Genomic DNA, 55,331 nt, shown 5'->3' on the forward strand with positions numbered 1-55,331 from the left:
CGATGTCACCCGCCGGCACATCCGTGTGCTCCCCGATGTGCCGGTACAGCTCCGTCATGAACGACTGACAGAACCGCATCACCTCCGCATCCGACCTCCCGCGCGGATCGAAGTCACTGCCCCCCTTGCCACCACCGATACCCAAACCCGTCAGCGCATTCTTGAACACCTGCTCGAAACCGAGGAACTTCACCACACCGATGTCCACCGACGGATGAAAACGCAAACCCCCCTTGTACGGACCCAGCGCACTGTTGAACTCCACCCGGAAACCACGATTGACATGCACCCGACCCCGGTCATCCGTCCACGGAACCCGGAAGACGATCTGACGCTCCGGCTCCGTGAGCCGCTCGACCAGGGCCACGGCGGGGTCGGCGAACTCGGGGCGCGCCGCGAAAACCGGTGCCAGCGTGTCCAGGACCTCGCGCACCGCCTGGTGGAACTCGGGCTGGGCGGGGTTGCGACGCTCGATGTCGACCCGCAGGTCGTCCAGCCTGTCCTTCGGATCCTTCACTGTGCAGTCCTATCGGGAGTCGCCGGTGGCCCCCTGGGGGCCCGGATCGGGGAGCGTAACCCGAGGCCGACCGGCCACCACGAGACTTTGTGATCTTCCGACAAGGACGGTGCGGGCGGGCCCGGTTGCGACGCCACGACGGCGGGAGACGACGGGAGACAGCGGGAGACGACGGGGTCAGCTGCCCGGCAGGGTCTGCTGGAGCCAGTCGAAGACGACCTCGCAGTGCAGTTGGGGTGCCATCGGGGAGCAGTGGAGCTGGGCGCCCTGCGCCGCGGTGAGCTTGAGGTAGTCCTTGGGAGCGGTGAGTTTGTCGTACATCTGGCGCGGCTGGCCCGGGTAGAACTGCTCGTCGTCGTAGTCCAGCACCAGGGTGGGCGCCTTGATGCGGCCCACCACGGAGCTGATCGAGAGTGCCCGGATCCGGGTGGCCGGGGTGTAGAAGTCGGTGAACAGCTTGCCCTGGCGGGCTTCCAGCATCGCCGGGGCGGAGAAGGGCTCGAAGCGCTTCTTCATGACGGCGGCCGCGTCCGGCGGGAGTTCGGGAACGACCTCCTTGTTCCAGATGTCGTTCGTCTCCTCCTTGTCGGGCGTGAGGATCTTCCGGATCTCCGGCGGGAAGCCGAGCCACGGTTCGACGCAGCCGGGCATGGCGACCAGTGCGGCGATCCGGTCGTCGAACGCGGCGGCCCTGGGGGCGAGGTCGCCGGCCATGCTCAGGCCGGTCAGGGCGATCCGCTTCGGATCCACGTCCGGGCGGGCGGTCAGCCAGTCGACGAGCGGGCTGACGACCTTCTCCCAGGTGGGGGTGAACACCACCCGGTCGACGAAGAGCAGCTGCCCCTGGCCCGGCCCGTCGTAGACGAGCGCGTTCCAGCCGCGCGCGAGGGCGGCGGGAACTCCGTAGGTCCACATGTCGACGTTCTGGCCGTCGCTGCCGTTGGTCAGGATCACGGTCGGCCGGGGGGTGTCCGACTCGTCGGGGCGGAAGAACCACACCGGCAGGGGGGTCGTGCCGTACGGGACGGCGGCCTTCACGGCAGCCGGTTCGCACAGGTCGCAGAAGGTGTCCCAGGCGCCCCGGCCGGCCTTGTACAGCTGTTCCTCGCTGCCCGGGTCGTCGGACCCGAGGACGAAGAAGAGGGCCTGGCCGTAGTACTGGGCGGCGCGCAGTGCCCGGAACCGCTTGGTCTGGTCGTCGGCCGGTGCGCCGGGCGGTGCCTTGAGCAGCTGATCGCCCAGGGCACGGAACGTCGAGACGTACGTCTGTGCGGAGAGGCCCGCCCCGTTGATCGCGTTCACGGCGGTCAGGACTTCGCCGACCTCGCTTGCGCCCGCGCCGGCGGCGCCGAGGGCGAGCAGGCCGTTGAAGTTGTAGGCGGGGTCCTTGAAGAGCGTCATCGCGCCCGGGGTGGGGTTGTCCGCGGCCCCACCGGTCGGCGCGGAGCCGCTGGGCGTGGGGGCCGCCGCTCCGGAGATGCCTCCGGGGGCGCAGCCTGCGGCGAGTGCCGCCGCCCCCGCGCCGGCGACGAGCAGGGCGCGGCGGGTGGGGCCGGACTCACGGGCGGTCTCACGGGCGGACCCACCGTCGTTGCGTACGCGTGCCATACCCACCGAACGTAGTCCCGACCCCGTACGGCGGCCTCCCGTGTGCTCCGAACGGGTCACGCCCGGGGTTCGGCTCCTGGCGGCCGGGGCCGCCGGAAGGTCTCCCGACAGCGTGGCGCGCACGTACGTCCGGTGAAGGGGGCACGATGGGACGGCCGTGAGTGCAGACGCCGGTACACGGCCTCGGCCGGCAGGAGGCCACGGCCCGGCGCGGCCGGAAGGAGTCCGGAGCATGGGTGCGATCGAGCCTTCGCGGGGCGATGCCGACGGGATGTGGGACGCCGCGTCCGCGCAGGGCGGCCTGCTCGACGTACTGGGCGTCGCGGCCGTCCTCCTCGACGCCGAAGGCCGGATCGACCTGTGGAGCCCGCAGGCCGAGGACCTGTTCGGGTACACGGCCGAGGAGGCGCTCGGCGAGTTCGCGGGCCGCCTGCTCCTCCACGAGGAGCACCTGGCGGTCGTACTGGACATGTTCGCCCAGGTCATGGAGGGCAGGGGCAACTGGGCGGGCACCTTCCCCGTCCGCCACAAGGACGGCAGCACGCGCATGGTCGAGTTCCGCAACATGCGGCTGCTGGACTCCCAGGAGGAGTACTACGCCCTGGGCCTGGCCGCGGACCAGGCGACGGTGCGGCAGGTCGAGCGGGACCTGGCGCTGGCCGCACGGCTGGTGGCCCAGTCTCCGATCGGCCTGGGCGTGCTGGACACCGACCTGCGGTACGTGTCGGTCAATCCCGCGGAGGAGCGTCTCAACGGGGTGTCGGCCGCCGAGCACATCGGGCGGCACGTCCACGAAGTGCTGCCTGCGGTGGACGCGTCCTTCGAGGCGGCGATGCGCGAGGTCCTGGCGACCGGCGTCCCCATCGTGGACCAGTACACCGTCGGCCGTACCCCGGCCGATCCGGACCACGACCACGCCTGGTCCATCTCGTTCTACCGGCTGGAGGCCCCCAACGGGAACGTGCTGGGCGTGGCCACCTCCAGCGTGGACGTCACCGAGCGGCACCGCGCCGTGGAGGAACAGCGCCACACCGCCCTCACCCTCCAGCACAGCCTGCTGCCCCGCACGCCCCCGCGGCGGCCCGGCCTGGAAGTCGCCACCCGCTACCGGCCCGCCCAGGCCACCATGGAGATCGGCGGCGACTGGTTCGACGTGATCCCCCTCAGCGGCGACAAGACGGCCCTCGTCGTCGGCGACGTCATGGGCAGCGGAGTCGGGGCCGCGGCCAGCATGGGGCAGCTGCGCACCGCCACCCGGACGCTGGCCGACCTCGACCTCGATCCCGCGCAGGTCATGTACCACCTCGACCACGTCACCGAGAGCCTCGACACCATCGCGACCTGCGTCTACGCCGTCTACGACCCGAGCACGGCGCAGTGTCGCCTGGCCCTCGCCGGGCACCTGCCGCCCGTGCTCCTCCGCGCGAACGGCACCCGCGAGCTCCTCGACCTGCCCACCGGCGCGCCGCTGGGCGGCTGCGGCGTCCCGTTCCACGCCACCAGCATCGCCATGGGGGCGGGCGACCAGCTCGTCCTGTACACCGACGGGCTGGTCGAGACCCGCGATGCGCCGCTCGACGCCCGGCTCGCCGTCCTGCTCGACGTCCTGAACGACCCGGAACGCTCGCTGGACGACACCTGCGACCAGCTCCTGCACACCCTGCGCCACCCGGGAGACCACGACGACGTGGCCCTGCTCATCGCCCGGGCCACGCGGGCCGCGGAGGGCGGAGGCCCCACGCCGGCGGACCGGGTCCCGTAGGGGGTGCGGTACGGGCGGGTGGGGTGCACCCGCCCGTACCGCCCCGGCTCAGTAGGTGTGCCCCGCGTACGCGAGCGCCTGCTTGAGCAGGACCCCGTGTCCGCCCGGCATTTCGTTCTGCACGGACACGGAGGCGGCCTCCTCCGGGCTGAGCCAGACCAGGTCCAGCGCGTCCTGCCGGGGCCGGCAGTCGCCGGTCACCGGGACGATGTAGGCGAGGGACACGGCGTGCTGGCGGGGATCGTGGTAGGAGGTGACGCCCACCGTGGGGAAGTACTCGGCGACCGTGAAGGGCTGGAGGGAGGCCGGCACCCGGGGCAGGGCCATCGGACCGAGGTCCTTCTCCAGGTGGCGCAGCAGTGCGTCCCGGACCCGCTCGTGGTGCAGGACGCGGCCGGAGACCAGCGTCCGGCTGACCGTCCCGTCCGGGCCGATGCGCAACAGCAGTCCGATGCTGGTGACTTCGCCGCTGGTGTCCACGCGTACGGGCACGGCCTCCACGTAAAGGATCGGCATCCGGGCCCTGGCCAGTTCCAGCTCGTCGCTGGTCAGCCAACCGGGCGTGGTTTCGGTCATGTCAGACATTGCTTGATCATACTTTCCGGGTGCGGCGGGCGCAGGATCCCGGGAAGAGTTCACGTCCGCCGAAGTCGGGGCGAAGGCCCCGGCCTTCACCGCGGCTTCCGGTCAAGGGCCGGTCGGGGCAGGGCCGGTCGGGGCAGGGCCGGTCGTCGACCCCGGGGCAATCTTGAACGAGCGGATCGGCACGTTGGTCACGACCGTACCGGCCGGGGGGCGGCACGGGTGACGGCCGCGTGACGTACGACGCGGCTCCCCGCACGGGTCCGGCGCCTCCCGGGCTGCGGGGCGGCGCACCGTGCCCGAAGCCGTGCGGCGGCGGGGCTGCGGGGCTCGGGCTGCCCGGTGACCGCGTCCACCGATATCCTGAGGACTTGCCTCGGGGTACTCCCTCATGAAGGGCAGCACCATGATCCGGCAGACGAACCGGCGTCGTTGCCTCCTGCTCCTCGCGGCCCCGCTCCTCGCCTCCTCGGTCGCCCTCACCCCCGCCTTCGCGGCCCAGGGCCGCTCGGCGGAGCCGGGGGCCGCGCCCGCGGCGCCCTCCTGCGAGCTGGTGCCGGGCGCCGGCGCCAAGCCGGGCGCGGACGTGCGCTACAAGCTGCACCTCGGCGGGTTCGCCGCGAACCAGTCGGTGCGGGTCGACGGGCCGAAGACCACCTTCCGCGCCACGGTGAACGCCAAGGGCGAACTGGACCGGCCGGGCCTGCAGCACGGCGCGTACGGCGTCGTCGCCTACAAGGCGGGCGGGGGCCAGCAGGGCAAGCGCGTCACCTGCGCGAAGCCTCCCCCGCCGAAGCCGTCCGACGGCAAGCAGAGCGTCAAGGTCGGGAAGGTCGAGGTGGTCGTCCTGACGCCGCCCGGGTCGGTCATCGACTGCGCCAAGGGCACCACGGCGGAGTTCGACGGCAAGATCACCGCCACCGGGCCGGGCAAGGTCCGGTACCACTGGACGTTCGCCTCCAGTTCCGACCCGGTCTCCCCGGGTACCGCGGACTTCGGCAAGGGCACGAGTACGAAGGCGCTGCTGCACGTGGTGCAGGTGCCGGGCCAGGCGAACGCCTCGACCGTGAGCACCTTCGTCACCCTGCACCTGCCGGACCAGAAGATGACCGCGCGGAGCGCGCAGGTGACCTTCACCTGCCAGAAGTAGCCCTACCGGCACGGGCGGGCCCGGGCGGGCCGCTTCGAACGGGCGCACTGGATTGACGCGGTGCCGCTTCAGACCGGACGGCCCGCCCTGGAGGACGCCTTCAGGCGTGGAGTCGTCGCCTGCTGCCGGAGTTCCGCCGCCGCCGCCCCTGGAGGGCTGCGGCGTTCCCGCGTACCCCTGCGCTCCCCGGCGGCCCCCGGTTCCCCGAACGCCTGCACCCCCTGGAGGCGGAGGCGGCCGTCGCCGCGCGAAAACCGGCGGAAACCAGATGGGGTTCCCGTCCGACTACATGGGAGAGGTGATCAGGCGCCGACAGGCGGTCCCTCGCGCGAACGCACCAGGAAGAGGAGCCGTGTCGGGACTGAAGGATGGGTTGACCTGCATGTTCGACGGCCGATGTACCGGGCGCGGCACCCGGTTACGGCGCCCGCTCGCGGCGCACACCACCTATCGGCTTCGCCGTACGCGCACGGACAGGGCGCGCGTACTGATTGGGGAACACGCATGTCTTCAGCCATCGGTCACGACACGCAGGGGTCGGCCGACGCCGCAACGGCCCCGGGGGAACCCTCCGGGCGCTCGTGGCGGGGTGCGCGCGCCCTGCTGCTGCGGATGCACTTCTACGCAGGGGTGTTCGTCGCCCCGTTCCTCCTCGTCGCGGCCCTCACCGGGCTGATCTACACCGTCACGCCCCAGCTCGACCAGCTCGTGTACGGCGACCGGCTGCGCGTGGAGCAGGTCGGCGACCGTGCCCGTCCGCTGGCGGAGCAGATAGCGGCGGCACGGGCCGCGCACCCGGAGGGCTCCCTCGCTTCCGTCACCACACCCGCGCGGCCGCAGGACACCACCCGGGTGGTGCTGTCCGTACCCGAGTTGGGCGAGCGGCAGCGCACCGTCTTCGTCGACCCGTACACCGCGCAGGTACGGGGCGAGCTCACCACCTGGTACGGATCGACTCCGCTGACCACCTGGCTGGACGACCTGCACCGGAACCTCCACCTGGGCGAGACCGGCCGTCTCTACTCCGAGGTCGCCGCGAGCTGGCTCTGGGTGGTCGTCGCGGGTGGTCTGGTGCTGTGGATCGGCCGCAGCCGCGGGCAGCGCGCCCGGTCGGCCCGCGGAGTCCTGCTGCCGGACCGGGCCGCCAAGGGGGTGCGGCGGACGCGCAGCCTCCACGCGGCGACGGGCGTGTGGCTCGCGCTCGGCCTGTTCTTCCTCAGCGCCACCGGCCTGACCTGGTCGCACCACTCCGGCGAGCGTTTCGGGCAGCTGCTGGACGCGGTCAAGGGCCGCGCGCCGGAGCTCGACACGCTGCTGCCCGGCGCGCAGCCGCCGCCGGCCGGCGAGGAGGGCGGGGAGCACGCGGGCCACGGCGCTGGCGGGAAGACCGCCGACGCCGATCCGGCCGCCTTCGACACGGCGCTGGACGCTGCCCGCGGGGCGGGGCTGGGGGGCACCGTCGAGGTGACGCCCCCTGCCGACGCCTCCCGCGCGTGGGTCGTGGCGCAGACGGACAACGTCTGGCCGGTGCACTACGACCGGGTCGCCGTGGACACCGGCACGAGCCGGGTCGTCTCGCACACCCGGTGGGCGGACCACCCGCCGGCGGCCAAGCTCAGCAAACTCGGCGTCCAGGGCCACATGGGCGTGCTCTTCGGAGTGGCCAACCAGATCGCGCTGGCCGTCGTCGCACTCGGCCTGGTCCTGGTCACCCTGTGGGGCTATCGCATGTGGTGGCAGCGCCGCCCCACCCGCGGGGACCGCAAGGCCGCCCTGGGCAAGGCCCCGGCCCGCGGCGCCTGGCGCACGCTGCCCCTGCCGGCTCTCGTGGTCGGGCTCCCGGCCGTGGTGGCGCTGGGCTGGGCGCTGCCGGTCCTGGGGATCACCCTGCTCGGCTTCCTCGTCCTCGACGGGGCCGCCGGCCTCGTCCGCCGACGCCGGGCGGGAGCGTAGCGGGATCCGGGGCGCAGGGGGGCCGGGCGCGGGAGGCACCGGGCCCGGACACGTGAGCGGGCGGACGCGTCGCCTCGACTTGATAGGCAAGTCTGTGGTTGCCTATCCTCCGGGCGTGGCCGACGACCTCTTCAAAGCCTTGGCCGACCCCACCCGCCGCACCATCCTCGACGAGCTCACGGAAAGGTCCGGACAGACGCTGTTCGAGATCTGTGCGCGCCTGAGCACGAAGCACCGGCTCGGCATCTCGCGCCAGGCGGTCTCCCAGCACCTCGCCGTGCTGGAGGCCGCCGGACTCGTCGAGACCAGACGGGAGGGCCGTTACAAGTTCCACGACCTGAACACGGCCCCGTTGCGGCAGATCGCCGAGCGGTGGCCCGCGCCCGTCCCGTCCGACCCCGAGGAGAGCACCCCGTGAAGATCCACATGACCAGCGTCTTCGTCGACGACCAGGCCGAGGCCCTGCGCTTCTACACCGAGATCCTCGGATTCGTGAAGAAGTACGACGTCCCCGTGGGCGGGACGGCCCGGTGGCTGACGGTCGTCTCGCCGGACGACCCGGGCGGCACCCAGCTCCTCCTGGAGCCCTCCGGCCACCCGGCCGTCGGGCCGTACCGCGACACGCTCGTCAAGGACGGCATCCCGCTGGCCCAGTTCGCCGTCGAGGACGTGCACGCGGAGTACGAGCGCCTGCGCGCCCTCGGGGTGCGGTTCACCCAGGAGCCGCTGGACATGGGCGTCGTCACCACCGCCGTCTTCGACGACACCTGCGGCAACCTGATCCAGATCGCCACCCAGCCCCAGCAGTAACCGGCAACGTGGTTCGGGGTCGCTTCCGCGCCTCGGGCGCCGTCCGCCCGGCCGGAGCGGCGAGTCGTACCCCTGCGGCCTAAAATGAGTCCGTCAGGCAAGGACTCCGTCCGGCCGGCCCGGGAGGCGTGATGACCGTTGTCCCCGATGCGGTACCGCAAGGTCCGAGGGGCCCACAAGGCCCGCAGAGCGACCCCGAGGACGTTCTCAAGCGGCTCGGAGGATCGTGGCACTGGGCGCTCGGCTTCGCCCTGGCCACCCTGATCCCGGGCATCCTCGTCCTCGTCTGGCCCGACGAGACGCTGCACGTCCTGGCCGTGATCATCGGTCTGCAGTTGCTGGTGGCCGGCGGCTTCCGGTTCGTCACGGCCTTCTCCCACAGCAGTGACGACGGCGGCAGCAGGCTGGCGGGCGTCCTCATCGCCGTGCTCGCGTTCCTGGCGGGCGTCCTGGTGCTGCGGCACCCGATGCAGACGATCGGCGCCCTGTCCCTGATCGTCGGCGTGTTCTGGCTGCTGACCGGGGTGCTCACGGCGTACGTGGCGATCGCCGACCGGGGGCTCCTGCACCGTGGCTTCCTGTTCGCCCTGGGCGCCCTCGGCACCGTCGCCGGGATCGTGGTGCTCTGCTTCCCGGTGGACTCCGCGGTCGCCCTGACCCGCCTGCTGGGACTCTGGCTCGTCCTGCTGGGCGTGTTCGAAGTGGTGATGGCCTTCGCGCTGCGCTCCGCCACCCGCAGGCTCGTCGATCCCGCCGGGATGGATCCCGGGCGGTGACCGGCGGCACGCGGCGCCCGTACGGGACCTGCCGTCAGAAGGCGTACCGGATGCGCAGCCACGGCGCGTGGGTGGCCACCAGCGTGCGCATCGTCCCGACCGCGCCGGCCTTCACGCCGTCGCGGTAGCGGACGTTGGTGCTGCCGTTCTCGGAGCGTTTGGGCTGCTGGATGCCGGGCTGCCACAGGGCGTCCTCGGCGCGCGGGTGCCAGCCGAGGTTCAGTTCGTGGAGTTCCCGGTTGTGCGTCAGCATGATCACCTCAGCTGCCGCCTGCTCCTTGACCGCGCGCGGCAGGACGTCGTCCATATGGGTCAGCAGGAGCGCCCAGTCCCGTTCCCAGCCGGGCCGGACGACCACGGGCGAGAGGTTGAAGTGGACCTCGTACCCCGCTTCCAGGAAGTCGCCCGCGGCGGCGATCCGGCTCTCCACCGGGCTCGTGCGGACGTCCAGCAGCTTGGAGTCCTCCTGCGGCATGACGGAGAACCGTACGCGGGTGCGACCGCGCGGATCGCACAGCAGCAGGTCCGGGTTGACGAACTTGGTGGCGAAGGAGGCCTTGGCGGTCGGCCAGCGGGCGAAGGCGCGGATCAGGTCTCCCACGTTCTCGCTGATCAGGGCGTCCACCGAGCAGTCGCTGTTCTCCCCGATGTCGTAGACCCATGCGGCCGGGTCGCACTGGTTGGCCTCCGGCTTGGGGCCCAGGCGCGCGACGTGACGGGAGAGGTGGGCGGTGATGCGCTCGATGTTGGTGAACACGGTGATCGGGTTGGCGAACCCCTTGCGCCGCGGGACGTAGCAATAGGCGCAGGCCATGGCGCAGCCGTTGGCGTGTCCGGGGGCGATCCAGTCCGCGGAGCGGCCGTTGGGGCGCGTGGTCAGCGTCTTCCGCTCCCCGAGGACCAGGACCTCGCTCTTGATGCGGACCCAGCGGTCGACGTTCCCCTCGTTGCCGTGGAGGTCCGGGATCCCCCAGTGCGAGTCCACCGGCACGACCTCGGCCCCGGGAAAGCGGGCGAGGACCTGCCGCCCGCGCGGCGAGGCGGCGGCACCGGGCTCGGCGTGGATCCGCCGCACCGACAGCAGCCGGCGCGCGGCCGGAGTGTCGCGGAACAGCGGACGGCCGTCGCCCGGGCTGCGGCGCTCCTGCCCGGTGTCGAGATCCTCCAAGCCGAACAGGGCGTCCGCGGGCCCGTCCGGCGGGCCCGTGTCGTACGGCTGGGCGGCGCCCATGTGCGTCTCCTCTCCTGCGGATCCGGGTGGCCGGCCGGCCGAGGGGCACGGGCGGGAGCCCGGACGAGCCCGGCGCGGGCCGCCGCGGGTGACCTACCACTGTAGGCGGCCCCTGGGCGCCACCGGGGCACGCCCCGGGGCGCCTCAGGGCGGGGTGTCTCCCGCGTCGCGGTGCGCCCGGACGACCTGCGCGAGGTCGCCCAGCCGGTCCAGGCCCCGCACGGCCCGGGCCATGCGCGGGTTGCCCTCCAGGCGGGCGCGGTGCCGCTCCAGGAAGGACCAGTAGCCGACGGTGTACGGGCAGGCCCGCTCGCCCGTGCGGTCGCCGGGCCGGTAGCGGCAGCCCCCGCACAGGTCGCTCATCCGGTGGATGTAGGCGCCGCCCGAGGTGTAGGGCTTGGTCGTCATCAGCCCGCCGTCCGCGTACTGCGACATGCCCACCACGTTCGGCAGCATCACCCAGTCGTAGCCGTCGACGAAGCAGCGGTGGAACCAGTCGGTCACCTCCGCGGGGTCCCAGCCCTGCTGCAGCGCACGGCTGCCGAGGACCATCAGCCGGGGGATGTGGTGCGTCCACCCCGTGTCCCGCACCTGCGCCAGCACGGTGGACAGGCAGCGGGCACCGGGCGCGTCCGCGTCCAGCTCAGCGAACCACGGGGGCAGGGGCGCCGTGTGCCGCAGGTCGTTGCGGTGCCGGTACTCCTCGCCGAGGTGCCAGTACAGGTTCCACACGTACTCGCGCCAGCCGCAGACCTGCCGGACGAAGCCCTCGGCGCTGTTGAGCGGCACGAGCCCGGCCCGCCAGGCCTCCTCGGCCCGGCTCACGCACTCCCACGGGTCGAGGAGGCCGAGGTTGAGCGAGGAGGACAGCAGGCTGTGGCTCATCACCGGGTCGCCGGCCAGCATGGCGTCCTCGTGCGCGCCGAAGCCGGCGAGGCGGTGCGTGACGAAGTGGTCGAGCGCGGCCAGTGCCTCGCGGCGGCTCGCGGGGAACAGGCGGGGGCCGTCGCGGCCCACGAAGGTGATCCCCTCCTCGCGTTCCCACCGGTCCAGGTCCCGCCGGACGCCCTCGTCGATCTCGTCCTCCCGGGGCCGGTACGGCGCCGGCGCACCCAGCGTGGTCCGGCCGCGGGGCGGGGGCTCGCGGTTGTCGTGGTCCAGGTTCCAGCGGCCGCCCGCCGGCCGGTCCCCCTCCATCAGGATGTCGTGGGTGCGCCGGGTGTGCTCGTACAGGTTCTCCTGGAGCAGCCTCCGCCCCTTCTGCCGGGCGGCCCAGTCGGCGAACTCCCGGTGCCCGACGAGGAACCCGCGGGCCGGGTGGACCGTGACCTGCGGCAGCGAGGCCACCAGGGAGAGGGCGGCACGGGAGGTGGGGTGGTGCACGGAGACCGGTGCGTCGCCGACGGCGCGCGCCAGGCCTTCCCGGTACGTCTCCGCCTCGACGTACCGCACGCTCCGGCCGAGGTCGGCCGCACGGTGACGCATGGCGCTGAGCACCAGATGGGCCTTGGCCCGGTGGAACCTCCGGCGCCGGAAGACGGCCCGGGACTCGATGAGCAGCCACCGGGTGTTCCGCGGGGTCCCGCCGGCGGCGGTGGCGGTGAAGTGCGGGCCGAGCTGGTCGCCGAACAACCAGTGCACTGGACTCATGCCCCCATCCAAGCAACCCGGTCCGGGCCCGCGAGGGCTGACGCGGCCGTTCCGTACGGCTCGAACGCCCGTGTCACGGCCCGGCCGGAAGGTGCGCGTGCGGGCCGCGGGCCCGAGGCTGGAACAGGGGCGCCGAACCGGGCACGGCCGCGCCGCCGGACCGGGGCGGCCGGCTCCCACAGGAGGGAGAGGAACATGGCGAGCGCCGGCAAGGACGACCTCGGCCGGGGTGACGAGGTCACGTGGAAGAGCCACGGCCAGGAGGTGACGGGCCGCGTGAAGAAGAAGATCACGAAGCGTACGCGGGCCGCGGGCCGCACCGTCGACGCCTCGGAGGAGCAGCCGCAGTACGAGGTGGAGAGCGGGGCGACCGGACGCGACGCCGTCCACAAGCCGGGCGCACTGCGCAAGAAGGGCCGCTCCTCCTGACGGCCGGCGCCCCGGACGGAGCCGCCCGCGACGCAGCCGGCGCCGGACCGAGCTGCCCGCCGGACCGTGCTGCCCGCCGGTCGGTCGCGTACCGGGCCGGTCAGCGGGCGCGGCGGATGCGGATCGGGCCGTGCGCCCGCGCCGGCTCGACGGGGCGGCCCGCCTGGGTGATCTCCACCTCGCCCGCCGCCACCAGCCGCCGGGCCGCCCGGCGGGCCGGCTCCATGAGCGCGCGCCAGCCGTCACCCTCCCCGGCGTACACGGCCCGCGCCGCGTCGGAGGGGCAGATCGACGCGGTCGGGCCGCGGCGCTCCAAGAGCTCCAGGATGGCGCGCTCCAAGCGGCGTTCCGTCTGCCGTCCACTGTCCGTCACTCCCCCAGTGTCGCGCGGGGCAGCGGGCGGGGGATCCGGGACGCGCGCGGTCAGGCCGCCGGGGTGCGCAGCCCGGCCAGGAGCCCGTCGAGCGCCCGTTCCGCGGCCCGGGCGTCCCCGCCGCCGGCGATCCACAGCGCGGCCTCGTTCATGGCGCCCGAGAGCAGCCGGGCCAGGGGCTCCACCGGCTGTTCGACGATGATCCCGGCCGCGACGAGGGACGCCAGGGCTTCCGCGAGGTGCCGGGCGGAGGCCTGCTCGTCCAGGGTCCGCCACTCGTCCCAGCCCAGCACGGTCGGCGCGTCGACCAGCAGGATCCGTCGTACCGCCGGGTCGGTCCCGGCGGCCAGGAAGGCCCGGCAGCCGGCCCCGAGCTGCTCCCACGGATCCTCGTGCCGCTCGGCTTCGGCCGCGACCCGCTCGCCCAGTTCCCGCTGGACCTCCGCGACCACGGCCCGGAAGAGCCCGGCCTTGCTGGCGAAGTGGTGGTAGGCGGCCCCCTTGGTGACCCCGGCGGCCCGCGCCACCTCGGCCAGCACCACGTGGTGGTACCCGCCGGCCGCGAACCCCCGCCGCCCCTCGTCCAGCAGCGCCTGCCGCGTCGCCGCCCGCTGCTCCGCCCGGTTGACCGCCATCGCGCGCACCGCCCTTTCCATTTCGCGTACCGGGGGTATGCTAACGGCATGACTCACATACCCGAGGTATGCAAAACGGGACCGAAGGAGTCCGCCATGGCCACGGAACCCGCGATCACCCCCGCTGTCACGCCTGGAGTAACGCCCGCCGCCCCGCCCACGAAAGGGCCCGAGCCTGCGCCCGCGCTCGGCGGCTTCTATCCGGTGCTCGCCACCCGGGACGTGGCGGCCTCCCGCGCCTTCTACACGCGCCACCTCGGGTTCGAGGTGACCTTCGAGGCCGACTGGTACGTCAGCCTGCGCCGCCCCGACGCCCCGCAGTACGAACTGGCCCTCCTCGACCCGGCCCACCCGACCGTTCCCGAGGGCCACCGGGTCGCGCTCCGGGGCGGCCTGCTGCTGAACTTCGAAGTCGGCGACGTGGACTCCGAGTACCGGCGGCTCGTGTCGGAGGCCGGCCTGAGCGAGGTACTGCCGCTGCGCACCGAGGAGTTCGGCCAGCGCCACTTCATCATCGCCGCGCCCGACGGCGTGCTGATCGACGTCATCACCGTCATCCCGCCCGGCGAGGCGTACGCCGCGCACTACGCGGACGCCTGACCACCGCGCGGCCCTCCGGGCCGGGCCCCTGCCGGCAAGGCCCCTACCGGTGTCGCAGGGCGTCCATGTGCAGGCGGATCGTGGTGCCCACCTCGCGGGTGGAGCGGACTTCGACGAGGTCGCACAGCTGGTGGGCGAGCCACAGACCGCGGCCGCCGATCTGGTCCGGCTCGGGACGGCTGCGGCCGGCCAGCACGTCGGGGATGTAGCCGGAGTCGCGGAACTCGCACAGGAACGTCTCGTCCTGGGCCCAGGTGCGCAGGGTCCCGCCGCCCCCGCCGTGGCGAATGCTGTTCGTGGCGATCTCGGTGACGGCGACGGCGAGCTTCGGCAACCGGTCCGGGGAGACGCCCGCGTCGGACGCGCACTGGGACACCTTCGAGCGGATCGCGGCCAGGTCGCCGTGTGCGTAACTCAGCTCCTGGAACGGATCGCAGGGTGCGGTCAGCGCGTCGAAGGCGTACTCATCGCCGCCGAGGTACTCCTCGTTGGGTGCGTACTGCCCGTCGCGGCGGATCTGCGGGTGACAGCGGGAGAGCAGCCGCAGGGCGTCCTCGTCGTCGTCGGCCGCGTCGTACGGGCACAGCATCGACCGCGTGGAGCTGCGCGCGAAGGCCCGGTTCAACAGCCATTCGTGATAGCGCAGTTCCGACAGGTGCGCCGTATCGCGTGCCTGGCGCCAGGCGGTTTCGCCGATGCCCCGCACGGTCCTGCCCTCTTCGCCGCTCCCGTTCATCCAGGCCGACCAGGCGGCGATGTGCCGGCCGGGGTTGGCGCCGGCCGTCGTGGTGTCGACGAAGGTGACGGCCGGTTCGTCGGCGAGCTCGCCGCGCAGGAGCGAGGTCTTGTCCGAGGGGACGGCCACGACCACCGCCTCGTCGGCTTCCAGTGCCTCGTGGATGAAGTCCAGTGTCCCGGACAGGAACTGGTCCTCCCCGCGGTACGGGTAGAGCTCGTGGCGGAAGCCGGTCCCGTCCGGGCCGGTCGGCTTAGAAGGCACGGTCGCGGTCATGCCGCCATCACCACCGGCACGCCCGCCGCCGCGTATCCCGCCAGTTCCCAGCACAGTCGCACGATCTCGTTGGCACCTTCCACGACGATCCGGCGGTCGGGCAGGTGACGGGCCGCGTCGACCAGGGCGTGCATGCCGGCCGCATCGATGATCTCCAGGGCGTCGAACCTCAGCCGCACCGTGGGCGTGCACCGCATCGCGGCGCGGACGACGGCGTTGAAGGCCGCCGCGCACTCCGAGTCCACCACTCCGTCCACGCTCCATCTGTCCGTTCCCGTGCTGAACATCCGGAAAGCAGGACGCGCGGCGCGCGTTCCCGTCTCGTGCGGATGTACGCAGGCCGCCTGTTCCAGCGCGGAAGCCTCCCACTGGGCGGGCCTGAACGCGCACACCACGATCGCACCGCTCTCCGAGGCGAACTCGTCCAGCTTCAGCTCACGCGCCAGCAGTTCCTCGGCGCCGCCGGGCGCCGCCGCCGGGGTCCGCTCGGCCAGGACCCGTACGGACCGGAAGCCCTCGCGCACCGCCGTACGGGCTTCCCGCCGGACCGCGGCCAGCATGACGTCCGTGTCCGCCGGGTGCGGCAGATCGAGGACCACGGAGGCCGGATGCCCGCCGTCCCGCCGGATCTCGGTGGAACCGAGGGACCCGATGACCACGACCTTGTCCCCGTAGAGGGCCCCGTCGGCGACATAACCCCGTGCGTCGGCGAACGTGGCTGCCGGATCCATGCGCCAGCAGACGTGGTCACCCAGCTCGACCTCGTCCAACCGTGCCAAAGCCCGCGCCGCTCTCACCTCGCCGCCTCCCCGACGTCGACTCGACCTGCGAACACAGCACCCTACTGGCCGCGGGCGGACAGCCGTGAACCCGGCCGGTGTCGACCCGCCCGCGAGAGGGTCCCGATCTGCCCCTGCCCACGGCGAGGAGCGCCAATCGCGACCGGCCGGACGGGCGGGAACGTACGGGCGCCGGGTCATCCCGCGGTCGGCGCTCGCCCGTCCAGCGGGTGAGCGGCCAGGGCGGCCAGGTCGTCGGCGAAGCCTCCGCGTGCGCGTCCGCGGACCCGGGCGGAGGTGAGGACCGGGCAGAGCGCCGTGGCCAGGACGCGGTGCCCGGCCCGGTTCAGGGCGTCGACCAGGCCGTGGTCCTCGCCGACCGCGAGGGGCGGGAACCCGCCGACGGACAGGTAGGCCCGTGCGGTGACCCCGAGGTTCGCGCCGTGGACGTGCGGGTGCCGCCAGTCCCCGTGCGGCGGGCGGGTGGCTTCGTACCGGGTCCGGAGGTGGTCGGCGAGGGGTGAGGTGCGGGGCAGGACGACGGTGCCCGCGACCGCCTCCCAGCCTTCGCGCGCACGGGCCAGGTGGTGGGAGAGCCAGCGCGGGGGTACCTCGCTGTCGGCGTCGGTGGTGGCGATCCAGATGCGGGACGCCGGAGGGCCGAGGTGGCGCAGCGCGTGTTCGGCGCCGAGGGCGCGCGCCCGGCCCGGACTGCGGGAGGCGCTGGTGACGACCAGGGCGCCGGCTTCGCGCGCGAGGTGGGCCGTCCGGTCGTGGCAGGAGTCCGCGACGACCACGGTCAGGGTCCGTACCCGGCGCAGGTCCGGGTGCCGGGCGGCGGTGCGGACGGCGCGCAGCGCGGCCGGCAGGAGGGCCTCCTCGTCGTGGGCGGGGATGACGACCGCCACGGCATCGGCCCTCACACCAGGCCCTCCTGCTCGGCGGGCGTCGCCGGACGGCTGCCGTCCGGGAGGAGGCGGTGGTGGACCTGCAGGACGAAGTCGTCCTCCCGGTGATCGGCCAGCAGGCGCAGACCGGGCGTTCCGGCCAGGATCCGGGCGATGTCGGTTCCCGTGGAGAGGTGCTCGGGGACGGGGTGGTTCCAGTGGACGGTCAGCAGGGTGCCGCCCGGTTCCAGCGCCGCGACGGCGTGTTCCAGCACGCTCCGTACCGTCGGCGTGGCGAGGTAGTAGAGCAGCTCGGACAGGACGACGAGGTCGAACGTTCCCTCCGGCCACTGGGCGGGGACGGTCATCTGCCGGACGTCGACGTGCGGATGCCCGCTGGTGCGCCGCCGGGCGGTCTCGACCACGGACGCCACGCGGTCGCAGGCGAGCACCGCGTCGCAGCGCAGTGCCAGGCGCCTCGTCAGTTCGCCGACCGAGCAGGCCGGTTCGAAGGCCCTGCGGTAGCGCTCCCGCGGCAGGGCGGCGACGGTCAGGTCGTACTTGCGCCGCTCGTACCAGCGTTCCGCGAGGTGCCAGGGGTCCTCGGTGTCGCGGTACATGTCGTCGAAGTACGACGCCGGGGTGGACTGGTCGGTCACGTGAAGAACACCTCGATGTCGCGCAGGTGGTGGGCGAGTTCCTCGGGCGGCAGGACGGCCGCGTCGGCAGGGTCCGGTCCCAGGGGTGCGATCTGGCTGACGAAGTGCCGCACCGCCCGCCGCTTGAGAGCCGCCGCCCCGGGAGGCAGGCGGACGGCCGCGGCCGTCGCCCAGGGCACTGCGGGGTCGCCCGGGCGGGCCCAGTGCCACATCCACACCGGGTACGTCCAACACGTCACGGATGCGGCGCGGGCCGCCTTGACCGCGGCCCGCCCGGCGGCTTCGTGGTCGCCGTGCACGTCGTCGGTCCACGGCGCGAGGCACAGTCGGGCGCCGTCGAGGAGCGGCGCCAGGGCGGCGGCGACCTCCTCCTCGTGGTGGGCGAGCCGGGTGTCGGCGACCTTGAGGCGGACCACCTCGGCGCCGGTCGCGCCCAGGGCGTCGAGCGCCCGGCGCAGCTCCTCGGCTCTGACGGCTGCCAGCCGGCCCGGTGTGGTGCGGGTGCTGTGGGGGTGGGAGCCCTCGCCGTCGGTGACCGACACGACGGTGAGGGTGAGGCCGGCCCGTGCGAGGAGGGCGATGGTGCCGCCGGCTCCCAGTACCTCGTCGTCGGGGTGGGCCGCCACGATCACGACCCTGCCGCGGTCGGGCAGGGCCGCCTCCGGCAGGCCGGCGAGACCGTCCCAGGCCCGCCACTCCCGCTCCGGGGTTCCGGGGGCCTGGATCGGGTCGGCGGGCGGCGCGGGCTCGGGCGGGCGCGTCACTGCTTCTCCGTACGGGCGACGAGGCGGCCGAGTTCGGCCAGGTTGCGTTCGCCGTGGTGCTGGCGGATGTAGACGGCGAGGTCGGCGGCGTTGCGGGTGTGGGACGGGTCGTGGCACAGCGGTTCGGCGCCGGTGGCCCGGCCGACGTGGGTCAGGACGTCGGCGCAGACGGATTCCACGAAGGCGCGGACGCGCAGACTGCGCTGCCGGGCCGTGGCCGTGGCCTCATCGTCGGCATCGGCATCGGCATCGGCGGGATCGCGGTCGATCTCTGCGGCGGCCCGGTCCAGCACGGCCGCCGCGGCGTGCAGGCGCATGTCCACGGCCCCCAGATGGGCGTCGGTGAGCGGATCGGGCCCGCGCCGGGCCGCCGTACGGGTGAGGGTGTCCGCGACGGCGCGTGCCCCGCCGTACCAGCACGCGGCCACCCCGATGCCGCCGTGCTGGAAGCCCGGCCGGTCCACGTAGGCCTCCACCCCGCCCACGGGAACCGCGGGAACGTCCTCGAACCGGACGTCGGCACTGTCGCTGGCCGCCATGCCCAGCGCCTGCCACGTGCCCTCGACCGGTCGGCAACCGGGCGCCCGCGGGTCCGGTTCCTCCCCGGTCTCGCCGGTGGCGACGGTCACGCCGGTGGCGACGGCGAAGAGCCGGCGGCCGTCCCCGGCCGCGGCCGTCACCAGGGCGTGCGTGCAGCTGTGCGCTCCCGAGCAGTACCGCTTCAGCCCGTTCAGGACCCACCCGTCATCGCCGAGGCTCGCAGCGAGCCCCTGGCCCGGCGGCTCGGCCGCCCAGACCCCCCAGCGCTCCCCCGGTCCGACCGCCGGACCCCCGAGCTCCGCCAGGATCGCCACCGCGTCCACGTGCCCTTCCACCAGGCGGGCCAGCGACAGGTCCCGCTGCGCCACGGAGGCCAGCGACCGGAACCGGACGGCGGTCCGTCCCGCTCCCGGCAGCGGGAAGTCCAGTGCTCCCGAGGCGATGTCGGCAACGCACTGCGCGAAGTCCGCCGCGCTCTCCCTGCGGACCTCCTCCATCCAGGCGTCACGGCCCGTGCCGTGCGGGGCGCGCACGCCCGGACGGGCTCCGTATGCGGTGTCCTGCATCCGCGGTGCTCCCTACCGAAAGGTGTGAGGCGCTGGCAGATCGCCCACGGCGCGACCGTTCCGCGCGCCGTGCTGCGGCTACCCGCTGCCCGGCCGGCGATGCGCGGGGACCGCGGGTCGGGTCGGGGCCGGTCACCCGACCCGTGGCGACGTCTCATCTTGGCCACCGGGCGAGCGGCCCGCATCACGGCGCGGGCGGACGCGCCCCGTGGCGGCGCCCCGCGCCGTCCGGGGCGCGGGCGGCCTTCACCGGTACGGACGTCCCCGGGATGCCGGGGTCCGCCGGAGGCGAAAGGGTGGCACGGGGTCTCAGGGCCTGTCCGCAGCTGTGCCCACCGCGTGAGGCAAGAGGAGATACCGAGCATGGCCCAGAAGAAGACGACGAAGTCCCCGGCGAAGAAGAGTGCCGCCGAGGAACGCGCGGCGGCGAAGGGCGCGTCGGGCAAGCGGGCGCAGCGCGGTGGCATCCCCGGGAAGCCCGCGCCCGAGCCGCCGGCCGCCGGCGAGCCGACCAGGCCCCGGGGGCCCTTGCCTCCCAAGCCCGACCAGTCGGGTCCCGAGACGGTGAGTCCGACGGGTCAGCCCACCGGCGCGCCGCAGGCGGCGGTCGCCCAGGGCGGGGCCTACCTGACGACGGCGCAGGGAACCCGGCTCCACGACAGCGACCACTCGCTGAAGGCCGGGGCCCGCGGACCGGTGCTGCTGCAGGACCACCACCTGCGCGAGAAGATCATGCACTTCGACCACGAGCGGATCCCGGAGCGCGTGGTGCACGCCCGCGGCGCGGCCGCGCACGGCGTCTTCCGGGGCTACGGCACCGCGGGGAAGGTCACGAAGGCCGGGTTCCTGGCGAAGGGCGTCGAGACGCCGGTGTTCGTGCGGTTCTCCACCGTCCTCGGCTCGCGGGGCTCGGCGGACACGGTGCGCGACACCCGCGGGTTCGCGACGAAGTTCTACACCGACGAGGGCACGTTCGACCTGGTCGGCAACAACATCCCGGTGTTCTTCATCCAGGACGCGATCAAGTTCCCCGACGTCATCCACGCCGGCAAGCCGCACCCCGACCGGGAGATCCCGCAGGCACAGAGCGCGCACGACACGTTCTGGGACTTCGTGTCCCTGCACACCGAGGCCACCCACCACACCCTGTGGAACATGTCCGACCGCGGCATCCCGCGGTCCTTCCGGATGATGGAGGGCTTCGGCGTCCACACGTTCCGCCTGGTCAACGCCAAGGGAGCCACCACCCTGGTGAAGTTCCACTGGAAGCCCAAGCTCGGCGTCCATTCCCTGGTCTGGGAGGAAGCGCAGATCACCAACGGGATGGACCCGGACTTCCACCGCCGGGACCTCGCCGACGCGATCGAGGCGGGCGCGTTCCCGCAGTGGGAGCTGGGCATCCAGGTCTTCCCCGACACCCCGGAGCAGACGTTCGAGGGCATCGACCTCCTGGACCCCACCAAGATCGTTCCGGAGGAGCTCGCCCCCGTGCAGCTCATCGGGCTGATGACGCTCGACGCCAACCCGACCAACTATTTCGCGGAGACCGAGCAGGTGGCCTTCCACCCCGGCCACCTCGTCCCCGGCATCGACGTCACCGACGACCCGTTGCTCGCGGGCCGGCTCTTCTCCTACCTCGACACCCAGATCAGCCGGCTCGGCGGCCCCAACTTCGGCCAGATCCCCATCAACCGGCCCCACGCCCCCGTCAACGACATGCTCCGCGACGGCATGCACCAGACCGCCGTGCACGGCGGGGCCGCGCCGTACCGGCCCAACAGCCTCGACGGCGGCTGCCCCTTCCTCGCGGACGCCGGTACGGGCGCCTTCATCGAGGTGCCGGTCGAGCTGCCCGCGGCGCGGAAGGTCCGCGAGGCTCCCGCGTCGTTCTCCGACCACTTCAGCCAGCCCCGCCTGTTCTGGCTGAGCATGACGCCGGTCGAGCGCGAGCACATCATCGCCGCGTACACCTTCGAGCTGAACAAGTGCTACGAGCAGGCCGTCAAGGAACGTGCCCTGGCCGTCCTCGCCAACATCGATCCGCAGCTCTGCGGGGAGGTCGCCACCGGTCTCGGACTTCCCGCGCCGGCCGCCACCACCCCGCTCACCGAGCCGGACCCGAGCCCGGCCCTGTCCCAGCTGGGGCGTGAGTGGCCGCTCGACGGGCGCGTCATCGGCATCGTCGCGGACCCCGAGAGCGACCTCGCCGGGCTGAAGACCGTACGGGAAGCCGTCCTGGCCGGGGGCATGGTGCCCCTGGTCATCGCCCCCACCGGCGGCACCCTGGGTACGAAGAGGAACCCGGTCACGGTCCAGCGCACCTTCGCCACCGCCCGTTCCGTCGAGTTCGACGCCCTTCTGTTCGCCGGAGCGCCCCGGGCGGCGGCCGACGCCCACGGCGCCCGGGACGCCAAGGCGGGAGCACCCCGCCCGGGTGGCCCCGACCCCCGGGTCCTGATGCTGCTCACCGAGGCCTACCGCCACGGCAAGGCCATCGGCGGCTGGAAGGAGTCCTCCCGGATCCTCGACGCTGCCGGGATCGGGACGGACGAGCCGGGCATCGCCTTCGCCGCCACCCCCGCTGCCGCTCTCAAGCAGCTCAAGCGGGCGATGGCGCAGCACCGGGCCTGGGACAGGTTCCCCGTGACGGGCTGAACCCGCGAAGACGGCGGGCCGCCGGTGCGTCCGCACCGGCGGCCCGCCGTGAGGCGACGCCGCTGGGATCAGGCTTCGAGGCGGGCTCGGGCCTCTCTGGCCGTCCGGCGCTTGAGGGCGCGCCGTTCGTCTTCGGTCAGGCCACCGCACACGCCCATGTCCTGGCCCCCTTCGAGGGCCCACTGCAGGCACTCGCCCAGGACCGGGCAGCGTCGGCACACGGCCTTCGCCTCCTCGATCTGGAGCAGGGCAGGGCCGCTGGTGCCGATGGGGAAGAACAGGTCCGGATCTGCCTGTCGGCAGGCGGCCTGGTGACGCCAGTCCATCGTCGTGCCTCCGTTCGCATGGCCGGTAGCTTCACTGTTCGCCTGGCCGGTATCGCCGGCTCTATGCAGAACAACGGCGGCGTCTTTCCTCCTCTTCCCGTCGGCCGGACGCGGCGTCGTTTAGTGCGGGCGTGTGGGGTAGGCGGGACGCATGTTCAGGCATCGACGTGTGCGTACGGCTGTTGTCCTCGTGATCAGTTGGGTGGTGTTGACCGGTGTAGAGCGCTGGGGCGAGGCCGCGTCCTGGTCGGCGGCAGTGCTCAGCGGGCTGCTGTGGGCGGTCGTGGTCACCGGCGCCTGGTGGTTCGCCGAATGGACGCAGGCGAGCCGGCTCCGCGGCACGCACCGGTCGGAGCACCGCCGCGCGGAGGCGGATCAGGGGCGGTAGACGGTGCCGGGGGTGGGGGGCGCCGGGGCCATCAGCCGGGACACCGTGACGAAGGTGTAGCCCCGGGCGCGGAGCTCGGCGATGACCGTCCTCGGTGCCACCGTCGGCCGGGGCGTGTTCCACCGCTCGCGCCGCTTGCTCATCGACTCCCTCACCGGGCACACCCGGCGCGCGGAGAAGCACGCCGTCCGCCGGGTCGCGCAGGACCGGTCGCGGCCCGGGAGGACATCGCCCGCGACATGGCGCCGCGCGCGGGCGCGAGCGGGTCCTGGCTCCCCGCGAGCGCGAAGTGGCCCTGGCCGTGGCGCAGGGCCGCACCAACGCCGAGATCGCGGGCGCCCTCGACCTGAGCGTCCCCACCGTCACCTCACACGTGTCCGCCGCGATGACGAAGCTCGGTCTCACCCACCGGGTCCCGATCGCCCTCCTCGTCCACGACGCCGACTTCGGCAGCGACCCGCCCGGTCTCGGAACCCCGTGAGCCCGCGGCCACCGGCGGCGTCGCCGTGAAGGGTTCTTCCGGTGTGGCGCAGGCACCGCGCAGTGCGGTACGGGCCTGCCCGCGCAGCCAGGTGTGGGCGGGATCGTTGTCGTAGCGCTGGTGCCAGGCGACGTAGATCGGTATGGCCGGCATGGCCAGCAGGGTCGGCAGCGGCCGGACACGGAGCCCGAGGTCGTCCAGGAGGGGGCGGCTGACGAGTTCGGGAACTGCCACGACGAGGTCGTGGTGGCGGACGAACTGGAGGGCCGTGGCGTTGGTGGGCGCGGCGACCACCACCCGGCGGGCCAGGCCGAGGGCCTGCAGCGCGTCGTCGACGGGGTCGCGCAGGCGCCCCCGTCGGGACACGGTGATGTGTTCGGCGACCGCGTAGTCCTCGAGGGCGAGGGCGCCGCCGGCCAGCGGGTGGCCGGGACGCATCGCGAGGACGAGCCGGTCGTGACCCATGATCTCGTGGCGGATCTCGGGCGATGAGGGCTCGCTGGACGTGGCTTCGAGGTCGATGTCCCCCCGCCGCGGGTCGTGGGTGTCGGTGGCGCCTTCCGCCAGGAAGCGCAGACGCACCCCGGGCGCCTGGGTGCGCAGCGCGCGGAGCAGGGCCGGACCGGCTGCCGCGGCCAGGGCGTCGTGCCACTTCAGAATGAAGGTCCGCTCCAGGCGGGCGAGGTCGACCTCCGTCTGCGGGGAGAGGACGGCCTGCGCCTGCTGGACCAGCTCGTGCACGGTCGCGCGCAGGGCGAGGGCGCGGGGGGTGGGGGTCATGGTGCGGCCGGTGCGCACCAGGATCTGGTCGCCGGTGGCCCGGCGGATGCGGCCCAGGGTGCGGCTCATCGCGGGCGCGGAGACGTGGAGGCGGGCGGCGGCGTCCGTCACGCTGCCTTCTTCCAGCAGGGCGTCGAGCGCGGTGAGCAGATTCAAGTCCAGTTGCATGAGGGTAAATCCAGTCGTAACTAGATTGCATTTGAAGTTAATGATGCCTGGTCATAACGTCGTAGTCGAGCGGCCGGACGGCCGCGAATCCTTCTCCAGCAGGAGCGATCATGAACGCCTTCTCCGCGCCCGGTACCTCTTCCACCGCCTCCGCCTCCAGCGCCTCCTCCGCCTCCTGCGCCGCCGAGACCGCCGAGAACACCCAGACCGCCGGGACCGCCCAGCTCGATGCGGTCCTGGAGCGCACGGTGACGGTCGTGAAGGCGGCCGGGGAGCTGCTGCGCGAGCGCTACGACGGGGGTGCGCGCCCCGGTGACCTGGATGAGGTCGTCCGCGCCATCTACGCCAACGACGAAGCGGTCCTGGCGCTCGTCAAGGAGCCGCTGCTGGCGGCGCGTCCCGGATCCCGCTGGGTGGAGGACGAGCTGGCGAGCGGCCTGCTGCCCGCAGGCGAGTGGTGGGTGGTGGACACGGCCGAGGGCAACATCAACCACATCCACGGCATGGGCGAGTGGGGGGTGACCGCCACGCTGGTGCGCGACAACGCCCCTCTGCTGACGGTGGTTCACCTGCCGCTGACCGGCGACACCTACACGGCGATCCGGGGCAGGGGTGCCCTCCTCAACGGAGAGCTCCTGCACTCCTCCGCCAAGACCGACCTGCGGGCCGCCCTCGTGGGCACCGGCCAGGCGAAGCCCGGCGAGGACGAGGAAGCCCTCCGCCGCATGGGCGCCTCGGTGACCGCCATGCTGATCAACGCGTTGGTCGTGCGGGTCTCGGTGCCGGCCACGATGCAGCTCATCCACGTCGCGTCCGGGCGCATGGACGCCTTCTGGCAGTTCTCCGACGTGCGCTCGGGGCTCCTGCCCGGCGCGCTGCTGGTCTCCGAGGCCGGCGGCACGGTCACCGACACGCAGGGAGAGCCGTGGAGCCTGGCGAGCGCCGACTTCCTCGCCTCCGCCCCCGGGCTGCACACCCAGGTGGTCGACGTCCTCTCCGACCTGCTCTGACCCCTTCCCCTCCCCTCCCGCCCCGCCCCCTCCCCCCTTGCTGCCACGACTGGAGAGCATCGTGAAGATCGCCGTACTCGGTTCCACCGGACAGACCGGACGGCTGGTGATCGCGCGCGCCGTGGAGCGCGGGCACGACGTCATCGCCCTCGCCCGCCGCCCCGACCAGGTGGCGATGCCCACCACCGGGAACCTGAGGGTGGTTCGTGCGGACGTGACCGAACCCGGCAGCATCGAGGCGGCGGTTGAAGGTGCCGACGTCGTGGTAAGCGCCTTGGGCATCACCAGGGAACAGGACCCCGCGATCCTCGTCGAAGGTGCCCGCCAGGTCGTTTCGGCCGCCCCCCGCGTCGTCTGGCTCACCTCGCTGGGCATGGGTGCCACCGAGGGAGCCCTCGGCAGCGTCACCGGCGCCCTCCTCAAACGCGTCCTGCGTCATGAGTGGAACGCCAAGGAGATATCCGGCCGCACCATTCGCGCAGCGGGCGGGACCACCGTCCATGCCGGGCCGTTGACCGACAAGCCCCATCAGGGAAACGGCCGCCTCGTCCGCACCGGGGACTTCCGGCGCCGGCTGCTCCCTCCCACGGCGCCGCGCGCGGGCATCGCCGCACTCATGGTCGCGGAGGCCGAAACGCCGCACTTCGCCGACGCGGACACCATCGCCCTGTTCGAGAGCGGCTTCAGCCGAGGCAGCGGCGGCTGACCGCCCGCTGTCCCCGCGCCAGCCACCTCACCGGCCAGTGCAGCAGCACCGCGAGGCATATCAGCCAGCCCCCCGCGTGCACCGCCCAGACGCCCGCCATGGTCGGGCCGCCCCAGGCCTGGTGGTAGTCGGTGCCGAGGTACCAGATCGGGTAGCCGAAGTTCCGGACCGAGTTGAACAGCGCGTAGCCGACCAGGACGAAAGCCGCCAGGTCCAACGGCAGCCCGAGGACCGCCCGGCACAGCACCCGGCCGCCCGTCCACCCCTGGCCGCCGGCTATGCGTCCCTGCCACCGGGCGGCGCGCCCGGACTGCCCTATCAGGGCCACCACGGCCGCTGCCAGCCCGATCGGCAGCGCGAGGGCCGCACCGGCGGCGGCGTGGACGGTTCGGCGGATCGCGGACATCGACTGGCTCCTCACACTCGTTCTGCTGACGAATCCAATGTCCCCCCGGCGGGCATCAGCCGTCATCACTCCACGGAGCCATCCGCGTCTGCATACCTGAGAGCTACCCACCCCGCCGCCTCCCGTGCCCCGCGCAGCACGGGAGGCGGCGCGGAGCGCGGTCGGCGGGCATCCCTGCCAGTAGGTTGGCCGGGTGACCGAACACCGCGTACCGACCTGGGAAGTGACGGCGAGCGGAGGGCTGGAGACCGCCTGGGTACGGATCGACCCCGGCCCCGGTGATCCCCCGCGCCCCGGACGGCTCCTGGCCCGGGGCCGGGCCGTCGGCACGCAGCCGGAGCCGTACTGGCTCTCGTACGAGCTGGAGACCGGCGACGACTACGTCACGCGGCGCCTGAGCGTGCGCGTCGAGGACGCCGGGCGGGTACGGGAACTGGACCTGCGGCGCGCAACATCCGGCGGGTGGACCGCCGACGGGCACCCGAGGCCGGACCTGGAAGGGGCGCTCGACTGCGACCTCGGCCTGTGCCCCCTCACCAACTCCATGCCCGTGCTGCGGCACGCCCTGCACCGGAACGCGGGCGAGCACGGGTTCCTGATGGCCTGGGTGTCCGTGCCCGACCTGGCCGTCCGACCGTCGCGGCAGACGTACACGCACCTCGGCCGCACCGGCACGGGCGGCGGCGCCCTCGTCCGCTACGCCTCCGAGGACTTCACCGCCGACGTCGAGTTCGACGCCGACGGCCTGGTCGTCGACTACCCGGACCTGGCCCGCCGCCGCTCCCCCGCCTGACCCGCCCCCACAGCCGCGCCGCCGTCCGCGCCCTCATCCGCCGGCGGCGTCCCGCCGCGGCCGCGACGCGCGGGCCACCGCTAGCAGGGCCACCCCGCAGCCGGCCACCAGGATCCACCCGGGGCGGGACGCCTGCGCCAGATCGGCCGGTCCGGCGCCCGCGACGAGGCCCCCCGCGGCGGCGATGCCGACCGCGCCGCCGAACTGGCGGGCGGTGGACGTGATCGCCCCGGCCACCCCGGCCCGGTCCGGCGGCAGCGCACTCACCGCCGTGTCGGTGATCGGCGCGTTGGCGAAGCCGAACCCGGTTCCGATGAGCCCGTAGGCCAGCAGGAGCAGCGGCACGCCGGTGTGCTCTTCGAGCCCGGCCAGGCAGAGCCCGCCGGCCGTGATGGTGCCGCCCGCCAGAACGAGCGGCACCCGTGCTCCGACCCGGCCGACCAGCCGCCCGGACAGGGGTGCGCAGACGGCCGCCCCGACGGCCAGGGGCAGGGTCGCCGCCCCCGCGGCCAGGGGTGTCCACCCCCGGGTGTGCTGCAGGTACAGGGTGGTGAGGAACAGCGTCGCGTTCAGGGCCGCGAAGACCGCCACCGCCCCCACGACGGCGCTGCCGAAGGCCGGCCTCAGGAAGAGCCGCGGATCCACCAGGGGCTCGCGCCGGCGGCACTCGACCCGTACGAATGCGGCCGCCGCCGGCACGGCGACCCCGTACGCACCCCACGCCGCGGGCGAGGTCCAGCCGATGCGGGGTCCCTCGATCAGGACGCCGACCGCGGCCACCATGGCAACGGCGAGCAGCACCTGGCCCGGCAGGTCGGGCTTCCGCGCGCGCCGCGCCCGGGACTCCGGCACGAAGACGGCGGTGAGCACGAGGGCGGCCGCGATGACGGGTGCGTTGATCCAGAACAGCGACCGCCAGCCGAACTCCGCCACGAGGGCGCCGCCCGTGACGGGGCCGACGGCCATGCTGAGACCGAAGACCGACGCCCAGATGCCGATCGCCCGCGCCCGCTCCCCCGGGTCGGGCATCGTGTTCACCACGATCGCGAGCGCGACCGGGCTGAGCATCGAGGCGCCGACGCCCTGGACCGCACGGGCCGCGACGAGCGCGCCCGCGGAGGGGGCGAGCGCGCAGAGCAGCGAAGCCGCCCCGAACACCGCCAGACCCAGCTGGAAGATCCGGCGCCGTCCGAACCGGTCCGCGAGCGCGCCGGAGGAGATCAGGAGACTGGCCAGGACCAGGGTGTAGGCGTCAACGGTCCATTCGAGGTCGTGGGTTCCGATCCCGAGGCCCTGCCCGATCGCGGGCAGGGCCACGTTGACGATGGTGGTGTCCAGGCCCACCAGGAACATGCTGAGGCAGCAGACGGCGAGCACCGTCCAGCGCCTGCGCGCGCTCGGTTCGGCGGGGATCGGGAGGGGGTGGGTCGTCGCGGTCACGGTCTGCCTCTCACGTGCGGGTTCGGGTGCCCGGTCATGCTCGGGCGGGGCAGGGGCCGTTGACCACGAAAGTTGCGAACACTGCAAACTGGGCCCATGCACGAGCACTCCGGGGACGCGACATGCCCCACAGGTCCACCGGCCGCCACGGGCACCGCCCGCGCAGCCCGCACCGCCCGCACCTCCGAGACCGCGGGCTCCGGGGACGCCGGGGAGGCCGGGGACGCCGAGGTCAAGCGGGTGATCGACGGGATCGGGCCCCGGCTCCGCGGCCTGCGGCGCGACCGCGGGCTCACCCTGGAGGCCCTCGCGGCATCGACCGGGATGTCGGTGAGCACGCTGTCCCGCCTCGAATCGGGCAAGCGGCGCCCGACGCTGGACCTGCTCATCCCGCTCGCGCGCCTGTACCGCGTCGCTCTCGACCGGTTGGTGGCCGCACCGGCCAGCGGCGACCCGCGGGTGCACCTCGAACCCGTGCGCAAGGGACACGGGAGCATCCTCGTCCCCCTGACCCGGTACCCGGGCCGGGTGCAGGTGTTCAAACAGGTGCTGGCGCCGCGCGAGCCGAAGCTGGTGACCCACGAGGGCCACGAGTGGCTCTACGTCCTCGCCGGAGAGCTGCGGCTCGTCCTGGGAGAGCGGGAGTTCGTCCTGCGTCCCGGCGAGGCGGCCGACTTCGACACCGGCGAGCCCCACTGGTTCGGCCCGGCGGACAGCGGCACGGTGGAGATCCTCCACCTGTTCGGGCCGCGCGGCGACCAGGCCGTCGTGCGGACGGACCCCGCCGGGGCGATCGTCGCGGCGCGGGGTTGAGGCGCCGGGCCGCGGGCACCCGGGTTCCATGACCCGTCACGACATGTGGAATCACCGACAGGCCCCGGAGTTCGTCGAGGGCGTGGACCTGGCCGGCTGGCCGGTGGAGGCGACCGACGGCACCGTCGGCAAGGTCGACAAGCACTCGGCCGAAGTGGACTCCTCGTACCTGGTGGTCGACACCGGAGTCTGGATCTTCGGCAAGGAGGTCCTGATCCCGGCCGGGACCATCACCCGGATCGAGCTGGACGAGCAGCGGGTCTACGTGGGCCTCTCCCGGGTGCAGATCGAGAACGCGCCCGAGTTCGACCGGCACCTGCACCTCGGCGACCCGGCCTACCGCGACGGCCTGAGCACCCACTACGGCCCCGGTTACCCCGTCTGAGCACCACCCCGCCGAGCCGCCCCCGCACCGCGCGGGGGCGGTTTTGTATCGGTCGGGTATCGGGAAGCGCGTGGATTTCCATCGAAGCCGTGGGTCCGCCACGCGCCGGGGCGGCGCGGCCGGCGGCTGGCCTATCGTTGCGTCCGTCCCGTACTTCCCTCCGCACAGGAGTCGTCCGCCCGTGTCCTCGTCAGCCCCGGCTCCGGCCTCCCCCCAGTCCGTGCGGGTGCTGCTGGTCGAGGACGACGACCTGATGCGCCGGTCCTTCGGCGTCGCGCTGGAGCGGTACGGCTACCGGGTCACGGCGGTCGCCGACGGGCTGTCGGGCCTGGAGGCGTTCCTCGCCGCGGGCTTCGACCTGCTGATCCTGGACGTGATGCTGCCCGGTCTGGACGGGATCGGTCTGTGCCGCAGGGTCCGGGAGACCAGCCTCGTACCGGTCCTGATGATGTCCGCCCGCGGCGACGGGCTCGACGTCGTCGCCGGGCTGGAGGCGGGGGCGGACGACTACGTCGTCAAGCCCGTGGACACCTACGTGCTCGTGGCCCGCATCCGGTCCCTGCTGCGGCGGGCCACCTACGCGCCCGTCCCGGCTCCGGCCGAGGGCGGGACCGCGGGCGGCGGTGAGAACGCGGGCGAGGGCGACGTGCTGGTCTTCGGGGACCTGACCGTCGACACCGGAGGCCTGGAGGTGTCCGTCGGCGGGAGCCCGGTGGCGCTGACCCCGACCGAACTGAAGCTTCTGCTGGCGTTCGCCGCCCGCCCGGGCATCGTGCTGGAACGGCACACCCTGCTGCGGGACGTGTGGGAGTACGGCTGGGACGGCGACAGCCGGGTCGTGGACCTGTGCGTGCAGCGGCTGCGCGGCAAGCTGGGCAGGGACCGGATCGAGACGGTCCGCGGCTTCGGCTACAAGCTCAGGCGCTGAGGCCGGTGCCCGCCTTTCACCGGCCGGACCCGCTCGACCGGCCGGATCCGCTCCCCCGGCCGGACCCGCTCGACCCACCGGCCCCGCTCCCCCGGCCGGACCCGGTGCCCGCACCGCGCCGACGGCGTACGGCCCGCGTGCCCCTGCGCTGGAAGATCGCCGCGCTGGCCACGGCCACGGGCTGCCTGGTCGCGGCGGCCGTGGGCGTACTGGTGCACGTCTGGACCGCGGGGGACATCCGCGACCGGGCCGGGGCGCGGGCGTTCAACGGCCTGTACTCGGCCATGGACGTCTACCGGCGGACCGGCGCCCTCTCCGGCGGCGCCGCACTCGACCCGGCCGATCTGCCCGCCGCGCTGCGACGCCCGGTCGACGGCGACCGGCGCACGGCGTACGACGGGTCCGTCGACGGGAACGTGGGACCGAGCGTCTGGGCCGCCCAGCGGATCGGCGGCCCGGGCAGCCCGGTGCTGGCCGTCCAGGCCAACATGAGTGGCGAGCTCCACGAGCTGCGGCGGCTCGACGCGGTCATGGGTGCGGCCTCGCTGGTCGCGCTCGCGGCCGCCGCGCCGGTGGCCGTGTACGGAGCCGGGCTGCTCGGCCGCCGACTGCGGCGGGTCTCCGAGACCGCGGGCCGGATCTCCGCAGGCGACCTGGACGCCCGGACCGGGCCCCTCGCGGGCCGTGACGAGGTGGACGACATCGCCGCCACCGTCGACCTCATGGCGGACAGCCTCAGCCGGAGGCTGCGCACCGAGCGCCGGTTCACCGCCGACGTGGCCCACGAGCTGCGCACCCCCGTCGGCGGCCTGCTGGCCGCCGCGGACCTGCTGCCGCCCGGCGAGACGGAGGACCTGCTGCGCGCCCGGGTGCGGGACCTGCGCGCCCTCGTCGAGGACCTGCTGGAGATCTCCCGGCTGGACGCGGGCGCCGAGCAGCCGGTCCACGCACGCGTCCCCCTCGGCGCGGTCGTCGCCGAGGCCGTGGCACGCACCGGCCTCGACACCGGGATCACCGTCGGCGCCGTCGGAACCGACGGCGGCGGCGGCGGCGACGGGAGCGTGATCAGCGGCGAGGGCCGGGGCGCGCACCTCGTGGAAACCGATCCGCGGCGCCTCGAACGCATCGTCGCCAACCTCGTCGTCAACGCGCACCGGCACGGATCCGCCCCGGTGCGGGTCACCGTCGAGGGCCGTACGGTCGTCGTCCGCGACGGCGGTCCCGGCTTCCCCCCGGACCTGCTGCGCGACGGGCCGCGGCGCTTCCACACGGGCGCCGCGGAGCGCGGAGCGGGCCACGGCCTGGGCCTGACCATCGCCCTGGGCCAGGCCCGGGTCCTCGGTGCCGAGCTGCGCCTGGACAACGCCGCGGACGGCGGCGCCGTCGCCACCCTGCGCCTGCCCGCCTGACGCACCGGGCCGGCCCTCCCCGGCGCGCCGCTTCGGCCCTGGCAATCCGGGCCGCTACGGAACCGGTACACGGCGGAGCGTGCGCCGATACACGGTGGCGGGGGGCCCGATACCTCCCCCGGAGACCCTCTGGTGTGCCCCCTTCCGCACCCGATGAGGAGTCCCCGTGACCGCCGAACCCCATGCCCCGCTCGCACCGCGCCCGACCTCCGGGATCGCGGCCTCCACCAGCGGCCTCACCAAGGTCTACGGCAGCGGCGACACCCGTGTCACCGCCCTCGACGACGTCGGCATCGCCTTCCGGGAGGGCGAGTTCACCGCGATCATGGGTCCGTCCGGGTGCGGCAAGTCGACCCTGATGCACTGCGCCGCCGGGCTCGACTCGTTCAGCTCCGGCTCCGTACGGATCGGCACCACCGAGCTGGGCACGCTCGACGACCGGCAGCTGACCCGGCTGCGCCGGGACCGGATCGGCTTCATCTTCCAGGCGTTCAACCTGCTGCCGACCCTGACGGCGCTGGAGAACATCACGCTGCCGTCCGCCATCGCGGGCCGCCGCCCCGACCGGGAGTGGCTGGACCGCGTGGTGTCCATGGTCGGCCTCTCCGAGCGGCTCGGCCACCGTCCCGGGCAGCTGTCCGGAGGGCAGCAGCAGCGGGTCGCGGTCGCCCGGGCCCTGGTGTCCCGCCCGGCGATCGTCTTCGGCGACGAGCCCACCGGCAACCTCGACTCGCGCGCCGGCGCCGAGATCCTCGGGTTCCTGCGCGACTCGGTGCGGGCACTGGGCCAGACCGTGGTCGTCGTCACCCACGACCCCGTCGCCGCCGGCTACGCCGACCGCGTGGTCTTCCTCTCCGACGGCCGCCTGGTCGACGAGATGGCGCACCCCACGCCGGAGCGGGTCCTGGACCGCATGAAGGCCTTCGACAGCCGCCCGCGCACCAGCTGACCCGCCGGGGCCGGGCCCGCGGAGCCCCGGCCCGCTGGGCCGCCGCCGCGCCGGCCATCGCCCCGCCCCCGCCCGTACCGCCCCCGCCCGAACCGCTGCCGCCCGTACGCCGTACGGCTGCCGCGGCGGCTCCCGTACCGAACCAGCCGTCCGCTCGATCCTTCGAGCCCGCTTCCCAGGATGCGCCCCCGCCATGTTCCGTACCGCCCTGCGCTCCGTCCTCGCGCACAAGGCCCGTCTGGCCATGACCGTCCTCGCGGTCTGCCTCGGCGTCGCCTTCGTCTCCGGCACCCTCGTCTTCGCCGACTCCTCGGTCGCGGCCCACCGCGCCGCCGCCTCACAGGACTTCGCCGGCATCGCGTTCGCCGTGACCCCGAAGGACCCACCCCCGGGGACCGCCCCGGAACAGCGCACCCCCGTGCTGGACGACGCACTCGTACGGAAGCTGGCCGGCCTGCCCGGCGTCGCCGCCGTACGCCCGTCGGCCGACGGCTCGGCCGTCCTGAACGCGGCGGACGGCACTCCGCTGCGGGCCGACAAGGCGTGGGCGCACCCGGCCGCCGCCTACGTACCGGGCAAGGACGGTACGGACGCCCGCCACCCGCTGGTCGAGGGCCGCGCCCCGCGCGGCGAGGGGGAACTCGCCGTGGACGCCGGCACCGCTGCGGCCGGCCGCTTCCGCATCGGCGACACGGTCACGCTGGCCACCGACGGGCCCGTCATGACCAAGCGGCTCGTCGGCATCGTCACCACCAAGGACACCCGGGTGACCGCCGGAGGCACCCTCGCGCTGTTCGACACGGCGACCGCCCAACGGCTGTTCGCCTCCCCCGGCCACTACACGGGCATCAACCTGTACGCCGCCCCCGGCGCCGACCGGGCCGAACTGTCCCGCCTGGTCAGCGCGGCGCTCCCGGCCGGCCGCGCCGAGGCCGTCAGCGGCAGCGCCCTGGCCGACCAGCAGGCCTTCTACATCGCCACGCTGACCCGGGGCTACGAGAAGATGCCGATGGTCTTCGCCGCGGTCTCGCTGTTCATCGGCTCGTTCCTCGTCGTCAACACCTTCACGATGCTCGTGACGCGTCGCACCCGGGAGATCGCCCTGCTCCGGGCGATCGGCGCCTCGCGCCGCCAGGTCGTGCGCTCCGTGCTCCTGGAAGCCCTCCTGGTCGGCCTGGTCGCATCGGGGGCCGGCTTCCTGCTGGGCCTCGGCATCGCCTCCGTACTGCCCGACGTCCTGGGTTCCGCCGGGGACACGCTGCCCGACGGGCCCCTGGTGATCGGCCCGCTGCCCGTCATGGCGGCGCTCGGCGTGGGCGTGGGCGTCACCGTGCTCGCCGCGTGGCTGCCGTCCCGCAGGGCGGCGAGGGTCGCGCCGATCGAGGCGCTGCGCGCGGCGGAGCAGCCGGCCGGCGCCGCCCGGTCGCGGTGGCGCGGCGCGGTGGGGCTGGTGCTGCTCGTCGTCGGCGTCGGCGTACTGGTGTCACTGACGGGGGCGAAGGACGCCTCGGAGGAGAACCTGCAGCAGGCGATGGCCGGCTGCGCCGCGCTCGTCGGGGCGATGGTCCTGCTGTCACCGCTGCTGGCCGCCCCCGTGATCCGCCTGACCGGCCGTCTGACCCGGCGCTTCGGGATCACCGGCCGACTCGCGCGGGAGAACGCCCTGCGCGACCCGCGGCGCACCGCGGCCACGGCCGCCACCCTGATGATCAGCACGGCGATGGTGGCCGGGCTCGCGGTCATCGGGAACTCCAGCGCGCAGGCCCTCGACCGGCAGGCCGCGTACGGCCTCGGCGCCGACTACGTGATCGGTACCCGGAGCAGCATGACCGGCATCGAACCGGCCGCGGTCCAGCGGGTGGCGGGCACGGCCGGCGTGCGGGCCGCGGCCCCCGTCACGGACTCCGTCCTGAGCATCGGCGGTCACACCCAGGGGATCTCCGGGGTCGACCCCGCGACCCTGGACGGAGCCCTGCGGCTCGACTTCGTCAGCGGCTCGCCGGCGGACCTGGGGCCGGGCCGCATCGCCCTGTCCGCCACCGTCGCCCGGCGGAACGGGGTGAGCGCGGGCGGCTTCGTCGAGGCCGCGATGGGCCGCGAGCAGGAGCCCCGGCGGTACGCCGTCGTGGGCGTCTACCGGGACAACCCCACCGCGGGCGAGGCCCTGGGCGCCGGCGACGAGGTGCGGGAGCACAGCCACCTGCCGGGTTCCGTGCAGCGGATCCTCGTCCGTACGGACGACGGCGCCGTCTCCCGGGCCACCGCGGAGCGGCTGCGCGCCGCCGTGGGCGGCAACCCGCTGCTGAAGGTGCAGGACAGGGAGGAACTGGTCGACGAGGCGGCGGGCACCATGGGCGAGCTGCTGACCCTGATGTACGGGCTGCTGGCCGTCGGCATGGTGATCTCCTCGCTCGGCATCGTGAACACCCTGGCCATGTCGGTGTCCGAGCGGACCCGCGAGATCGGCATGCTGCGCGCCATCGGCATGGACCGCGCAGGGATCCGGCGCATGGTGCGGCTGGAGTCGCTGACCGTCGCCGGTTTCGGCACGCTCCTGGGCCTGGCGGGCGGGCTGTTCGCGGCCTGGGCGGTCGGCGCGCTCGCCAACGGCGCGATCGAGCAGTACACGCTGGCGCTGCCCTGGGGGACGCTGCTCCTGGTGTGCCTGGGGTCACTGGTGATCGGCGTGGCCGCGGCCGCCCTCCCGGCCCGCCGCGCGGCCGCCCTCAGCCCCCTGGAAGCCGTGGCCGCCGCCTGACGTGAGCTCCTCGGGGAACCGGCCGCACGTTCCGTGGTGCGGGCCGGGTTCAGGACGGTACGAAGCGGGGTTCGGCCGGGGGCGCCACCTCACCCTGTTCGACCAACTCCTCCAGTTCGTCCGGTTCGAGGAACTCCAGCACCTCCGGGTCCACGCCGGGATACCGGTGGGCGGCGCTCCACTCCCGCACGAACGCCAGGACGAAGGCGCTGAAGGAGCCGTCGAACGTCGTGCAGCCGACCTCGTGCACCATGGTGACGATCTTCCAGCGAGCGGGGTCCGGGTCGCAGGGCAGGAAGAAGTGCTCGTCGCCGCTGGGGTCGTACCCCCAGGAGATCAGCCCGCCCGGTTCGGGGTGGAAGGGGTGGGGGTGGTCCCGCAGGTCGCCACCGGCCCTCTCCCGACGCGCCGCGAACAACGCGTGCGTGCGGCGCATGCGCGGCAGCAGGGCGGAGGGGGCGTCCGGGTGGAAGGCGACGAGCTCGTCACAGACCGCACCGGGGCCGTAGGCGTCCACGAAGGCCTTGTAGTCCCCCGGAAGGGCGGTGCCGAGGTGGCTCTCGGTCTCGGTCCAGTCCGCCGGCGCGCACACCGGGTCCGGTGCGCCCAGAAGAGCCGTCAGCTCGTCGAGGGGGGACATGCGCGGCTCGCTCCGTCGGTTCCTTCCGGTGGGACCGCCCCGGGCCCTGTGGAGGAGCCGTCGCGGCGCACCGGGTGATCAGGGTGCGGCGCGAGTGTACGTGGGCCGGTGGGGCGGGGGCCTGCCGGGCGCCCGTGCCCGCACCCCGGTGGGGTGCGGGCGGGGTGGTCAGAAGATGCGTTGGCCTGGGGTGAGGGTGCCGTCGGGGTCGTAGCGGTGGCGGGCGGTCTTGAACTCGTCCCAGAAGGGGCCGAAGTGGCGCACCCAGTCGTCGGTCGTCAGCGGCGCCGACCCGATGGGGTACCAGCGGCCGCCCGCGTCCACGGTGGTGTCGTACTGCTTGCGGTTCGCGGCGACCATCTCCTCGGCGGGATCCGCCCCGGGCGAGGCGGTCTTGAGGAGGGAGAAGAGGTAGGCGAGCTCTTCGTCCGGCATGGCCGGGAGGGGCGTGCGGCACAGGGCGGTCGGGACGGGGTACAGGAGCACGACCGCGCTCGCGCCGAGCGAGCCCGGACCCAGGCCCGCGAGCGTCTGCGTGACGACGGCGTTCACGGCGGATGCCGGGAGCAGGCTGTCGAACCAGGGGTGGGGGCGCTTCCACTCGCCGACGGACTTCAGCATCTCCACCAGGGGGGCGATCCGGTCGAGGAAGTCGAAGTAGTCCATGTCCTGCACCTGGAGACCGGTGTGGGCCAGGTCGTCGGTGAGCCGGGCGTCGTCGGCGGGTGTGGCGTCGTAAGCGGCGGCCTCGGTCATGTAGGTCCAGCCGTCCGGGGTGGGCACGGCCTGGCCGACGAGGTAGTCGAAGCGGCCGTCCTGGAGGAGTGCGGCCTGCTGTGCGGTGAGGGCGTCGACGCTCGGGCTGGCCAGTGTGTAGAGGCGTACGGCCCGGGGTGCGGGGACCAGCGGGATGGTCGCGCGGGTGATGAGGGCGCACTGGCCGAGGCCGCCGAGGGTGGCCCGGAACAGGTCGGGGCGCACGGTGGGCGAGCACGTCGTCAGTTCGCCCTCCCCGGTGACGACCTGGAGTTCGAGCACGTTGTCGGCCTGCGTGCCGTAGCGGCCGATCTGCCCGCCGAGGCCGCCGGCGGACAGCGTGCCGCCGACGGACAGTTCGAGGTAGTCGGTGAAGGCGGGCGGGGTGAGGCCCGCGGCCAGCGCGGTGCGGACCAGGGTGCTCCACCGGGCTCCGCCCTGGACCACGGCGGTGTCGCCGTGGATCTCGACGGAGTTCAGGGTGCCGAGGTCGATGACGAGCCCGGAGGGCACCTGGGCCTGTCCGTTGGTGGAGTGCCCCTGACCGCGCGCGGCCGCCTTCAGGCCGCGCGCGCGGCAGTGGCGGACCATCGCGGCGACGTCCTCCGCCGAGCCGGGCCGCAGGACCGCGGCGGGCGCCTGGCGGACGAGGCCGCCGAAGTCGGTGGACGCCGCGTCGAGGGCGGCCTCGTCGAAGCGCAGTTCGCCGTCGAGGGCGGGGACGGCGTCGAAGGCGCCGCCGCTGCGGGGTCCCTCGGCCGGGTCCGGGTGCGGAGCGGGCAACTGGGAAGAGGTCATGCGTACTCCAGTTCGGCTCGGGTGCGGGGACCGCCTCCGGCCCGGGACGGGGCCGGAGGCGGTGGCGTGCCGGTCCCCGTCACACCTACAACCACCGTGGGTACGCGCACAGTTCCCGCACGGTCCGGACAGATCTCCGACACGTTCTCCACAGGGAGAGCACAACCGGGCCCGGTGGCGGGCCGGCGGCCCGCCCGCCTGCGCCGTCACTGCTGCTCGGGAGGCTTTCCCTGCGCCGCCGAGACCTCGATGATCTCGGACCGGCCGGTGGCGGTGAGCCGCAGGATCGGTACCGCCTTGTTCCGCGGGTTGCCGTTGTTCTGGAAGGAGATGAAGCCGCTCGCGCCCGCCACCTGCTGGTTGCCGTCCATCTGGTGGAACATCCGGGCCACCGCGTCGCCCGCGACGTCGCCCTGCCAGCGCGCGGCCATCTGGACGCCGTGCGCGGCGGTCAGCACGGCGTCGTGGCCCATCAGCGCGCCGCCGTCGTGGCGCGGGTCGTGGGGGAACCACTGGTCGAGCAGTCCGCCCTCCTGGAAGTTCTTCGCCGAGGGGGCGGAGACCGACTGCGGGGACGTGCGGTACATGTCGGGGTGGGAGAGCCCGGTGTAGAGGACCTCGACCCCGGTGTCGGCGGCGTGGGCGAGCTGCTCGGCGGTCAGGTTGGTGGTGTCGTCGCCGGCGAAGACCGTGAACTTCTGCTCGGTGCAGCTGCGGTTGGACAGGTAGTCGAGGAAGTGGGTGAGGTGCCGGCCGCGGCCGGCGAAGTAGACGACCTGAGGGCGCTGGAGGCACAACTGGCCGGACATGTAGCGGAGTTCGTTCTGCCAGGCGCTGCCCACGGAGGAGTCGTACGTCATCCGCTCGGCCACCAGTTTGTGTGCGCCCCCGTCGTCGAAGGCCTCGGTGAAGGCCGTGCCGAGGGTGGAGGCGTACAGGTTGCCCCGGGCCACGTCCTGTATGACGACGGCGCTGGCGGTGCCGCGCCGCTTGAGGAAGCCGGCGGCGGCGTACGCCTCGTCGACGTTGGTGGGGGCGACCCGGACGAATCCGTTGATGTTCTGGATGTTGGTGGCGGTCATGGTGGCCCCGACCATGGCGATGCCGTGTTCCGAGAGCCGCTTGATGGCGGCGAGGTTCTCGTCCGTACTGGGTCCCAGTCCGGCGACCGCGACCAGCCGGTCCGGGGAGTCCTTGCGGGCGATCAGCTCGTCGACGGTGTGCTTCCAGTGCACCGACGTGCTGCCCGGGTTCGCGATCAGCAGGCGGATCTTGGGCGTGGCCGACAGGTCGCCGCGGTTGTGGCGGTACTGGGCGAGGTACGCGCCCTGCAGTTCGTGCCGGACGCCCTCGGCGGAGTTGCTGTCCTCGGCGGTGGTGGTGAAGGAGGTCAGGTACGCGACGCTGACGTAGGGCTCCTTGTCCGCGCCGGCGAGGACCCGGGCGTTCTCCTCCCGGATCTTCTTCCCGACCGGGTCGAGGTGGGGGGCGAAGGAGAAGGAGCCGTCCGTCACCCCGACGCATTCGTCCCGTTCGCCCCGCTCGACGACTCCCTCGGCGCAGGTCGACCGGCGTTCCCCGATCCAGTCGGCGCCCAGCCACAGGGCCGTGGAGAGGACGGCGAGGGCGGCCAGGGCGAGGATCGCGCGGCGGACGACGTGCAGCGGCCATTCGAGTCTGGCCACGGCCTCAGCCCTCTCCGCCGGCGGTCTGGGGGTCGCGCCAGTGGCGGTGTCGCTCCGCCTCGTTGAAGAGGGCCACGATGTCGTTCCTCCGCAGTTGGGACAGCTGGGTGAAGCCGTCGGCGAGCATGTCGCCCAGTCGCATGGCGGGGTCGGCGAGCGGGTCGCTCCACACCCAGCGGGTGGTGACCAGCGTGTGGATGACGGATTCCACGTCCATGACGCGCCCCCCGGCGCGCCCCCCGGACCGCGGACCGAGTCCGGCGAGCAGGTCCAGCGGACCGCCGTCGGCGGGAAGGCGGTTGGGAGCCGCGGTGACGGCGCTGAACTCCGCGATCCACTGCAGGGCCGGGACGGTGGCGAAGCGCCGCGTCAGGTGGGCGGCGACCGCGTCGGTCCGCCCGAGGGCGAGCTCGTGGTACATCTCCTGGACGGGCCGCCCCTCGTCCCGGTAGTGCTCGGCGAGGAGTTCGTGCGCGGTGTCCCACGCGTCGGGGCGCCGGGCCAGCCTCCAGAGCAGCAGCCGGCGCAGCCACGGGTGGAGCACGGGGACGACGGCGGTCGGCCCGGACAGCAGCCAACGGGACCGGACCTCACCGAACAGGGCGTCGCCGGGGCTGAGGAGCCGCGTGCCGACGGAGAAGTCACGGGCGGCGGCGCATTCGGCGAGGGCGGCGCGACCGGTCTCGTCGAAGTCGCGCAGGAGGTGGCCGAGGGCGGTGTCGGCGAGGGTGGCGGTGCTCTCGCCGATGCTGAGCGGCCGGTCGGGGAGGGCCCGCAGCCAGCGGTCCTGCCGGGGCCCCGAGTCCGGGGGCGGGCCGGCCTGGCGCAGTGTCTCCAGGACCTGGTGGACGGCGCGGGGCAGGCCGCCGGTGAGGCGGTGCACGAAGGGGGTGAGGCGGGTCAGGGGCGCGAGGTCGCTGTGTCCGCCGAGCCGGAGCTCGATGCGGATGCGGACCTCGTCGAGGTTGAGGTCGCGCAGGCGTAACGGGTACCACCAGGTGTCCTCGCTGTCCCGGGTGGGCCGGTGGGTGTTCCAGTCGGTCAGGGAGGCCCGGTCGGGGCCGCGCAGCTGCCAGGGCCAGGAGTCTCCGCTGGCGGGGCCCCAGCGGGGCAGCCAGCGGTTGGAGCTGGCGACGACGGTCAGGGGGTCGCTGGCGTGCCCGGCCACGACCGTCTCGTCGTGCCGGGCGCGCACGAGCAGGTCGAGGAAGCGGCGGCCGTACTCGGTGTGGGAGTTGTCCAGGAGCAGGAGGTAGGAGCGGGGCATGAAGTTGCGGGCGGTGTTGCGTCTGAGGTCCTCCAGGAACGCCGAGAAGAGCACCAGGTCGAGGCGCTCCTGTTCGTTCTCGTCCCCCTCGTGGCGCCACAGGTTGAGCTCGACGAGGGCCTCCATGGGATCCCCGCTGCGGATCGCGGGGTGCGCCCCGTACCAGTGGGCGCCCGTGGTGAGCCGGCTGCCCGGCCTGCCGCGGAGCAGGCCCGGCATGCTGCGGCGGCCCCGCCGCAGGGCGTCCTGGAAGAGGGCGAGGGCGGCGGTGGAGGCGCCCTCGGGCATGCCGACGGCGCCCATGCCCACTTCGAAGAAGGCGGCGAGGTAGTCGCCGTGGCGGGCTTCGTTGTCCTGCTGGAACTGGTCGAGCTGGCGCTGGACCGCCCGCCGGCCCTCGGCGAGGTTGCGCATCCGCAGTTCCTGGTCGGAGGCGAGGAGGCCGAGGCTGAGCAGCGGGAAGCGGGAGCGTCCGTAGCGGGGCAGTTTGCGTTCGAGCTGGCGGGCGAGGAGGCCGAGGGCGTAGCGGGGCAGGAGCGACTGGGAGCCGCCGAAGTTGACGAAGGCGAAGGGGTACTCGGGCCCGAAGTGCTCCATCAGGGCGCTGTGCGCCTCGCTGGCGCCGCTGCCGGGGGGTCCGAGCAGCATGGTGAGGGGCCGTTCGGCCGCCGGGCTCTCCTTGAGGCACGCCCCGACGAGGGTGAGGATGCCGCTGCGGCCCCGCAAGCCCATGCCGATACCCGGCTCCGTCACGTGTCCGCCCCCCAGGCTCGCGCATTCGAGGAGACGAGCGTGTCATCTGTTCGCGATCTCTGCCATAGGCCGGGTCTCCCGGATTCGGGGCGGGCCCCGGCCTGTGACAATGGCAGGGTGTCGTACCCGCTTCCGCCCGAACCCGTGAGCGCGGAGCCGCCCGCCTCGCCCGCGCGGCCCCTGCTGACGCAGTCCTGGCTGGACCTTGCGTTCCTGCACTGGGCGGTCGACCCGGCCGAGGTCGCTCCCCTTTTGCCGGCCGGGACGGTCCCCGACACCCTCGACGGGGTCTCCTACGTCGGCCTGATCGCCTTCCGCATGCACCGCGTGGGCTGGCTGGGGCTGCCCGGAGTGCCGTACTTCGGTTCCTTCCCCGAGACGAACGTACGGCTGTACTCGGTCGACGCGCAGGGGCGGCGCGGCGTCGTCTTCCGCTCCCTGGACGCCTCCCGGCTGCTGCCGGTGGTGATCGCCCGTGCCGCCTTCCGGCTGCCGTACCAGTGGGCGCGGATGTCCGTCGAGCGCGACGGCGACGTGCTCACGTACACCGGTACGCGCAGGTGGCCGGGCCCGAGGGGGGCCCGCTCGCGCATCTCCGTCCGCGTGGGCCCGCCGATCGGGGAGCCCACCGCGGCGGAGCACTTCGTCACGGCCCGCTGGGCCCTGCACAACGATTTCCACACCGGCCCGCTGTACCTGCCGAACACCCATCCGCGCTGGCCGCTGCGGCGCGCGGAGCTGCTGGAGTGCACCGAGGACCTGGTCGCCGCCGCGGGGCTGTCCGCCCCGGCCGGCGCCCCGGACAGCGTGCTGTACTCCGAGGGGGTCCCGGTCCGCTTCGGCCGTCCCCGGCGCCTGACCCCGCGCTGACGGGACCCGCTCAGACCTCGTCCCGTACCAGCGCCAGCAGCCGGTCCAGGACGCGGGACCCGCCCGCGCGGAGGCCGTCGTGCTCGAACTCGTCCGTCACCCAGGTCCGCAGCCCCCGGATCGCGCGGGCCGTCTCCAGGGAGTGCGCGGTGTCGACGTACAGGTCGTCGTGGTAGACGGCGGCGGCCACGGGCACCTCGTTGGCGGCGAGCCGCTCCGGGTCGTACAGCGGCGTCCAGCCCGTACGGGCGGCCAGCAGTTCGGCAGTCTCGCGCAGCGGGACCAAGGCGGGGTCGGTGGTGAAGTGCCAGGGGTGGATGTCCTCCGCGGTGAACAGCAGGGGGTCCGGTCCCGCGAGGGTCTTGCCGGCGTCGAAGCGCGGGTGGCGGGCGCGCACCCGGTCGGCGGCCCAGGCGGTGGGGACGGCCGGGTCCTGGGCGTAGATCGACTCGTGGATCAGCGCGTACAGGGGGTGCCCGGCGAAGGAGAGGAGGCCGTGGACGCCCTCCAGGAACGCGTCGGAGAGCTGCGGCCCGCCGGGGGCGGGGACGAAGGCGTCCTCCAGAAGGTAGTGCAGCTGGTGGCTGCCGTCGCCGGAGCCGAGGAGGATGCCGAGCGACTGGAAGGCCTCGGGGGTCAGCCGGTGGCCGCCCGGGAGCGCGGCCGGGACGGCGTCCAGGTGGGCGGCGATCCGGCGGGCGCGCTCCACGTCCATGGGGTAACGGGCGTAGTGGGCGGCGGTCTTGCGCTCCATGCGGGGGAACGCGGCCTCGTACACCTGCTCGGCGGTGGCGGTCAGCGAGGGCAGTCCGCCGGTGATCAGGACCGCGCTCAGTCCCTCGGGCGCGCTGCCGAGGTAGTGGGTGGCGCAGAAGCCGCCGAAGCTCTGCCCCAGGACGGTCCAGGGCGCGCCGCCGGTGAGGCCGGACCGGATGGCCTCGGCGTCGCGCACGATGGAGTCGGACCGGAAGTGGGCCAGGTACTCGGCCTGTTGGGCCGGCCCGCCGCGCAGCGGCAGGGTCTGCCGGTTGACCGGGGTGGAGCGGCCGGTCCCGCGCTGGTCGAGGAGCAGGACGCGGAACTCGGTCAGGGCCCGGTCCAGCCACGCCTGCCGTCCGATGAACCGGCGCGCGCCGAAGCCGGGGCCGCCCTCCAGGTACAGCAGCCACGGCAATGCCTGCGGGTCCTTGCCGGCGGCGACGACCTCGCGGGCGTAGAGCTCGATCTGCTCGCCGTCCGGGTCCGCGTGGTCCAGGGGGACGGTGAACCGGTGGTCGGTGAGGACCGTTCCGGGCTGGCGGTAGCTGTGCTCTGCGGTCACGGACGGCCCCTGGGGTACGCGGTGCGAAGTCCCGTGCCCCCGCCGGATCGCGGCGGGGGCACGGGTGTGGCGGTCCGGCCGAGTCTAGTACGGGTCCGGTACGGGGCCCGGTGGGCAGCCGGGGCTTACGGGAACTCGACCACCGAGCGGAGCACCTCGCCCCGTTCCATCCGGGCGAACGCGTCCTCCACGCCGTCGAGCGGGATCGTCTCCGACACGAAGGCGTCCAGGTCCAGCCGGCCCTGCAGGTAGAGGTCGACGAGCACCGGGAAGTCGCGCTCGGGCAGACAGTCCCCGTACCAGGAGGACTTCAGGGCGCCGCCGCGGCCGAAGACGTCCAGGAGGGGCAGTTCGAGCTTCATCTCCGGGGTCGGGACGCCGACCAGGACCACGGTCCCGGCCAGGTCGCGGGCGTAGAACGCCTGCCGGTAGGTCTCCGGGCGGCCGACCGCGTCGATGACCACGTCGGCGCCGTTCCCGTCGGTCAGGGCCTGGATCGCCTTGACCACGTCCTCGGTACCGCCGTTGACGGTGTGCGTGGCGCCCAGACCGCGGGCCCACTCCAGCTTCCGGTCGTCCAGGTCCACCGCGATGATCGTGGAGGCGCCGGCGAGGCGGGCGCCCGCCACGGCGGCGTTGCCCACTCCCCCGCAGCCGATGACGGCGACGGAGTCGCCCCGCCCGACTCCGCCGGTGTTCAGCGCGGCGCCGAGGCCGGCCATCACGCCGCAGCCCAGGAGTCCGGCGGCCGCGGGCGAGGCGGCCGGGTCCACCTTGGTGCACTGGCCGGCCGCGACCAGGGTCTTCTCCGCGAAGGAGCCGATGCCGAGCGCCGGGGACAGCGGGGTGCCGTCCTCCAGGGTCATCGGCTGGGTCGCGTTGTGCGTGGCGAAGCAGTACCAGGGCCGTCCGCGCCGGCACGCGCGACAGGTCCCGCACACCGCGCGCCAGTTGAGGACGACGAAGTCCCCGGGCGCCACCGAGGTGACGTCCGGGCCCACCGACTCGACCACGCCCGCGGCCTCGTGGCCGAGCAGGAAGGGGAACTCGTCGTTGATTCCGCCCTCCCGGTAGTGCAGGTCGGTGTGGCAGACCCCGCAGGCCTGGACCCGGACCAGCGCCTCGCCGGGTCCCGGGTCGGGGACGAGGATCGTCGTCGTCTCCACCGGTGCGCCCTTGCTCCGGGCGATGACCCCTCGTACGCGGTGCGTCACGTGCTACCCCACTCTCATTTGGCTGCCGTCCGAACGTACACGGACGCCCCACCCGGCGGGAGCCGTCTCACCGCGCGGCGCGCGAACCGGCCAGGTCCGGCGGTACGGACTCCCGCAGCGCGGCGGTGAAGGCGGCCACCGCCGGGTGGGCCGCGGCTCCGCTGCGGAAGGCGACGCGGGTACGGCGTTCCACGGGCAGCCGGGTCAGGCGGACGGCGGGGTCGGGGGGTGCGGGGACTCCGAGCCGGGGTACGACGGCCACGCCCTGTCCGGCCGCGACCAGGGCGAGCACGGTGGCGAACTCGTCGACCCGGTGGCGGACGCGCGGGGCGAAACCGGCCGCCTGGCAGGCCCGTACGGTCATGGCGTGGCAGAGGGTCCCGGGGGTGGCCGTGATCCAGGGATCGTGCGCGTGCGCGGCCAGGACGTCGGCCGGGGCGTGGTCCTGCGCCGGGTCCCGGGCGTGGTCCTGCACGGGGTCCTGCTGCGCGCCGGGGTCCTGCTGCGCGCCGGGGTCCTGTTGCGCGCCGGGGTCCCATGCCGCGGGCGCCGCCAGGTACATCGCCTCCCGGTACAGCGGCTCGGTGTCGATCCCGGGCTCGCGCGGCGCCGGCACCAGGTCGTAGGCGTGGACCAGGGCCACGTCCAGATCACCGGCCCGCAGCGCGTGCGCGACCGCCGCCGGGTCGGTCTCCGACACCCTCGGCTCCAGCCCGGGATGGCGCCGCGCGAGGGCCGTCAGGGCGGCCGGCACGATGGCCCGGGCCGCCGTGGGGAAGGCCCCGATGCGCAGCGCTCCGGCGAGGCCGCCGCGGGCTTCGGCGAGCTCGGAGCCCGCCCGTTCCAGCCGTTCGAGGACGGCGTCCGCGTGGCGGACCAGGGTCTCGCCGGCGGGGGTGAGGCGGACCCGCCGGCCGGTGCGCTCCAGCAGCGGCAGTCCGGCTTCGCGCTCCAGGACGGCGAGTTGCTGGGAGACCGCCGAAGGGCTGAACGCGAGGGCCTCCGCCACGGCGGCGATGGTTCCGCGGCGGTCGAGTTCGCGCAGCAGGCGCAGGCGTCGTACGTCGAGCATCGGCTCAGCTTACGGTTCCGGTAAGAAATGCGAACTGGATTCGACGCTCCGCGGACCCCAGGCTCGTGGGCATGGACCAGAACACCGCCCGGCGCTGCGCCGGGGACCTCTCCCTGCACGGGATCCACGTACCGCTCGTCACCCCCTTCGCCCGGTCCGGGGAGGTCGCCGCCGCAGCTCTGGAGGCGCTCGCCCACGGCCTGCTCGACGAGGGCGCGACCGGTCTCGTCGCCCTGGGGACCACCGCCGAGGCGGCCCTGCTCGACACGGCGGAGCGCGACCTCGTCACCGACGTGTGCGCCCGGGTCTGCCGGGAGCGGGGCGCGCCGCTGACCGTCGGGGCGGGGGCGAGCGGGACCCGGGCGGCCGGGGAGTCGCTGGCCCGGCTGGCCCGGTGGCCGTGGGTCCGGGCCGCGCTGGTGACCGTGCCCCCGTTCGTACGGCCTTCGGCGGCCGGGGCGGTGGCGCACTTCGCGCGACTGGTCGAGGTGAGCCCCGTACCGCTGATCGTCTATCACGTCCCGTACCGCACGGGGCTGCCGCTGGACGCCGCCGCGCTGCGGGCGATCGGTTCGCTGCCGGGGGTGGCCGGGGTGAAGTACGCGGTCGGTGGCCTCGACGAGGACGCGGTGGCGCTGCTCGGCGACCTGCCGGAGGGGTTCGAGGTGCTGGCGGGCGACGACGCGTACCTCGCGCCGATGCTGGCGCTGGGGGCGGTGGGCGGCGTACTGGCGTCGGCGCACCTGGCGACGGCCCGGTTCGCGGAGCTGGCCGAGGCCTGGCGTGCGGGGGACGTGGGGCGGGCGCGCCCGCTGGGTCACGCGCTGGCCCGGTTGTCGGCGGCGGCGTTCGCCGAGCCGAATCCCGCGGTGGTCAAGGGCGTGCTGCACGCGCAGGGCCGCATTCCGACCGCCGGCGTACGGCTCCCCCTGCTGCCGGCCTCCGCGGGGGCCGTGGCGGCGGCCGAGGAGCGGCTGGCGGAGCTCTGACGCGGGCGAGGTCCGCCCGCGGAACGCCGGAAAGAGTCCCCGATGGGCGATTCGCAACCAACGGGCGAGTCGCCCCCATGAGACACGGGGAGAAACGACTTGACCGAATTGGGAAACCGGCCTTCAAACCGTGACGTCAGTCACTCGGAAGCATTCAACATCATTTCCGCACGATCGGCCGATTCCCTTTCCCCGGAAAGGGAATCGGCAATTGCGGGAAGGACCTTCCAAGGTCATTTTGCGGGGGGAATGCGGGAAGTCGATCTCCGGGCGGAATTCGTGTCTTGTTCCCGCCCGGCGCACTCGCCTACGGTCACCTCGTTCCCAGCGGCCGACAGCCGAATCCGGCCGCCGCCGGGGATCTCCCGTCCCCCCACGTGAGGAATTCCGCCATGCCCGCACAGGGTAAGCACCGCCGGCCGAAGCAGAACCCGATCACCCGCAAGCTGGCCCTCGCCGGCACCGGCGGGCTGGCCCTCGCCCTCCCCCTGGTCGGCGCGACCGGTGCCGGAGCGGCCGAGTCGGCCGCCGCGCCGACGACGTACGCGGTGGTCGCCGGCGACACCCTGTCGCAGATAGCGGCGAAGCACTCCCTCACCGGCGGCTGGGAACAGCTCTACGCCGCGAACCGGAGCACCATCGGCGACAACCCGGCGACCATCCGCCCCGGCCTGAAACTGACGCTCGGCACGGCCGCGAAGAAGGCCGCCACCACCGTGGCGGCCACGGCCTACCCGAACAACCTGGACGGCTGGATCCGCGAGTCGCTCGACGTCATGGCCGAGCACGGAATTCCCGGAACCTACAACGGAATTCACCGCAACATCATGCGGGAATCCTCCGGCAATCCGCTGGCCATCAACAACTGGGACTCCAACGCCGCGGCGGGCATCCCCTCCAAGGGCCTGCTCCAGGTCATCGACCCGACCTTCAAGGCCTACCACGTGCCGGGCACGTCCCTGGACTCGTACGACCCGGTCGCCAACATCACCGCCGCCTGCAACTACGCGGCCAAGCGCTACGGCTCGATCGACAACGTGAACGGCCCCTACTAGAAGGCGTTCGCCGGCCCGCGGTGCTGCGCGGGCCGGCGGTGCTGCGCGGGCCGGCTCGGCGGTCAGGAGCGCTGGACCTTCCTGACCTTGCCGTCGATCCCGGCGAGGACGTATCCGCCCTGGCCGTACTCGTCGCTCAGGTACGGCCTCATGCACGGGAGGCCGTCCATCATCCAGGCGTCGACGATGACGTACCGGGACGTCGGAGCGGACACCCCGAGCTCCTTCTGGGACTGCTCCAGCAGGCCGGGGAGGGCGTCCCAGGAGACCGTCGACATGTCGATCAGGGGCTTGCCCGCGGCGACGGTTCCCTTGGGGCCGGTGCGCTTGGCGGCCCCGTCGCGGTACTGCCAGGCGTCGACCGTCTTGGCGCCCGGAGCGGTGGGGATCGAGGCGAGGACGTACCCGTCGTAGACCAGCAGGTCCACGAACACCGTGGTCCCGGCCTGCTGTTTGAACGCCTCCAGCGCCGTCCGGACCCCCGCCGGGGTGAGCAGCCCGCCCTTGGGCGGGACCGCGGAACCGCCCTGACGGCCTCCGCCGGTGGCGCTCTGGGGGAGGCTCGCCTGCGGGACGGGCGTCTTCGCGGCCGGGGTGCCCGGGCTGCCCGAGGCGGTGGTGGCACCCTTGGCGTCGCCGTCGGACCGCTCGCCGCCGGCGGGCAGCCACTGGACGAGGCCGACCACCCCGCCCGTCAGGGCCACGGTCAGGACCGCGGCGATCAGAGCCGTCCGGCGGCGCGGGCTGCGGGCGGCCGCGAGCGGCGCGGTGGCGTCGTACGGGGAGCCGCCACCGGGGTGGAACGCCGGCGGGGTGTGGGCCTGGTGGGCCTGATGGGCCTGGGGCCCGTACGGACCGTAGGGCCCGGGGGGCACGGCGGGCGCGGCGGGCGCCGACGACCCGGTGGCGGGCCCTGCGGGCGACCCGGCCGGCGGGGGCGGACCGAATCCGGCGGCCGGGCCCGCGAGAGCAGTGCTCGCATCGCGGAGCAGCTGTTCCAGGAGGGCCGCGTCGGGGCGCTCGGCCGGGTCCCGTACGAGCAGCCGTTCCAGTACCGGCCGCAGCGGGCCGGACCGCACGGGCGCGGGCAGCGGCTCGTCGAGCACGGCGACGACGGTGGCCAGGCTGGAGGCCCGGCGCAGCGGGTGGACGCCCTCCGCGGCCACGTACAGCATCATGCCGAGCGACCACAGGTCGGAGGCAGCGAGGCCCTCGGCCCCGCGCACCCGCTCGGGCGCGATGTACTCGGGGGAGCCGATGAGCACCCCGGTCGAGGTCAGGCCCGTCGAATCGTGCAGGGCGGCGATGCCGAAGTCGGTGAGCACCGCGGAGCCGTCGGGACGCAGCAGCACATTGGCCGGTTTCACATCGCGGTGGAGGACGCCCTCGGCGTGCGCGGCGCGCAGCGCGGACAGGACGTCGAGGCCGAGCCGGATCACCTCCGGGACCGGCAGGGGCCCGGACTCCAGCCGGTCGTACAGCGAACCGCCCCGGACCATCTCCATGACGATCCACGGGTGGCCCTCCGCGCCCGGCGCGGGCTCCACGATGTGGTGGATCGTCACCACGTTCGGATGGGCGAGGCGGGCCAGGGCGCGGGCCTCGCGGACGGCGCGTTCGCGCAGCTGGTCGGCGAGACCGGGCTGGGCGGCGGCGGTGGCCGGGTCCGGCGGGCGCACCTCCTTCAACGCGACGTCGCGGTGCAGGGCGATGTCGCGGGCGCGCCACACCGTGCCCATGCCGCCGGCGCCCAGGGGCTTGATCAGTTCAAACCGGCCGTCGATCAGCTGTCTGCCGGCCTCACTCGTCTCCATGGCCGGTCATCGTAGGCGCCCGGTCCGTCAGCAGCGGAGGCGGTCCGCGGTGAGGGTGCCCTGCACCGCGGTCAGCGTGCGGTCGTGACATCCGCCGGGCACCTGAGCCCCGTACGCCCGGGTGCGGGCGGTGGTGGTGGCGACGGCGTGCCGCTGGTCGCGCGGGACGTTGGCCGTGTAGGTGGCGTCGCCCGTGTAGCGGTCGTCGAGCCGGGAGGCCTCGACGGTCCGGCCGCCGCGCCGGGTCGTGGTGTCCGCCCGGTCTCCGAGGGACAGGACGGTGCGCAGCCGGTCGCCGGTTCCGAGGGTGGTCTCGCCGTCCATCGTGTAGGTCCGCAGGGTGCGGGTCGTGACCGCGCCCCGGGTCACGTTCTCCTCGTCGGTCCACTCGGCGGTCAGGGCGTCGAGGTTCTCGCCGTCGGTCCAGCGGTGGACGGAGGTGTTGCGGACCGCGCGGGTGACGGTGGTGGTGACGCGTCCGTGCGAGGTGTCCAGGTACCCGGCGACGGTGAGCCGGTTGCCGCCCTCGGTGTCGAGGCGGTGGGCGGAGCCGGGTGCGGCGGGTGTCCAGCGGGAGTGTCCGGCCTGCCCGCCCTGTTCGTGCCGGGTCAGGGCGCCGGTGACGACCGCCCGTGCCTCGTCCTGCCACAGCAGCAGGTTGGTCGGGGTGCTCCAGCCGCTCTGGCCGGCCGGGACGCCCGCGACGGTCACCTCGATCCGGTGCGGGCGGCCGTCGTTGAGGAGGGCGGCGAAGGGGGTGAGGTCGTAGAGGACGGGCTGGACGTCGAAGGCGCGGGGGCCGGGGGTGACGTACCAGAGGAACGGGTTGGACCAGCCGCCGGTCCAGACGGTCGGGAAGGGCGCGGCGAGGCCGGCGAGCCGGCCGTCGACGTGGACGCGGACCTCGCGGTAGGGGCCGTCGGCCGCCTTGCAGGAGTACGGGGCCGCGTCCGGGACGGTCAGGTACCAGTACTCCTCGCAGCCTCCGCCGGAGCCGGTGGCGTACACCTCGGCGAGGAGCCGTTCGGTGTTGCGCGGGGTGGTGACGGCCGGGGAGGTGAGCGGCAGGACGCGATCCGGGGTCGCGGCCGGTCCGGTGGGGCCCTCGGCCGCGTAGAAGGTCAGGGTGACCGTGACGTCGATGACTCCGGTGTAGGTGGCGTCGACGACGTTCCCGATGAGCATCTCGACGGGCTGCGGCCGGGCGAGGGTGTCGCGGTAACGGGTGACGTCCTTCTCCACGGACCAGGTGATGCCGTCGGGCGAGGGCTGGGGCGTCGAGGTGCGCAGGATCTCCACGCCGCCGAGGGAGAGGTGGCCGAGGCGGTCGTACTGGCGGCCCTTGACCTTCCCGTCGAGGCGGAGCACGACCGCGGCCCAGTGGTCGGCGCCGCAGCCCGCGGGGGGTGCGTAGGAGCCCCGGTACGGGGTGAAGTCGCGGAACTGCGCCTCCGCGAGGGTCACCCGGCAGGACCGTGTCGCGGGACGGGCGACGGGCGGGCCGGGCGTGAGGGGGTCGTGCCAGTCGGTGCCGAACTCGGCGGGCGGGGTCGCGCCGCCGGGGGCGGGGCCCGGGCGGACGTCGGCGGCGCCCGGGGCCGCCGCACGGTACGGGTCCGGGTCCGGGCCCGCGGCCGCCGTCGCGGGTCCCGAGGCGCCGGCCAGGCCGGCCGCGGCGAGGGTCAGCGCGCCGAGCAGGCGCATGATCCGGTGTCGTGTCATGGCCCCGCAGTGAAGCCCGGCGTCCGGTGGCACACCAGTACGGGCCGACCCGCCCTGGCGCGATCCGGCCCCCGCGTCGGGAACTCCGGCGGCGTACGCGGGCGGCGTGCGCGGGCGGTGGCGCCCCGGTGGCCCGTCGGCGGGAGCGGCGGCCGGGCGGCCGGCGGGTTCGCGCGCGGCGGTCAGTCCCGGGAGTTGCCGAACAGGATGCGGTAGCCGATCAGCAGGACCAGCGAGCCGGCGATGGCGGAGCCCCAAGTGGCGAGGTCGAAGAACTCGGTCTGGATCGGGCGGTCCAGGAACTTGGCCGAGAGCCAGCCCCCGACGAAGGCTCCGGCGACGCCGATGAGGACGGTGCCGATCACGCCGCCCGGGTCCCGGCCGGGCAACAGGACCTTGGCTATGCCTCCGGCCAGCAGTCCCAGGATGATCCAGCTCACGAATCCCATGACCAGTCACTCCGTTTCGGTGGTGCGTCGCGTTCACCGGGGAGGACGCGAGCGGGGCCGAAACGGTTCTCCGGTCGTGCTCAGCGGCGCGCGGCCGGCCTGGTCAGGGCGAGCACGGCGAGGGTCGCGACACCGGCCGCGCCGACCGCGCCCGCCGCCAGGAAGGCGCCGCGGGAGCGCCAGGAGAGCACGGAGAAGGCGGACTGCGCGGAGAGCACCGAGCCCACGCTCAGCCACGAGCCGGCGGAGCCGAGCGAGAGGGACGAGCCGATGGATGCGGCGGACAGCGCGGAACCGATCGATCCGACGGAGAGCACGGAGCCGACGGAACCGATGGAGAGCACCGAGCCCACCGAACCGATCGACAGCACGGAGTCCTTGGACCACAGGGAGAGGGACGATCCTTCGAGCATGCGCGTCATGCTGCCACACGGGTCGCCGGTCCGGCGGGAGCGACGGGGGCGGCGGGAACCGTGGGAGCGGACGGCACGGACGGGGCTACCGGGGTGATCGGGGCGGCTGCGACGACCGGGGCCCCGGAGACGATCGGGACCTCGCGGACGGCAGGGCCCGCCGGGACGGTGGCGCCCGCGGGTACGGTCGCCCCGGCCGCCACGGCGGTGCCGGCCGGCGCCGGTGGCGTCCGGGTGAGCAGGAGCACGCCGCGCGCGGCCGCGAGGGCTCCCGCCGCCGCCAGCAGCACGCCGGCCGCACCCCCCTGGAGGCGTTCGCCGAGCAGCACCATGCCGATGGCGGCGGCGGCGAGGGGGTTGGCCAGGTTCACGACGGCGAGCGGGGCGCCCAGCCCGCCCCGGTAGGCACGCTGGGACAGCAGCATCCCGCCGACCGCGAAGACCACCACGAGCGCGGCCACCGAGACCACCCGGACGCTGAGCAGGGCTCCCCCGCGGCCGCCCGCCACGGCCACCGTCTGGGTGAGGGCGGAGGCCGCCGCGGAGGCGAGTCCGGAGGCCGTGGCGTGCCGCAGCCCCGAGCGCGGGTCCCGGGCGGCGGTCAGCAGCAGGATCACCGCGGCCGTCGCTCCGGAGACGGCGAACGCCTCGGCCAGGGTGAGGGTGTCGTCGGGGGCGGGTCCGGACGCGGGGAGCAGCAGCAGGCCGAGTCCGGCGACGGTGGCCAGCGTGCCCCGCCATTCCGTGGCCGCGACCCGGCGCCCCGCTCCGCGCGCCCCCAGCGGAACGGCCGCCACCAGGGTGAGCGCGCCGAGGGGCTGGACCAGGGTGAGCGGGCCGTAGCGCAGGGCCGCCGCGTGCAGCAGCGCCGCGGCGGCGTTCAGCCCGGCCGACCACCACCAGGCGCCGTTGCCGAACAGCGCCTTGGCGGTACGGGCCTCGGCGGCGCGGGCGAGCCGCTCCTGGGCGACGGCGGCGGCCGCGTACGTCACGGCGGAGGCGAGGCAGAGCCCGACGGCGAGGGCGGTGGCGTTCACCGTCCGGCCCCCACGGCGGCGCGCTCGCCGCTCGGACGCGGCAGGCGGCGTACGGGCACGGCTCCGGAGGCGTCGGGCGCGCCGGGGCCGCCACCGGACCCGCCGGCACCGGCGCCTTCGGTGGCGGAGGGTGCGGATGCGGCGGGGTCCCCGTGGGTCCCGGAGGCCTCGGCGAGGCCGGTGCCCGCGCCCGTCGTGGGGCCCGGGGGGCCCGGCCGGGGGATCAGCAGGAGCGCCGCCCCCAGCAGTACGGTCGCCACGATCGCGTCGAGCCAGTAGTGGTTGGCGGTGCCGACGACCACGAGCAGGGTCACCAGCGGGTGGAGCAGCCACAGCGGTCGCAGCCGGGAGCGGGTGGCGGCCATCATGCCCAGCGCGAGCATCAGCGCCCAGCCGAAGTGCAGCGAGGGCATCGCCGCGAACTGGTTGGCCATCGTGTCGGCGGCGGGCGCGGCCCGGTAGACGGTGGGGCCGTAGACCTGCCCGGTGTCGACGAGGTGCGCCGCGGCGAGCATCCGCGGAGGTGCGAGCGGAAAGGCGAGGTGGAGGGCGAGGGCGGCTCCGGTGAGGACGACGAGGACCCTGCGCGCCCAGAGGTAGTGGGCGGGGCGGCGGGCGTAGAGCCAGATCAGGAACAGCGCCGTCGCGGGGAAGTGGACGCCCGCGTAGTAGGTGTTCGCGGTGCGCACGAGGGTCTCCCCGTGCAGCAGCAGCCCCTGCACCAGTCCCTCTCCGGGGAGGCGCAGGGTGCGCTCGGCGTCCCAGATCCATCCGGCGTTGCGGAAGGCCTCGTCGGTGCGGCCGGTCGAGAGCGTCCGGCCGGCCTTGTAGACGGTGAAGAGTCCGGCGACGAGCAGCAGCTCGCGTATGAGGCGGCGGCGCGCGGCTCTCGGTCCGGCTGCCGGCCCGGCAGGTGTGGTGTGGGAGGTCATCCCCCGGTCTCGCTTCCTGTTTGCGCGCACATCGACACGCCAGTGTATCGATACATTCGCGTATCGATACGCCGGTGTACCGATACGGTCGCGTTCCCGTACACTCCGAACAGGAACGTGCCACCGAAGCGCCCCCGAGGAGAGCCGCAGCCCATGACGTCGACGCCGGTCACCGCGCGCCGCTCCAAGATCAGCCCGGAGCGGGAGCAGGAGTTCTACGACGCCGTCCTGGACCAGCTGCGCGAGGACGGTTACGAGGCCCTCACCATGGAGGGCATCGCCGCTCGGGCCAGCTGCGGCAAGTCCACGCTGTACCGGCAGTGGAAGACGAAGCCCCAGCTCGTCGCCGCCGCCCTGCGGGCCGGCCGGCAGGGCACCCTGGTCGCGGTGGACACCGGGTCGCTGGCGGGAGACCTGCGCGAGGCGGCCCGGATCGCGGGCTGCACCTCGGGGCGGGACACCCGGCTGATGCAGGCCCTCGGGCACGCGGTCCTGAGCGACGAGGAGCTCCAGGCCGCGCTGCGCGAGGCCCTGGTCGGCCCGGAGCTGGCCGCCTTCGACGTGATGGTGGCGCGGGGCGTGGCGCGGGGCGAGATCACCGCGGACCACCCGGCCGTGGAGTTCCTGCCGGCGCAGCTGATGGGCGTGCTCCGCATCCGGCCGGTGCTGGAGGGTCGGTACGCCGACGCCGAGTACCTGGTCCGCTTCGTCGACGCGGTCCTGCTGCCCGCCCTGGGTCTGACCCCGCCCGGCTCCCCGGACGGCCCGACCCCCTGATACCGGCGGCCCGCCGGCTCGATGACCGGACGGCGGACCGCCCGCGCTGCCTCGTGGGGACGGCGGCAGCGCGCCACCCGGACCGGGCG

54 protein-coding genes and 1 pseudogene are annotated in these 55,331 nt (G+C 74.0%); 24 read left to right on the top strand and 31 right to left on the bottom strand.

The genetic code is table 11. The features are described from left to right. A partial coding sequence (locus tag ACZ6S8_RS32860) for a Glu/Leu/Phe/Val dehydrogenase dimerization domain-containing protein (protein ID WP_469461170.1) occupies positions 1–517 on the bottom strand: 517 nt, incomplete at its 3' end. Between the two features lie 177 nt (positions 518–694). After that, positions 695–2,125, bottom strand: coding sequence for an alpha/beta hydrolase family protein (locus tag ACZ6S8_RS32865; RefSeq protein ID WP_469461171.1), 1,431 nt, complete (start codon positions 2,123–2,125; stop codon positions 695–697). Between the two features lie 232 nt (positions 2,126–2,357). Here ACZ6S8_RS32865 and ACZ6S8_RS32870 point away from each other — a divergent pair, with 232 nt between their 5' ends. Continuing rightward, complete coding sequence (locus ACZ6S8_RS32870) at positions 2,358–3,887, top strand: PP2C family protein-serine/threonine phosphatase (RefSeq protein ID WP_469461173.1); 1,530 nt, start codon at positions 2,358–2,360, stop codon at positions 3,885–3,887. A gap of 48 nt (positions 3,888–3,935) precedes the next feature. Here ACZ6S8_RS32870 and ACZ6S8_RS32875 read toward each other — a convergent pair whose 3' ends face one another. Continuing rightward, positions 3,936–4,463, bottom strand: a complete 528-nt coding sequence (locus tag ACZ6S8_RS32875) for an NUDIX hydrolase family protein (RefSeq protein ID WP_469461333.1) — start codon at positions 4,461–4,463, stop codon at positions 3,936–3,938. Between the two features lie 397 nt (positions 4,464–4,860). On the opposite strand from ACZ6S8_RS32875, the gene ACZ6S8_RS32880 reads away from it, so the two are divergent. From ACZ6S8_RS32880 to ACZ6S8_RS32900, 5 genes are all read left to right on the top strand, one after another. Next, a complete protein-coding gene (locus tag ACZ6S8_RS32880; RefSeq protein ID WP_469461174.1) occupies positions 4,861–5,619 on the top strand; it encodes a hypothetical protein in 759 nt (252 codons plus the stop codon). 504 nt (positions 5,620–6,123) lie between these two features. Beyond that, complete coding sequence (locus tag ACZ6S8_RS32885) at positions 6,124–7,572, top strand: PepSY-associated TM helix domain-containing protein (RefSeq protein WP_469461176.1); 1,449 nt, start codon at positions 6,124–6,126, stop codon at positions 7,570–7,572. 115 nt (positions 7,573–7,687) lie between these two features. Next, on the top strand, positions 7,688–7,990 hold the full coding sequence (locus ACZ6S8_RS32890; RefSeq protein WP_469461178.1) for an ArsR/SmtB family transcription factor: 303 nt from the start codon (positions 7,688–7,690) through the stop codon (positions 7,988–7,990). Beyond that, positions 7,987–8,382, top strand: coding sequence for a VOC family protein (locus tag ACZ6S8_RS32895; RefSeq protein ID WP_469461179.1), 396 nt, complete (start codon positions 7,987–7,989; stop codon positions 8,380–8,382). The genes ACZ6S8_RS32890 and ACZ6S8_RS32895 overlap by 4 nt, the downstream gene beginning before the upstream one ends. Before the next feature lie 131 nt (positions 8,383–8,513). After that, entirely contained in the window at positions 8,514–9,158 is a 645-nt protein-coding gene (locus ACZ6S8_RS32900; RefSeq protein ID WP_469461181.1) for an HdeD family acid-resistance protein, read from the top strand. A 34-nt stretch (positions 9,159–9,192) separates the two neighbouring features. On the opposite strand, the gene ACZ6S8_RS32905 is transcribed toward ACZ6S8_RS32900, so the two are convergent. Beyond that, positions 9,193–10,389 carry a spore photoproduct lyase family protein gene (locus ACZ6S8_RS32905; protein WP_469461183.1) on the bottom strand — a complete coding sequence of 399 codons (1,197 nt, stop codon included), beginning with the start codon at positions 10,387–10,389 and terminating at the stop codon, positions 9,193–9,195. A 144-nt stretch (positions 10,390–10,533) separates the two neighbouring features. Beyond that, entirely contained in the window at positions 10,534–12,039 is a 1,506-nt protein-coding gene (locus ACZ6S8_RS32910) for a cryptochrome/photolyase family protein (protein ID WP_469461185.1), read from the bottom strand. A 195-nt stretch (positions 12,040–12,234) separates the two neighbouring features. Between ACZ6S8_RS32910 and ACZ6S8_RS32915 the strand changes: the two genes are divergently transcribed. Next, on the top strand, positions 12,235–12,468 hold the full coding sequence (locus tag ACZ6S8_RS32915) for a hypervirulence associated TUDOR domain-containing protein (protein WP_469461187.1): 234 nt from the start codon (positions 12,235–12,237) through the stop codon (positions 12,466–12,468). A gap of 100 nt (positions 12,469–12,568) precedes the next feature. Here ACZ6S8_RS32915 and ACZ6S8_RS32920 read toward each other — a convergent pair whose 3' ends face one another. Continuing rightward, positions 12,569–12,841 carry a DUF3253 domain-containing protein gene (locus tag ACZ6S8_RS32920; protein ID WP_469461189.1) on the bottom strand — a complete coding sequence of 91 codons (273 nt, stop codon included), beginning with the start codon at positions 12,839–12,841 and terminating at the stop codon, positions 12,569–12,571. A 50-nt stretch (positions 12,842–12,891) separates the two neighbouring features. Then, positions 12,892–13,476, bottom strand: coding sequence for a TetR/AcrR family transcriptional regulator (locus tag ACZ6S8_RS32925; protein WP_469461334.1), 585 nt, complete (start codon positions 13,474–13,476; stop codon positions 12,892–12,894). 96 nt (positions 13,477–13,572) lie between these two features. Between ACZ6S8_RS32925 and ACZ6S8_RS32930 the strand changes: the two genes are divergently transcribed. Further along, entirely contained in the window at positions 13,573–14,076 is a 504-nt protein-coding gene (locus ACZ6S8_RS32930) for a VOC family protein (protein WP_469461190.1), read from the top strand. A gap of 43 nt (positions 14,077–14,119) precedes the next feature. Here the strand turns inward: ACZ6S8_RS32930 and ACZ6S8_RS32935 are convergent, their stop codons facing one another. The 6 genes from ACZ6S8_RS32935 to ACZ6S8_RS32960 form a co-directional block, all read right to left on the bottom strand. Continuing rightward, positions 14,120–15,088, bottom strand: a complete 969-nt coding sequence (locus ACZ6S8_RS32935) for an anti-sigma factor RsbA family regulatory protein (RefSeq protein WP_469461192.1) — start codon at positions 15,086–15,088, stop codon at positions 14,120–14,122. Beyond that, a complete protein-coding gene (locus tag ACZ6S8_RS32940; RefSeq protein WP_469461193.1) occupies positions 15,085–15,885 on the bottom strand; it encodes an MEDS domain-containing protein in 801 nt (266 codons plus the stop codon). Before ACZ6S8_RS32940 ends, ACZ6S8_RS32935 begins: the two co-directional genes overlap by 4 nt. A 179-nt stretch (positions 15,886–16,064) precedes the next feature. Then, complete coding sequence (locus ACZ6S8_RS32945) at positions 16,065–16,790, bottom strand: glycosyltransferase family 2 protein (RefSeq protein WP_469461195.1); 726 nt, start codon at positions 16,788–16,790, stop codon at positions 16,065–16,067. Continuing rightward, positions 16,787–17,374, bottom strand: coding sequence for a class I SAM-dependent methyltransferase (locus tag ACZ6S8_RS32950; RefSeq protein WP_469461335.1), 588 nt, complete (start codon positions 17,372–17,374; stop codon positions 16,787–16,789). Before ACZ6S8_RS32950 ends, ACZ6S8_RS32945 begins: the two co-directional genes overlap by 4 nt. 35 nt (positions 17,375–17,409) lie before the next feature. Then, the gene (locus ACZ6S8_RS32955) at positions 17,410–18,177 is read right to left on the bottom strand and encodes a PIG-L deacetylase family protein (protein ID WP_469461197.1); all 768 of its coding nucleotides are present in this window, start codon (positions 18,175–18,177) and stop codon (positions 17,410–17,412) included. After that, on the bottom strand, positions 18,174–19,214 hold the full coding sequence (locus tag ACZ6S8_RS32960) for an acyl-CoA dehydrogenase family protein (RefSeq protein WP_469461337.1): 1,041 nt from the start codon (positions 19,212–19,214) through the stop codon (positions 18,174–18,176). The genes ACZ6S8_RS32955 and ACZ6S8_RS32960 overlap by 4 nt, the downstream gene beginning before the upstream one ends. A gap of 432 nt (positions 19,215–19,646) precedes the next feature. Between ACZ6S8_RS32960 and ACZ6S8_RS32965 the strand changes: the two genes are divergently transcribed. Beyond that, positions 19,647–21,938, top strand: coding sequence for a catalase (locus ACZ6S8_RS32965; RefSeq protein WP_469461199.1), 2,292 nt, complete (start codon positions 19,647–19,649; stop codon positions 21,936–21,938). A gap of 68 nt (positions 21,939–22,006) precedes the next feature. Here ACZ6S8_RS32965 and ACZ6S8_RS32970 read toward each other — a convergent pair whose 3' ends face one another. Then, the gene (locus ACZ6S8_RS32970; protein WP_469461200.1) at positions 22,007–22,264 is read right to left on the bottom strand and encodes a WhiB family transcriptional regulator; all 258 of its coding nucleotides are present in this window, start codon (positions 22,262–22,264) and stop codon (positions 22,007–22,009) included. A 205-nt stretch (positions 22,265–22,469) separates the two neighbouring features. On the opposite strand from ACZ6S8_RS32970, the gene ACZ6S8_RS32975 reads away from it, so the two are divergent. After that, the gene (locus ACZ6S8_RS32975) at positions 22,470–22,652 is read left to right on the top strand and encodes a hypothetical protein (protein ID WP_469461201.1); all 183 of its coding nucleotides are present in this window, start codon (positions 22,470–22,472) and stop codon (positions 22,650–22,652) included. Here the strand turns inward: ACZ6S8_RS32975 and ACZ6S8_RS32980 are convergent. Next, positions 22,640–22,726 (bottom strand): annotated as a pseudogene (locus ACZ6S8_RS32980) (polysaccharide deacetylase family protein); the annotation flags it as partial. The gene ACZ6S8_RS32975 and the pseudogene ACZ6S8_RS32980 sit on opposite strands and share 13 nt — an antisense overlap. A gap of 20 nt (positions 22,727–22,746) precedes the next feature. Between ACZ6S8_RS32980 and ACZ6S8_RS32985 the strand changes: the two are divergent. Beyond that, positions 22,747–23,133: a response regulator transcription factor gene (locus tag ACZ6S8_RS32985; RefSeq protein WP_469461203.1), complete on the top strand. Its 387-nt coding sequence runs from the start codon at positions 22,747–22,749 to the stop codon at positions 23,131–23,133. On the opposite strand, the gene ACZ6S8_RS32990 is transcribed toward ACZ6S8_RS32985, so the two are convergent. Continuing rightward, positions 23,020–24,081 carry a LysR family transcriptional regulator gene (locus ACZ6S8_RS32990; RefSeq protein WP_469461205.1) on the bottom strand — a complete coding sequence of 354 codons (1,062 nt, stop codon included), beginning with the start codon at positions 24,079–24,081 and terminating at the stop codon, positions 23,020–23,022. The genes ACZ6S8_RS32985 and ACZ6S8_RS32990 overlap by 114 nt on opposite strands. A 110-nt stretch (positions 24,082–24,191) precedes the next feature. Between ACZ6S8_RS32990 and ACZ6S8_RS32995 the strand changes: the two genes are divergently transcribed. Beyond that, complete coding sequence (locus ACZ6S8_RS32995) at positions 24,192–25,091, top strand: inositol monophosphatase family protein (RefSeq protein ID WP_469461207.1); 900 nt, start codon at positions 24,192–24,194, stop codon at positions 25,089–25,091. A 61-nt stretch (positions 25,092–25,152) separates the two neighbouring features. After that, positions 25,153–25,797 (top strand): NAD(P)-dependent oxidoreductase, encoded by a 645-nt coding sequence (locus ACZ6S8_RS33000; RefSeq protein ID WP_469461209.1) that lies wholly within the window; start codon positions 25,153–25,155, stop codon positions 25,795–25,797. Here ACZ6S8_RS33000 and ACZ6S8_RS33005 read toward each other — a convergent pair. Beyond that, on the bottom strand, positions 25,775–26,203 hold the full coding sequence (locus tag ACZ6S8_RS33005) for a hypothetical protein (RefSeq protein ID WP_469461211.1): 429 nt from the start codon (positions 26,201–26,203) through the stop codon (positions 25,775–25,777). The two genes, ACZ6S8_RS33000 and ACZ6S8_RS33005, sit on opposite strands and share 23 nt — an antisense overlap. Positions 26,204–26,396: 193 nt before the next feature. Between ACZ6S8_RS33005 and ACZ6S8_RS33010 the strand changes: the two genes are divergently transcribed. Continuing rightward, on the top strand, positions 26,397–26,996 hold the full coding sequence (locus tag ACZ6S8_RS33010; protein WP_469461213.1) for a putative glycolipid-binding domain-containing protein: 600 nt from the start codon (positions 26,397–26,399) through the stop codon (positions 26,994–26,996). 33 nt (positions 26,997–27,029) lie between these two features. Here ACZ6S8_RS33010 and ACZ6S8_RS33015 read toward each other — a convergent pair whose 3' ends face one another. Continuing rightward, entirely contained in the window at positions 27,030–28,436 is a 1,407-nt protein-coding gene (locus ACZ6S8_RS33015; RefSeq protein WP_469461214.1) for an MFS transporter, read from the bottom strand. Between the two features lie 96 nt (positions 28,437–28,532). Here ACZ6S8_RS33015 and ACZ6S8_RS33020 point away from each other — a divergent pair, with 96 nt between their 5' ends. The 6 genes from ACZ6S8_RS33020 (at position 28,533) to ACZ6S8_RS33045 (ending at position 35,678) form a co-directional block, all read left to right on the top strand. Next, complete coding sequence (locus ACZ6S8_RS33020; RefSeq protein WP_469461216.1) at positions 28,533–29,249, top strand: helix-turn-helix domain-containing protein; 717 nt, start codon at positions 28,533–28,535, stop codon at positions 29,247–29,249. Between the two features lie 43 nt (positions 29,250–29,292). Next, a complete protein-coding gene (locus tag ACZ6S8_RS33025; protein WP_469461218.1) occupies positions 29,293–29,634 on the top strand; it encodes a PRC-barrel domain containing protein in 342 nt (113 codons plus the stop codon). Positions 29,635–29,815: 181 nt separating this feature from the next. Continuing rightward, positions 29,816–30,562 (top strand): two-component system response regulator CseB, encoded by a 747-nt coding sequence (gene cseB / locus ACZ6S8_RS33030; RefSeq protein ID WP_469461219.1) that lies wholly within the window; start codon positions 29,816–29,818, stop codon positions 30,560–30,562. 137 nt (positions 30,563–30,699) lie between these two features. Further along, positions 30,700–31,971 carry a sensor histidine kinase gene (locus ACZ6S8_RS33035; RefSeq protein ID WP_469461221.1) on the top strand — a complete coding sequence of 424 codons (1,272 nt, stop codon included), beginning with the start codon at positions 30,700–30,702 and terminating at the stop codon, positions 31,969–31,971. Between the two features lie 166 nt (positions 31,972–32,137). Next, complete coding sequence (locus ACZ6S8_RS33040; protein ID WP_469461223.1) at positions 32,138–32,920, top strand: ABC transporter ATP-binding protein; 783 nt, start codon at positions 32,138–32,140, stop codon at positions 32,918–32,920. Between the two features lie 193 nt (positions 32,921–33,113). Then, positions 33,114–35,678 (top strand): ABC transporter permease, encoded by a 2,565-nt coding sequence (locus tag ACZ6S8_RS33045; RefSeq protein ID WP_469461225.1) that lies wholly within the window; start codon positions 33,114–33,116, stop codon positions 35,676–35,678. 49 nt (positions 35,679–35,727) lie between these two features. Here the strand turns inward: ACZ6S8_RS33045 and ACZ6S8_RS33050 are convergent, their stop codons facing one another. The 4 genes from ACZ6S8_RS33050 to ACZ6S8_RS33065 form a co-directional block, all read right to left on the bottom strand. Continuing rightward, the gene (locus ACZ6S8_RS33050) at positions 35,728–36,318 is read right to left on the bottom strand and encodes a hypothetical protein (RefSeq protein WP_469461226.1); all 591 of its coding nucleotides are present in this window, start codon (positions 36,316–36,318) and stop codon (positions 35,728–35,730) included. 168 nt (positions 36,319–36,486) lie between these two features. After that, positions 36,487–37,872, bottom strand: coding sequence for an FAD-binding protein (locus tag ACZ6S8_RS33055; protein WP_469461228.1), 1,386 nt, complete (start codon positions 37,870–37,872; stop codon positions 36,487–36,489). A gap of 206 nt (positions 37,873–38,078) precedes the next feature. Then, the gene (locus tag ACZ6S8_RS33060) at positions 38,079–39,557 is read right to left on the bottom strand and encodes an ABC transporter substrate-binding protein (protein ID WP_469461230.1); all 1,479 of its coding nucleotides are present in this window, start codon (positions 39,555–39,557) and stop codon (positions 38,079–38,081) included. Between the two features lie 4 nt (positions 39,558–39,561). Then, entirely contained in the window at positions 39,562–41,577 is a 2,016-nt protein-coding gene (locus ACZ6S8_RS33065; RefSeq protein WP_469461232.1) for a hypothetical protein, read from the bottom strand. Positions 41,578–41,694: 117 nt separating this feature from the next. Between ACZ6S8_RS33065 and ACZ6S8_RS33070 the strand changes: the two genes are divergently transcribed. After that, positions 41,695–42,447 (top strand): YqjF family protein, encoded by a 753-nt coding sequence (locus ACZ6S8_RS33070; RefSeq protein WP_469461234.1) that lies wholly within the window; start codon positions 41,695–41,697, stop codon positions 42,445–42,447. Positions 42,448–42,457: 10 nt separating this feature from the next. On the opposite strand, the gene ACZ6S8_RS33075 is transcribed toward ACZ6S8_RS33070, so the two are convergent. From ACZ6S8_RS33075 to ACZ6S8_RS33085, 3 genes are all read right to left on the bottom strand, one after another. Next, complete coding sequence (locus ACZ6S8_RS33075; RefSeq protein WP_469461235.1) at positions 42,458–43,768, bottom strand: alpha/beta fold hydrolase; 1,311 nt, start codon at positions 43,766–43,768, stop codon at positions 42,458–42,460. A 125-nt stretch (positions 43,769–43,893) separates the two neighbouring features. Then, on the bottom strand, positions 43,894–44,982 hold the full coding sequence (locus ACZ6S8_RS33080; protein WP_469461237.1) for an S-(hydroxymethyl)mycothiol dehydrogenase: 1,089 nt from the start codon (positions 44,980–44,982) through the stop codon (positions 43,894–43,896). Between the two features lie 67 nt (positions 44,983–45,049). Continuing rightward, a complete protein-coding gene (locus tag ACZ6S8_RS33085) occupies positions 45,050–46,054 on the bottom strand; it encodes a LysR family transcriptional regulator (protein ID WP_469461239.1) in 1,005 nt (334 codons plus the stop codon). A gap of 71 nt (positions 46,055–46,125) precedes the next feature. On the opposite strand from ACZ6S8_RS33085, the gene ACZ6S8_RS33090 reads away from it, so the two are divergent. Next, positions 46,126–47,043: a dihydrodipicolinate synthase family protein gene (locus ACZ6S8_RS33090; protein ID WP_469461240.1), complete on the top strand. Its 918-nt coding sequence runs from the start codon at positions 46,126–46,128 to the stop codon at positions 47,041–47,043. Positions 47,044–47,435: 392 nt separating this feature from the next. Next, complete coding sequence (locus tag ACZ6S8_RS33095; protein WP_469461241.1) at positions 47,436–48,098, top strand: LysM peptidoglycan-binding domain-containing protein; 663 nt, start codon at positions 47,436–47,438, stop codon at positions 48,096–48,098. Between the two features lie 62 nt (positions 48,099–48,160). Here ACZ6S8_RS33095 and ACZ6S8_RS33100 read toward each other — a convergent pair whose 3' ends face one another. The 6 genes from ACZ6S8_RS33100 to ACZ6S8_RS33125 all read right to left on the bottom strand — a co-directional run bounded on the left by ACZ6S8_RS33100 (position 48,161) and on the right by ACZ6S8_RS33125 (position 54,465). Continuing rightward, the gene (locus ACZ6S8_RS33100; protein ID WP_469461242.1) at positions 48,161–49,912 is read right to left on the bottom strand and encodes a serine/threonine-protein kinase; all 1,752 of its coding nucleotides are present in this window, start codon (positions 49,910–49,912) and stop codon (positions 48,161–48,163) included. 27 nt (positions 49,913–49,939) lie between these two features. After that, on the bottom strand, positions 49,940–51,634 hold the full coding sequence (locus ACZ6S8_RS33105) for a peptide-N4-asparagine amidase (RefSeq protein WP_469461244.1): 1,695 nt from the start codon (positions 51,632–51,634) through the stop codon (positions 49,940–49,942). Between the two features lie 182 nt (positions 51,635–51,816). Continuing rightward, entirely contained in the window at positions 51,817–52,083 is a 267-nt protein-coding gene (locus ACZ6S8_RS33110) for a GlsB/YeaQ/YmgE family stress response membrane protein (RefSeq protein ID WP_469461246.1), read from the bottom strand. Positions 52,084–52,163: 80 nt separating this feature from the next. After that, positions 52,164–52,496 carry a hypothetical protein gene (locus ACZ6S8_RS33115; protein ID WP_469461248.1) on the bottom strand — a complete coding sequence of 111 codons (333 nt, stop codon included), beginning with the start codon at positions 52,494–52,496 and terminating at the stop codon, positions 52,164–52,166. A 5-nt stretch (positions 52,497–52,501) separates the two neighbouring features. Beyond that, positions 52,502–53,533 carry a hypothetical protein gene (locus tag ACZ6S8_RS33120; RefSeq protein ID WP_469461250.1) on the bottom strand — a complete coding sequence of 344 codons (1,032 nt, stop codon included), beginning with the start codon at positions 53,531–53,533 and terminating at the stop codon, positions 52,502–52,504. After that, the gene (locus tag ACZ6S8_RS33125) at positions 53,530–54,465 is read right to left on the bottom strand and encodes a phosphatase PAP2 family protein (RefSeq protein WP_469461251.1); all 936 of its coding nucleotides are present in this window, start codon (positions 54,463–54,465) and stop codon (positions 53,530–53,532) included. The genes ACZ6S8_RS33120 and ACZ6S8_RS33125 overlap by 4 nt, the downstream gene beginning before the upstream one ends. 153 nt (positions 54,466–54,618) lie before the next feature. On the opposite strand from ACZ6S8_RS33125, the gene ACZ6S8_RS33130 reads away from it, so the two are divergent. Then, a complete protein-coding gene (locus tag ACZ6S8_RS33130) occupies positions 54,619–55,242 on the top strand; it encodes a TetR/AcrR family transcriptional regulator (RefSeq protein ID WP_469461253.1) in 624 nt (207 codons plus the stop codon). Positions 55,243–55,331: the final 89 nt, after the last annotated feature.

The sequence above is a fragment of the Streptomyces sp. NPDC048461 genome, assembly GCF_055587105.1.

Bases quoted from the DNA above. Each gene is read 5' to 3' on its own strand.
- ACZ6S8_RS32865 (WP_469461171.1), bottom strand. From the start codon at position 2,125: ATGGCACGCGTACGCAACGACGGTGGGTCCGCCCGTGAGACCGCCCGT.
- ACZ6S8_RS32870 (WP_469461173.1), top strand. From the start codon at position 2,358: ATGGGTGCGATCGAGCCTTCGCGGGGCGATGCCGACGGGATGTGGGAC.
- ACZ6S8_RS32875 (WP_469461333.1), bottom strand. From the start codon at position 4,463: ATGACCGAAACCACGCCCGGTTGGCTGACCAGCGACGAGCTGGAACTG.
- ACZ6S8_RS32880 (WP_469461174.1), top strand. From the start codon at position 4,861: ATGAAGGGCAGCACCATGATCCGGCAGACGAACCGGCGTCGTTGCCTC.
- ACZ6S8_RS32885 (WP_469461176.1), top strand. From the start codon at position 6,124: ATGTCTTCAGCCATCGGTCACGACACGCAGGGGTCGGCCGACGCCGCA.
- ACZ6S8_RS32900 (WP_469461181.1), top strand. From the start codon at position 8,514: ATGACCGTTGTCCCCGATGCGGTACCGCAAGGTCCGAGGGGCCCACAA.
- ACZ6S8_RS32905 (WP_469461183.1), bottom strand. From the start codon at position 10,389: ATGGGCGCCGCCCAGCCGTACGACACGGGCCCGCCGGACGGGCCCGCG.
- ACZ6S8_RS32910 (WP_469461185.1), bottom strand. From the start codon at position 12,039: ATGAGTCCAGTGCACTGGTTGTTCGGCGACCAGCTCGGCCCGCACTTC.
- ACZ6S8_RS32915 (WP_469461187.1), top strand. From the start codon at position 12,235: ATGGCGAGCGCCGGCAAGGACGACCTCGGCCGGGGTGACGAGGTCACG.
- ACZ6S8_RS32925 (WP_469461334.1), bottom strand. From the start codon at position 13,476: ATGGCGGTCAACCGGGCGGAGCAGCGGGCGGCGACGCGGCAGGCGCTG.
- ACZ6S8_RS32930 (WP_469461190.1), top strand. From the start codon at position 13,573: ATGGCCACGGAACCCGCGATCACCCCCGCTGTCACGCCTGGAGTAACG.
- ACZ6S8_RS32935 (WP_469461192.1), bottom strand. From the start codon at position 15,088: ATGACCGCGACCGTGCCTTCTAAGCCGACCGGCCCGGACGGGACCGGC.
- ACZ6S8_RS32950 (WP_469461335.1), bottom strand. From the start codon at position 17,374: ATGTACCGCGACACCGAGGACCCCTGGCACCTCGCGGAACGCTGGTAC.
- ACZ6S8_RS32960 (WP_469461337.1), bottom strand. From the start codon at position 19,214: ATGGAGGAGGTCCGCAGGGAGAGCGCGGCGGACTTCGCGCAGTGCGTT.
- ACZ6S8_RS32965 (WP_469461199.1), top strand. From the start codon at position 19,647: ATGGCCCAGAAGAAGACGACGAAGTCCCCGGCGAAGAAGAGTGCCGCC.
- ACZ6S8_RS32970 (WP_469461200.1), bottom strand. From the start codon at position 22,264: ATGGACTGGCGTCACCAGGCCGCCTGCCGACAGGCAGATCCGGACCTG.
- ACZ6S8_RS32990 (WP_469461205.1), bottom strand. From the start codon at position 24,081: ATGCAACTGGACTTGAATCTGCTCACCGCGCTCGACGCCCTGCTGGAA.
- ACZ6S8_RS32995 (WP_469461207.1), top strand. From the start codon at position 24,192: ATGAACGCCTTCTCCGCGCCCGGTACCTCTTCCACCGCCTCCGCCTCC.
- ACZ6S8_RS33005 (WP_469461211.1), bottom strand. From the start codon at position 26,203: ATGTCCGCGATCCGCCGAACCGTCCACGCCGCCGCCGGTGCGGCCCTC.
- ACZ6S8_RS33020 (WP_469461216.1), top strand. From the start codon at position 28,533: ATGCACGAGCACTCCGGGGACGCGACATGCCCCACAGGTCCACCGGCC.
- ACZ6S8_RS33025 (WP_469461218.1), top strand. From the start codon at position 29,293: ATGTGGAATCACCGACAGGCCCCGGAGTTCGTCGAGGGCGTGGACCTG.
- ACZ6S8_RS33045 (WP_469461225.1), top strand. From the start codon at position 33,114: ATGTTCCGTACCGCCCTGCGCTCCGTCCTCGCGCACAAGGCCCGTCTG.
- ACZ6S8_RS33050 (WP_469461226.1), bottom strand. From the start codon at position 36,318: ATGTCCCCCCTCGACGAGCTGACGGCTCTTCTGGGCGCACCGGACCCG.
- ACZ6S8_RS33055 (WP_469461228.1), bottom strand. From the start codon at position 37,872: ATGACCTCTTCCCAGTTGCCCGCTCCGCACCCGGACCCGGCCGAGGGA.
- ACZ6S8_RS33085 (WP_469461239.1), bottom strand. From the start codon at position 46,054: ATGCTCGACGTACGACGCCTGCGCCTGCTGCGCGAACTCGACCGCCGC.
- ACZ6S8_RS33090 (WP_469461240.1), top strand. From the start codon at position 46,126: ATGGACCAGAACACCGCCCGGCGCTGCGCCGGGGACCTCTCCCTGCAC.
- ACZ6S8_RS33095 (WP_469461241.1), top strand. From the start codon at position 47,436: ATGCCCGCACAGGGTAAGCACCGCCGGCCGAAGCAGAACCCGATCACC.
- ACZ6S8_RS33100 (WP_469461242.1), bottom strand. From the start codon at position 49,912: ATGGAGACGAGTGAGGCCGGCAGACAGCTGATCGACGGCCGGTTTGAA.
- ACZ6S8_RS33105 (WP_469461244.1), bottom strand. From the start codon at position 51,634: ATGACACGACACCGGATCATGCGCCTGCTCGGCGCGCTGACCCTCGCC.
- ACZ6S8_RS33110 (WP_469461246.1), bottom strand. From the start codon at position 52,083: ATGGGATTCGTGAGCTGGATCATCCTGGGACTGCTGGCCGGAGGCATA.
- ACZ6S8_RS33115 (WP_469461248.1), bottom strand. From the start codon at position 52,496: ATGCTCGAAGGATCGTCCCTCTCCCTGTGGTCCAAGGACTCCGTGCTG.
- ACZ6S8_RS33125 (WP_469461251.1), bottom strand. From the start codon at position 54,465: ATGACCTCCCACACCACACCTGCCGGGCCGGCAGCCGGACCGAGAGCC.
- ACZ6S8_RS33130 (WP_469461253.1), top strand. From the start codon at position 54,619: ATGACGTCGACGCCGGTCACCGCGCGCCGCTCCAAGATCAGCCCGGAG.